Origin of the sequence: Paenibacillus sp. 32352 (genome assembly GCF_002042965.1) — a bacterium.
GTDB classification, from domain to species: Bacteria; Bacillota; Bacilli; order Paenibacillales; family NBRC-103111; genus Paenibacillus_S; species Paenibacillus_S vulneris.
Map to the genome: position 1 here is coordinate 980415 of NZ_MZNT01000001.1, position 57671 is coordinate 1038085.

Genomic DNA, 57671 nt, shown 5'->3' on the forward strand with positions numbered 1-57671 from the left:
CAAATCGGTGATGAGCTAGTACCGGTTTCCTTCGGCGGGGCGAGAATCGCGGATACGAACAAACAGCTGGTGACCCCTGTTGAAGCGACTCGTCCAGCCGGAATTCAAAAGGTCGCGGTCGGAAAAGGAACTCTGTTATGGTGTCCGCTGCCCGTAGAGCTGAACCATCGGACGGGTGCGATCAAAGCGGTCTATGCCCATGCCCTTCAGGAGGCACATATCCTAGAGGAGCTCGAGTGGCTGGAGGGCGGAGAGCTTGCCGGCGTCTACGGCAGGAAGCTGTCCTTCGCTCAAGGCGCGTTGTTCATCTTTGTATCGGAATACGGATATCCCTCACGAATCGCCGTTCGTGATCCGAAAACAGGAAAGGTTTATTCCTTTGATCTGGAAAGCGAGCGCACCGTAATGTTTGCGGCGGATACGGAAGGACATCTGAAGACGGTCTACCGGCCTGGCCAAGTGACCGTTAACGTACAAAATTAAATAAATCTCCGTGAAAATGACCTGACAGGCGGATCCTTTGATCCGAATGCCGTCATTGATCAGATCACGATTATTCAGTTCATGGGCGTAAGAAATGGACGGCTCTCCAGCAGGAGGGCCGTCCGTTTGCCGTTAATAGTATAAATTTCGGGGCTCCCCGCGAATTACCTGAATCAGCCTCAAAGCCGAAGCGTCACTTTGCGGGGTGTAAAATGTATGATGGCTGGATTATTTCTCGCCGGGACCGGAAACTATGAGCTCGAGCCTGCCACTGATCCGATAGGGACCAACGTTTCGCGGAAGCAGGAAATGGTCGCCTTTGCGCAACGAATACAACGTATCCTCGCATTCGAGGGCGCCTGTACCGTCGATGACGCTGACGATTAGAAAATGGTCAGAGGGCTCTTCGAATAGAGCAGTTCCGGTAATGTCCCATTTTTGAACGGTAAAAAATGTGTTGCTGATCATTGTCGTCCGCACGCAATCCCCCTGAACGGTGGAACGGATAAGAGGCTCTACCGGTTGGTGAGGTACGCTGGTCACATCCATGGCTTTATCCAGATGCAGCTCACGCGGCTTCCCATCCTGTCCGATACGGTTATAATCATAGACCCGGTACGTAGTATCGGAGCTTTGCTGCGTTTCCAACACAACGATCCCTCTGCCGAGGGCATGAAGGGTTCCACTCGGGATGTAATAGAAGTCCCCGGCTTTTACTTTGACTCTGGTTAGTAAGCTGGACCAATTCCCGCTGCGCACCTCTTCAACGAACTGCTCCTTGGATTGTGCCCGGTGTCCGTAAATAATTTCCGCATCAGGCTCGGCGTCGAGGATGTACCAGCACTCGGTCTTGCCAAGCTCTCCGTTCTCGTGAACGGCGGCGTAGGTATCGTCAGGATGGACTTGTACGGATAGATCGTCCGAAGCGTCGAGAATTTTGATCAATAACGGGAACGGCGCGTCGGGGCTGACCAGCGCCGGATCGCAGAATAAGAAGCGATGCCGCCCCCACAGCTCACCGAGAGGCAGTCCTTGATATTCGCCGTTACGGACGATGCTTTGACCGTTTGGATGGGCAGAGACCGCCCAACATTCGCCTGTATTGGCATAGGGAATGTCATAACCAAATTTATCCCTCAGCTTCGTTCCGCCCCAAATTCGTTCTTGGAAGACAGGCTCCAGAAATAGAGGATGGTTCCTCTTTTCAATCGACGGGCGCTCTTGCAGCCTCTCTTCCTTCGGGCTAACCCCCGGCTCCTTGCCTATGTGAATAAGTGCGGCCGCTCCGATGAGCCCGGCATCTTGACCGAGTGCCGCCGGAATGATAGGCGTATTGCGGCCTGACGGATTCAGTGCGTGCAGAGCGACATAGTTCTGAATTTCCTGGAACAAGAGCCCGCCGATTTTGGATACACCGCCGCCGATGATGATTTTCTCAGGGTCTAATACATTAATTAAGGAGACACAGCCAACGCCAATTTGGCGAAAAATGGTTTGAAACAGCTGTCTCATAGAGTCGTCTCCTTGCTCGGCCAATGAGAATGCCTCTTGTGCGGTAACCTGACGGCCAAGCATGGAGGATGCTTGACGTGCGATGGCCGTTCCGGAAGCTGCGAATTCCCAGCATCCGTCTTGACCGCATGAGCAGCGTCCTGCCGCAGGGTCGACGACCATATGCCCGGCATCCCCTGCATTGCCGGTGGAGCCGGTAATGAGCTTGCCGTGCAGGTAAATACCTGCGCCGATTCCCGTACTGATCGTCAAGTAAATAAAGTGATCGCTATCCTTCCCGGCCCCGATCCATTTTTCGGCTAATGTCGCGGCTGTAGCATCATTTTCCATAAGGACAGGGTTATCGAAATATTTGTGCAGCTCGCCTACGAGCTGAAATCCTTTCCAGTCCGGCAAGTTTGGCGGACATACAATCAAGCCGCTTGTTGGGTGCAGCGGACCTGGGGCGCCAATTCCAATCCCTTGTAAATGGGCGGGTTCGACCGAAGCTTCGCCGCACAGCTCGCGGATTGCGGCAGCTATGCGCTCCACCATTGTCCCCGGTGAACCCTCTGTGGATAGAATCCGCTTGGATTCGATATGTCCAGTGGAATCGACGAGTCCGATCGCGGTTTTGGTGCCTCCGATGTCAATGCCGATTGCATAATTCATGATATGACCTCCACAATTTACTTTACATCACTTGACAAAACATCGATAAATCAAGCAATATGTAAATGAATTGTACCATATTCTTGGGGTGGGGGAAATCATGATTCGCAGAAAAAAAGTGTCCATGCAGGATATAGCCGACTATTTGCAAATATCGAAAAATGCCGTATCGATTGCTCTCGGGAATAAGAAGGGCGTCAGTCAAGAAATGCGCGAACGGATTTGGTTAGCCGCCAAGGAGCTTGGTTATGGAAAGTACAACGAAGAGGACAAGAAGCCTTTAAATATATTGGTACTCGTTCCGGAGAGGATCATCAGCTATGAAGATAATGATCACTTTCTGTTCTATCACAATCTGATATGGACGCTGGAAAAAGAGATTCGAAATAATGGGTATAACGCTGTTATTGCACGCATTGACGGGCAAATGGAGGAGGAGTTGCAGCTCCCTAATCTTTTTCACGATATAGACTTCATCGGTGCCATATTATTCGGTATCGTGAGCAGCTCTTATACGGCGATGGTAGCTAAGCAGGGCAAGCCCTTCGTCATGCTTGATTCGTACCATCGCGGAATTAAAGCGCCATCTGTGACCTCGGCCAACATAGAAGGTGCTTACGAAGCCGTCACTTATTTGGCCGGCTGCGGTCATCGACGCATCGGCTTCATCGGGCCAACCAACCTGACGACCAGCCACGAAGAGCGCTGGATGGGGTATTGGACGGCAATGCGGGATGCGGGGCTGCCGATTGACCCCGCCATGTGCTTGACGGAGTCGAAGGGATTCAACGCCAATGAGGAGGAAATAGGCAGCTACCGGGAAAGGATGCAGACCAAGCCGACCGCAATATTTTGCGGAAATGACCGCGCGGCGATTCTGCTCATCCAGCTGCTTCGCAAGGCGAATCTTCGCGTCCCGGAGGACGTTTCCGTCATGGGCTACGACGATTTGCAGATGGCCGATACCTTGAACCTGGGCTTAACGACGATGCGCGTAGATGTCCCCGGCATGTGTCAAGCGGCTATCAAGCTGCTGAACAAGACCCTGGATTGCAAAGATGCCTTGATTAGGTGGAGTGTTCCGCCAGAGCTGGTCATTAGAGAATCGGTAAAGGCGTACGCTTCGGATTCGCCGACCGATTAGTTCCTGACGGGCTGTAATTAGAATGAATTCCAGAGGAGGAAAGATGAATGCCGCCAATTTCCGGGCAAGAAATCCCGTTTGAAATCAGGGCCAAGTTGGGTAACATCAACGGAATTACTTTTCCCCGGCAGGGCTATACATCGGATGTCGGCATCATTGACGCGAGGCATGGAAAGGCCGTACTCAAGAGAGCCAGAGGAAAGCAATACAGCGAATGGCTGGAAAGAGAAGCATCCGTTTTGTCTTGTTTAGCTTCCACAGGGCTTCGAGTCCCTAAAGTCTATCATTTTATGCAGGCGGGGGAACAAGAAGGGATTCAATGCTGGCTGTTAATGGAATACCTGCAGGGGGAGACCTTGCGCAGCGCTCTTACATATGAGAAAGATTCTGCCCGAAGGTACGATATTATTTATGCTTATGGAAGGATTCTGCAGAAAATCCATTCGACACCTTGTCCAGATGAGCTTAAGAAAAGCGAGATCTGGCTCGACGCTATGCTTACCCAAGCCGAGTACCATTTGAAGCATTATCAGGTAGATGGTACCCCTGCTTTACTCGAGAAAATCAGGTATCAGAGGCCCAAAGAAATGGAACAGACACTGATACATGGCGATTTTACAATCGATAATGTCCTTGTTCATGAAGGCAGCGTAGCTGGAATCATAGATTGGAGCGGAGGAGCCTATGGGGATCCGCGGTATGATGTGTCCTTAGCCGTAAGACCCAAGCCGAATATATTCCAATCCAGCCATGATCAACGTGCGTTCTTTGACGGTTATGGCGCGAAAATAATAACGGATGAGGATTACGATTATTTTGTGGAGGGGCTTAACTCGTTTTTCTAAATGAAATTCGCAATCGAGAAGAAATCACTGCATTCTCCATATGCTACTCTAGTTTCAGTAAAACAAGCGGAACAAGTCTGCCCGATAACCTTACACGTTATCATTGGAAGGGTTTAAGGGTACCTGAATTTTGGTAAACTTTAGACAAGGAGTGATAATGCATGATTAGTAAAATCGGTCAAATTATGCTGTATGTAAACAACCAGGACGGTGCTGTGGAATTTTGGACGGAAAAAGTAGGGTTTAAAGTCGTATCAGAAGAAAATAACGGGCAGGGCATGAGATGGATCGAAATCGCTCCGGCGGAGGGAGCCGAAACAAGTATCGTGCTTCATAATAAGGAGTTTGTTGCTAAAATGTCGCCCGAGTTAAATCTAGGGACACCTTCGTTAATGTTTTTCACGGAAAATCTGGAGCAATTGCATGCCGACTTGACCAATAAAGATGTTAAGGTCGGAGACATCGTTACCATTCCTTCCGGAAGAGTATTTAACTTTGCAGACCATGAAGACAATTACTTTGCTGTCATGGAGAGAAAGTAAATCTCGTCAATGAAGCCGAGGTAACTTATGCCGGTTGTTCGATAGGTAGTGTAAAAAGAGGCAGACGATACGGATTATCGTCTGCCTCTTTTTGCTGTCCTATTATTATTGTAATATGAAAATATTCTAAACAAATTTAGTTTCTTTATTGTGAGCGAATATTTAAAAAAATGATTTTCTACTAAATATATGTTGATTTTCAAAGTGAAACCGACTAAACAACAACTAAAAATAGGGTTGACCATGGAAAATATTGATGATATTTTATAGTTAAACATAAATAAATTACAGTTATTACCGGATTTATTTAGTAAAATGTTTAGTTTGTTTAGTGGACAATTTTATTCCTTATAATTTCATTGGGAGAGGGTGCAGGGATGAAGAAGCTTAAGCTGGGGTACGCGCCTACGCGCCGGTTTGTATTCAGTGCGGAGGATGCTTTTCGTTACAAGGTATTGATCAAGGAGAAAATAGAAAGCTTCGGTATGGACATTGATATTGTCGATCTCGAAGGTCTGAATGAGGAAGGGCTTCTGTACAACGACCACATCAATGCCGACCAGATTGCGGAGCGGTTCCGCCAGGAGAATGTGGACGCGGTATTTTTCCCGCATTGCAACTTTGGTACCGAGGATACGGTGGCGAGGGTCGGGAAGGCGCTTGGCAAGCCGGTGCTTTTGTGGGGGCCAAGGGACGAATCCCCGCTCGAAGATGGCATGCGTCTGCGTGACACACAGTGCGGTCTGTTTGCCACAGGCAAAGTGCTGCGGAGGTTCAATGTACCTTTTACCTATGTGACGAACTGCAGGGTGGATGACCCTGTCTTCGAGCGCGGCTTTACCAATTTTATCGCCGCCGCCAATGTCGTTCGCCAGTTCCGCAGTCTGCGCATTCTTCAGATCGGGCCCCGCCCGTCTTCTTTCTGGACGATGATGTGCAACGAAGGTGAACTGCTGGAGCGCTTCGGCATTGAGATTCATCCGATAACGCTGGTGGATATCCAACGTGCTTCGAAGCGCATTGAAAGCGGTAACAGCTCGGAGCTTGCCGAGGCAGTGGATCTTATTAAAGCTAAGCTGGATTGGTCGGAAGTGACAGAGGCGGATGTGAAACGGATCGCCGCCCTTAAGGTGGCCATGAAGCAGCTTGCGACGGAGACAGGCAGCTCGGCCATAGCTATCCAGTGCTGGTCCTCCTTGCAGGACGCTATGGGCATTATGCCTTGTCTCGCAAATGCGATACTGACCGATGAGCAGATTCCGGTCACCTGTGAGACCGATATTCACGGCGCAATTACCTCCGTCATGGTGCAGGCGGCGACGATGAACCAGCATCCTACCTTTTTCGCGGATCTGACGGTTCGGCATCCCGAGAATCCCAACGGGGAGCTGCTTTTCCATTGCGGCAATTTCCCGGTATCCCTGAGTGTGGAGGAGAAGCCGAAGCTTAGGAAGCATTTTCTGTTCGATGACCATTCCCCCGGAACCCATGAGGGCGAGATCAAGGGAGGCTCTATGACGCTGGCGCGATTCGACGGCGATCATGGCGAATACCAGCTGTTCCTTGGCAAGGCCCGCGGGATTTCGGGTCCCTACACAAGAGGCTCCTATGTGTGGGTTGAGGTCAACGATTGGCCGTTATGGGAGGAAAAATTGGTGAAAGGGCCTTACGTCCATCATTCCGTAGGCATTCATGCGAATGCAATCCCGGCCTTATATGAGGCCTGTCAGTATATTCCGGGTCTGACGCCGGATCCGGTTGATCCGACCGAGCAGGAAATCAAGGCTTGGCTCCGCGGCTCGGGGCTGTAAAGGAGGATGGCTATGGACATAAGGGAACTGCAGGAAAAAGCCATCCAAATTCGCATGGATTTGCTTCGTATGATCCACGGGGCGCAAACCGGGCATACGGGCGGATCCCTCAGCAATACGGATATTCTTACCGCACTTTATTATCGCGTTATGAAGGTGGACCCGGCGGATCCGAAGCATCCCGACCGTGACCGTTTTGTTGCGAGCAAGGGACATTCGGTGGAGTCTATATGGTGCATTTTGGCAGACCGCGGCTTCTTTCCGAAGGAGGATTTAAGTACCTTCAGCCGTTTCGGGACCCAGCTTATCGGTCATCCCAACAATAAGGTGCCCGGCATCGAAATGAACACAGGAGCGCTGGGTCATGGACTCGCAATCTCCGTAGGCATGGCGCTGGCTGCCAAGCGGGACGGAAGGGCATATCGCGTATTCTGCCTGATGGGCGACGGGGAGCAGGCCGAGGGCTCCGTATGGGAAGCGGCAATGGCCGGGGCGCACTACAGGCTCGATAATTTGGTAGGCATTGTAGACCGCAACCGGCTCCAGATCAGCGGCTCAACAGAGGAGGTTATGGGACTCGACCCGCTCGATGAGAAATGGGTGGCCTTCGGGTGGAACGTCGTCTCTCTTGACGGCAATCATATGGGGGAGCTGGTTGAGGCTTTGGAAGCAGCTCCGTCCGCAGCAGGCAAGCCGACGCTGATCCTGGCGAACACCGTAAAGGGAAAAGGCGTATCGTTCGCCGAGAATGTGCCGTATTGGCACCATCATGTGCCCAATGACGAGGAGCTGGAGAAGGCGCTGGCTGAGCTGACTGCTCAGTTGGACAGCTTGAAGCAGGAAGGGAAGGTGCAGAGCCATGGCCAATAAAATACCTAATCGGCAAGCTCTATGCGAGACCTTGCTTGAACTGGCCCGGCAGGACCGGGACATTATGGTGCTTGCCAGCGATTCCCGGGGCTCTGCCGCCATGGCGCCATTTGCGAGCGCCTATCCGGAGCAATTTGTCGAGGTTGGCATCGCCGAGCAAAACATCGTCGGCATTGCCGCCGGTCTCGCACACAGCGGCAAGAAGCCGTTCGTCACCTCACCGGCATGCTTTCTCAGTATGCGCAGCATCGAGCAGATCAAAGTGGATGTGGCTTACTCGGCAACGAATGTGAAGCTTATAGGGATTAGCGGCGGCATCAGCTACGGCGCTCTCGGAATGTCGCACCATTCGGTGCAGGATCTTGCGGTCACCCGCGCCATTCCGGGGCTTGCCGTGCTCATGCCGGCCGACAGGCATGAGATGAAACGAATGACGGAGGCGCTTGTCGGCTACAAGGGAGGCGCATATATCCGAATCGGGAGGAATCCGGTAGAGGATGTATACGAATCGGACGATTACGAGTTCACGATCGGCAAGGCCGTCACACTGCAAGAGGGCACGGATCTGACCCTCATCGCTTCAGGGGAGACGGTTCGCGTAGCCCTGGATACGGCGGCGGCTTTGAAGGAATCAGGGATTTCCTGCCGCGTTCTAAACATGCATACGATCAAGCCGCTTGATGAGGAAGCGGTTCTTCGGGCAGCCCGGGAGACAGGACGCATCTTATCGGTCGAGGAGCATAGCATTCATGGAGGTCTCGGCGCTGCCGTGGCTGAAGTGGTTATTCAGAACCATCCGGTGCCGATGCGGATCATCGGCATTCCCGACGAGCCCGCTATTGCCGGCAAAACCTCGGAGGTATTCGAGCATTACGGAATCAGCGTGCAGGGCCTCAAGAAGGCGGCGCTTGAGCTTATGGAACGGTAAGGTGACCCCCAATGGACAACTACATTCTGGCTATTGATCAAAGCACGTCCGGCACCAAAGCATTGATCGTGGACCGGGAGGGCTGTATCGCAGCTGTTAGCACCTCCCAGCACACACAATATTATCCTGCACCAGGATGGGTGGAGCATGACGTGCTGGAAATCTACGATCAGGTGCTGAAATGCTCGGCGGACGTACTGTGCAAAGTAGGCATCGGGCCCGAACGGATAGCGGCGGTCACGATAACGAATCAGCGTGAAACGGCTGTTGTATGGGATAAACGGACGGGGATGCCGATTTCCCGAGCCATCGTATGGCAATGCCAGCGAACGGCAGCGATTTGTGAACGTCTAACCTTGGAAGGGCATGAAAGCATCGTGATGGAACGGACCGGGCTTATGCTGGATCCCTATTTTTCCGCGACGAAATGGCACTGGATATTGAAGCATACGGAAGGCGCGCAGGAGAAGCTGGCCGCCGGGGATTTGCTTGCGGGAACCATCGACAGCTGGCTGCTGTGGAAGCTTACAGGCGGGGCGGCTCACGCAACGGATTATACGAATGCGAGCCGAACGTCGCTTTTTAACATTCATACTTTGCAGTGGGATGAAGATTTGTGCAGGCTGTTCGGTGTGCCTGCCAGCCTGTTACCGGCCGTGAGGCCATCAGACGTCATTTTCGGTTATACGAGCGGGGCAGGATCGCTTGCAGACGGCATTCCTATTGCCGGCTTAATCGGCGATTCACAAGCTGCGTTGTTCGGCAACCTGTGCTTTGAGAAGGGAATGGCCAAGGCCACCTACGGGACCGGAACGTCGGTGCTGATGAATGTAGGTCCGACGCCTGCACCGGCAAGCGACGGCCTGGTGCAAGCCATTGCCTGGGGACAGGGAGGCGGCGTGACGTATGCTCTGGAGGCCGTTATCCGGACATCGGGCGACAGCATCAAGTGGATCCGGGATAATCTGGGGTTGTTCCAAACCTTTGATGAAATGGAACAGCTACTGGCCGAAACCCCCGCTAACGATGGTGTGTATCTGGTTCCCGCTTTTGTTGGATTGGGGGCGCCTCATTGGAAGCCGCATGCAAGAGCCGCCATTACAGGAATGAATCGCGGAACGGGTAAGGGCCATATGATTCGCGCGGCGCTGGAGAGCATCGCCTATCAGGTGTGCGATGCCGTCGAGCTGCTCCAGACGAAATCAGGCATGGATCTTCGCGAGCTGCGTGCGGACGGGGGCGCCTCGAATAATGGTACGCTGATGCAGTTTCAAGCGGATATGCTGGGGAAACGAGTGCGGAAGTCCGGTATTGCCGAGCTCTCCGCGCTGGGCTCTGCCTACATGGGAGGGCTTGCTGTAGGCTACTGGACCTCACTGGAGGATATAGTAAGAAACCGAAGGGATTCCCGAACCTACGAACCGCAAATGGAGCAGAACGAGCGGACCCGTTACTACGATGGCTGGAAGCGTGCTGTCGCTTCCGTTATAAGCGGCACGGCTGCGATATAATTTTTTGAATATGAATCTATACGATGTATCCTTCTTTATCAACCAAAGAGGTAAAGAGGAGTGATCTCATCTTTGATCATTAAGCAAGCGGCTCAGATTCAGCATAACGGCTGCCCTTCGACACCAATCGGGGGCGGTCGTTTTGTTTTGCACTTTTTTGCACTCCAACAGAAGGCTAATTCCCCATATCGATTCACCAAAATGCAACCAACCAATCCGCCACGCAACCAACCGCTCCTCCATTGGAAAGCGGTATTTCCTTGTTTTATGCGCTTTTTGGCCCCATGACTCATCAATGATTCCGACATGCCGCACACGAATTGGACAATGGCTTGAGGATAGCGGATTTGTGCATGCGATAGAGGAATGAACGATTGTCCCCCCAGGCATGGGACGGTATGATGTCGGTAACGACTAACGAAGGAGGTTGTGGTGGTGGCAGAAGCATATACTCAAACGAATACCAGATCCACCAAAGCGCCAGCAAACAGGATATATCATTATTTGAATCTTTTCCTGACCAATGTAAAAAGACATTGGATGCTGTATTTGATGGTTCTTCCCGGCGTGCTCTTTTACATTGTATTTAAATACGTGCCGCTGACGGGAAGTGTGATAGCGTTCCAAAACTATCAGATATTAAAAGGAATAACAGGCAGCACTTGGGTAGGGTTGGACAACTTTAAGTTTATTTTTACGTATCAGGATTTCTACCTTGTATTAAGAAACACGGCAACCATCGCATTCTATCAATTGCTGTTCAGTTTTCCGGCACCGATCATCCTGGCGCTGCTCTTGAATGAACTAAGAATTATGATGGCCAAAAGGGTGATTCAAAGCTTGTTCTATCTCCCGCATTTTCTGTCGTGGGTTGTTGTGGGAGGGATTGTATTTGAACTGCTGTCCTCCCAGGGCGTAGTCAATATGATTCGTGGTTGGTTCGGCTTTGAACCGATTCTGTTCATGCAGCAGCAAGCTTACTTCCGCACTATCGTCGTCATATCCGGTATATGGAAGGAAATAGGGTGGGGGACGATCATTTATCTGGCCGCGATCGCAGGGATTAACCCGAACTTGTATGAAGCGGCGGTCATGGACGGAGCGAACCGCTGGAAGCAAACCATTCATATTACGCTTCCGGTCATGTTCCCGACCATCCTGGTCCTCTTCCTGCTGCATATCGGTAACTTCCTGGAGCTTGGCTTCGATCAGATGTACAACCTGTTAACGCCAATGACCTATTCGGTCGGTGATATCATTGAAACGTATGTGTACCGGGCCGGGGTTCTGCAGGGGCAATATAGCGTAACGACCGCCATTGGATTATTTCAATCCGTCATCGGGTTTGTGCTGCTGTGGATTTTTAACCGGATGGCGCGAAAAACAGAACAGGGGTTATGGTAATGAAACAAACCTTAGGAGAAAAAATATTTCAAGTATTCAACTATTTGCTGCTTACAGCCGCTGCGGCGACGATGCTGTTTCCTTTATTGAATCTGTTGGCTGTATCCTTCAGCTCGCCCATTGCCGCAGATTCCAAGCAGGTGTTTTTACTTCCTGTCGAGTTCACAACGGCATCCTGGAGCCATATTTTGCAAAATAAAGGGTTATGGACGGCCTTTGGCATCACCATATATATAACCGTCGTGGGTACGCTGCTCAGTATGCTGTTCTCCGTGCTCATGGCCTACCCGTTGTCCCATAAGGAGTTTCTTATCCGCAAGCCGATCATGCTGGGCATCATAATTACTATGATTTTCAACGCGCCGCTCATTCCGTTTTTCATTACGGTACGGGAGCTAGGCATGATGAATTCGCTCTGGTCTTTGATTCTTCCGGGTTTGATAGGAACCTTCAATATGATTATCATACGAACCTTCTTTATGGGGCTTCCCGCGGAGCTGTATGATTCGGCCCGGATTGACGGCTGTAATGACGGAGGGGTATTATTCCGGATTTATTTGCCTCTGTCCAAGCCCGTCCTGGCGACAGTAAGCTTATTCTATGCCGTCGGGTATTGGAATACGTTCCAGCGTGCCGTTCTGTTCATTCGAAACCCGGACAAGTGGCCGCTTCAGGTGAAGCTACGCGCTTATCTGACCTCTCCCGAGGAATTGGCTGCCGTCAACATGTTCCTGGGTGACTATGATTTCAATACAACTACCTTGAAGGCCGCCACTATATTATTCGCGACGATTCCTATCGTCCTGGTATATCCTTATTTGCAGAAGTACTTTGTCAAAGGCTCCATGCTGGGGTCGCTCAAAGAGTAACACAATGCGATATTAAGCTTCATGCTCAGCTTGATATATAGAACATAAAGAAAAGGGAGGACAACAGCATGGCCAAACATGTGCTGAAGAAAACGACGACATGGTCCGCGTTGATCGCGCTCGTCACGGCAGCCGCGCTCAGCGGATGCTCCAATGCAGGGGAGAAATCATCTGCTTCACAATCTAAGGACGGCAAGCCCGTACAAGTCAAAGTGTTCAAAAGTCATATGGGGGTCGGGACCATCCCGGACAGCAACAACGCTCATGTGAAATATGTCGCCGAGAAGACAGGCGTGGAGTATAAGCTGATCACTACGCCTCCAGGCTCGGAGCCTACGGAGTTTCTGAATCTGCTGATAGCATCGGATGACCTGCCGGATATTCTTCGTCCGATCGGCGGTGTCGAGCAGACGCTGATTCAGCAGGGCGGCGCTTTGCCTCTGGATGACTTGCTGCCGAAATACGCCCCGAATGTATGGAAGAACATTCCGAAGGAAGCTTGGGATATCGTACGCTCGGCTTCGCCGGATGGACATATTTATTACGTGCCGAAGGTATTCCTGGTGCCGGAGCGCGCTCCGATGATTCGCAAGGACTGGCTGGACAAGGTAGGCTTACCGATGCCGAAGACGGTGGAAGAATACAAAGAGGTTCTGAAAGCCTTCCGTGACAAGGACCCGAACGGGAACGGCCAGAAGGACGAGCTCCCGACCTCCGGACGTGAATTCGGCAAATGGATGGATCATCTCTTCGGAATGTATGGCGTTGCGATGTGGGAAGGAAGTCCGGAATGGGATATTTATGACGGTAAAATTCAATATGCCGGCGTGACACCGAACATGAAGGCTGCTATTGCCTTTATTCGCGACCTTTATAAGGAGAAGCTCCTCGACAACGAGACTTTCTTGAACAAAGGTGACGTTTGGCAGGCTAAAATCAATAACAACCTGGTCGGCAGCTGGTATCATCTTCCAGCCAACGTACGCGATCGTTACACCGCTATGCTGAAAGGGGCACCGGATGCGTATATCGTGGGAATGCCGGTGCCTAAAGCCGAAGGCTTCCAAGGCTTTGTTACCCAGAAGAGCATGGGGGAACCGGAGTGGATTATCCCGGCGGCGGCCAAAGGCAAAGCAGAGGCTTCCCTGAAGCTGCTTGACTTCTTCTATGATGAGAAGAATGACGATTTCGTCCGGTTCGGTATCGAGGGCTTACAGCATAAAGTGGAGAACGGCAAGAAGGTGCTTCTTCCTCCTGAGGACAGCCGGCCGCTCGCACTCGGCATGAAGAATTTGACGACAAAAGCAGATATGGATATCCGTATTAAGGAAACGGTTCCGGAGAATATGCAGAAGATGGTTCAGGATATCTTTGTTGTCAATACGGCTGACGCCCGCCGCATCGCGGGAGACGGACTTCCGAACACCGTCTATGAAGGCTATCCGGATATTCAATCCCACAAGCTGTTCCAGGAATATTTGACCAAAATCGTCATCGGCGACTGGCCTCTGGACAAGTTCGACGAATTCGTGGACCGCTGGAATAAATCAGGCGGCGAAGCCGTTACGAAGCGCGTTCAGGAATGGTATGCGAAGGTGAACAAAAAATAGGGAATCATCAGCAGGTGACCTGCCGGCTATCTTCAACCCGGCACCGGCACCTGCTGCTCATTCCCAAGCACATCTGGCTGATAGGAAGAAAGGACTGTACAAATAATGAAAAAACGATATGCAATCTGCGGAGTTAGCGGAAGGGCGCTCGGCATGTTCGCCAAGCCGATCTTAACCACGTTTGCAGGCACCTGTGAGCTTGTAGGTCTGCTCGATCGGGACCCGATGCGTTTTGACCTGTACCGGTCAAGGTTTCCCGAGCATGCGGACGTGAAAACGTACAACGAGCAGGAGTTCGACCGGATGGTTGATGAAACGCGCCCGGATGTCATCATCGTCGCCGGCCGGGACGATACGCACGCGCAGTATTTGATTCAAGCGCTGCAGCTCGATTTGGATGTCATCACGGAGAAGCCGATGGTGACGACAGGAGAAGATAGCCGGCGCGTGATGGAAGCGGAGCAGCAAAGCAAGGGGTCTGTCACGGTAACGTTTAATTACCGGTACGCTCCCATCCATACCCGGATCAAGGAGATGATACTGGAAGGAAAGCTGGGACGGATTACCTCGATCGATCTGAACTGGTATTTGGATACCTTCCACGGCTCCAGCTATTTCAAGCGCTGGAACCGGGTTCGCGAGCTGTCCGGAGGCTTGTCGATTCACAAATGCACACACCATTTTGATTTGGTAAACTGGTGGATCGGACAAAAGCCGGTGGAAGTGTTCGCTTATGGGGCGCTGAATTACTACGGCGCAGAAGGAGAGCTGAATCCTAAGAAGGAGGATGGCCGGTTCTGCAGCACCTGTGAATATACAAGCGATTGCGCCTACTATTCACGCTGGAACGCCCGCAGCAAAAACATCCGGGTACCCGATGATCATCTGGGCTCGCTGGATTCGGGAACGTCGTCGTCCTTCCCTTATTCCGATTATCGGCCGGACCAGTGCATCTTCGACTCGCAAATTGATATCGAGGACACCTATTCCGCTTCGATCAAGTATAACGAAGGGGCGCTGCTCAGCTATTCGGTGAATTTCTCGCTGCCGTACGAGGGCTATCGTCTTGCTATCAACGGAACCAAAGGCCGGCTGGAAACATTGGAATATCATATGCCGGGCAGAACGCCGTTTCCGACGCCGGTCCAAACCATCGATTATTTCCCGCTCTTCGGCTCCAAGGAAACGATTCATGTGGTTCACCGGGAAGGGGGACATGGCGGAGGCGATCCGCTGCTCCTGGAGGATTTGTTCATGGGAGAAGACCCAAGGCGGCCTTACCGGATTTTATCCGGCGCTGTAGACGGAGCTTATTCCGTGGCGACGGGAGAAGCCGTATGGCGTTCCGTCAAGGAGCACCGTCCGGTTACCATTGACGAGGTGCTCAAGGGTGTTCGCGGATAGACATGAATAGGCTGCATAGCCTATCCAATAGTAAAGGGAAATGAAGGAGGAACCATAGCAGTGAGCAGCTACTTTCACCCAATCGAAAGCATGGGTTCACAAACAGCCGGGTGCGATATTCCGCATGTTCTGGCTGTCATGGCCCAGCGGTACATTGGAGCCAATCCGCCTCACGAGCCCGTCTACCGGGTTACAAGAACTAGTGAAATCCGCAAGCAGGATCATCATCTGTATCAATTTCCTGTAAGCAGCATGTTCCCCGAAATGAATGAAACCGAGCGTGTTTATGCTTGGGGCAAGCTGTGGAGTGAACAGCCGGAGGACTTTATTTTCCATTTGCGCTGTTATGGGCCTGTGCGGCTTTATCATAATGGCGTCAAACGGTTCGGCTCCGCGCCGGAGGAGGAGAAGGGAGATTCCGGTACCCTGCCGATTAAGCTGAAAATATCTCTTACTCGCGGGTGGAATCACTTCGTGTTTGAGTTAGGGAAAAATGCCGGCGGAGGCTGCGGAGCGGAATTCGGCACGGGTAACAGGAAGAACAAGCCGTTTCATTTCCTGGCTCCTTCAGCCGAGCGTGACGGGGAAGAAGGATGGATTTATACGGCCCCATTGAGCTTCGCTATCCGGTCAATCCCCGGCGGAAGCCAATCCGAGGAGGAAACCGGAGCGAAATGGCTTCCTGAGCGGGAAACGCCGCATTTACAGGCTGGAAGGCTGGAGCAAATGTACGGGCTGCGTCCGGGTGCCACGGCCTATGCATGGACGGCAATTTCTAATGCCGCCTCCTCTGTCCAACGAATAACAGTTGAGGGCACAGCCTATGGCCCTGTATCCTTCACGCTTAATGGCGGAAAAGTGCTTGGCGTACCGCAGAGCGGTGATTTTGTCCTGCAATTCGATGCGGGTCCCGGCAAAGCGGATTTGGTGGCTCAATGTATCGCGGGTGAAGACGGCTGGGGATTCGTGCTCCGCAGCTTGTCCGCTGGAGCGTCGTTAACGGCCCCGCGCAGAATCCATGGTTATCGTGGCAGCTGGCTCTATTTGGGTCCGTTTGCTCCCGGTACACAAGTGGATGTATCTGATTATTTGGCATTGGATACGGTAGCTTATGGAGAAGAGGGCTCTCTTTTCTGGACCACCGAGCAGCCGGATGCCAATATTCGGCCTTTTCTCGAGAACGAGCTATTTGGCCGCTGGAATTACCCGCTTGGCGTCACACTGTTTGGCTTGCTGGAAACGAGCCATGTCCTGCAGCGGACGGACTTGTCCGATTATGTCCTGAAGCATGTCGAGTTTGCTACTTCGACGTACGCCTACTCGCTGTGGGACCGGGAGCGTTACGGAGCAGCAGGCTTGAACAACCAGCTCTCGCACATCGACAGCCTCGATGATTGCGGATCGTTCGGCGCACTTGCTATTCTTGCGAATCGGCTGCGTCCGCTGAAGGGAGCGCCAGCCGTATTTGACGACATCGCCCACTACATTATGGACGTACAGGATCGTATGCCGGACGGCGCACTGTACAGGCACATCGGGGTTTCACCAAGCATGCACAACACTATGTGGTGCGACGATATGTATATGAGCGTGCCGTTCCTATGCAGATACGCAGAGCACACCAGAGATATACGTTATATCGATGAAGCGGCACGGCAGCTATTACTTTATAAGAACTATTTGTTTATGCCGGAACAAAGCATTATGTCCCACGTGTATGATGTGAATCTGGGCAAACGCTCACAGACCGCCTGGGGCAGAGGGAATGGCTGGGTATTCTTTTCGCTGGCGGTTTTGCTTGCGGTACTGCCTCAAGATCATGCAGCCTATCCTGATATTCTCTCGTTTTACCGTGAGCTGGCAGAGGGATACCGGAAGCTCCAGGGTGTTTATGGCTTATGGCATCAGGTGCTGACCGATCCCGAATCCTACGAAGAGGCTTCCTGCACTTCCATGTTTATGTATGGCTTCGCGCTTGGCGTTCGGCACGGGTGGTTGGAGCAGCCTGAGCCATATATCCAGGCTGTACTGTCCGGATGGCAGGGCTTGTGCGAGCGAGCCATCGATAAGCAAGGTAACCTGTATGGTGTCTGCAAGGGCTCCAGCTGGTCCTATCACCATGCTTATTATAAGCATGATTTGGGCTGGAACCTCAACGATACGCACGGCATCGGCATTGTGCTTCTTGCTGGTATCGAAACGCAGCGAATGAAGGAGCAATTAGGCATCACAGGCTGAAACAAGAGGAAAGCCAGGTCAAAATGGGTATCTTGGGGGGAGAAATCGCGTTATAATGAAACATATTCGACATAAGGTGGGAAGGAACCCGTGATGCAATCCCTCAAGAAATGGCTGAAGTACAACTGGGCCCATACGCAGATCCGGCTTGTCTTGATTTTGACCGTATCGGTTTTCCTCATTATTCTGGCTGTCAGCTTAACCTCTTATTACACGTCCAAGGCGGTGCTGCAGGAGGAGCTGAGTGAGCCCCAACGGCAAATGCTTCAGCTCAATATGAATGTGATTGACGAATCCATCAAGGAAAGTGATCAGGCTGCGATTCAAGTCACGTTAAGCGCCAATGTATATCAATTCTTGACGAGCGAGAACCAGAATTCATTCAGTAATATCACGGAAATCTATCAGCTGTTGACCACTTTGGTTAACAATTCGAAATATGTGAAAAGCATTTATGTCTATGATCTTAAACGAGAAAGCTTCGTGGCCATTCCCCAGGGGTACAGCTCCAGCAAGCTGACATTCGGTGATTCGGATTGGGTCAGCGTGGCCGATGAATTCGGGGACAAGCCGACCGTGATCAAGAAGCGGGAGGTGCCGGAGGGTGCCAGCCGGGGCGGCTCCGATGTGACACTGTTTCGAAAGATCAAGATTCAAGGCGAGTTTAGAGGCATTGTGGCTGTGAACCTCAAGGATGAAGAGCTGTTCGCCCGGCTGGACTCCAGCTTTAACAACATTAACAGGATGCGGTACATCATCGATGAGCATGACGATGTCTTATATTCGGTATCGAATTATGAATTCGATCAGGATGCAATCCGGCAGGCGCTTGCCGTAGTGAAGGAAGATAATACAGGTGATATCACCTACCAGAACCGCAAGCTGCTGGTGAATCAGCTGACATCGCCAGTCACCGGTTGGAGGTATGTCTCTATTGTTGTACAGGACAGCCTGTTGGCCAAGTCCAAGAAGGTAAGGGATACCGTATTGCTGGTATCGATCGCCGCATTGGCGCTTGGCGGAGCGACCATCTTCTATATCAATGCGGCGGCCTTCCGTCCCGTGAGGCGGCTGAGGCAATTGTTCAGCGCTTATGAACGTAAGGAGAGCGGCGCCGGGGGAATTGATCTGGAGAAGCTGACCGATGAACTGCTGAGCAACCATGCCCATCTGTCCCAGCTCGTCAGGGAGACGATGTCGGAGGCATCCTCCAAGCTGCTAAGCGATATTTATTCCGGCCATTTAACCGGCAAAAGGGATATTCAGGACAAATGGAACCGTTATTTTGGCGATTGGCAAGAGCAGGCTCCGGTTACCGTAGCCATACTTTCCATCGACCGTTATAAGGAATGGTCGGCTTCTTATTCCGACTCGGACCGGTCGCTCTTGAAATTCGCCCTTGCCAATATTATGGCGGAGCTGTTCGAGCCGCAGTGGAGAATCGTATGCGCTGATTTCGGCAAGGACAAGACGGCTATCCTGATGCAGCCGAGGGAGCCTGGCGCCTCACCGGAAAAAAAGCTGAAGGAATCGACGAATGTGGTGCTAGAATTGCTCAAATTCAGCGTTACGGCAGGCATCAGCACGCCCCAGACGGACATCACCCGTTTGAAGCAGGCGATGCTGGAGGCGGAGAATGCGCTTGCTTATCGTGTATATCAGGGCTATGGCCAAGTGATTCCGTTCCATAAAGTATCCGAGCACGAAGTCAAAGAGCCGCTGCCCGGCGGACGTGCCGTAGAAGAGCTGCTGCATGCCATCCAAGCGGGGGATGAGCCCGCTATATCAAAGGCTGCGGACCAGATTTTCGAGCAATTGCGTATCCAGTACGAATATCCTTCGGCTGTGGTCAGTTTTCTGCAGGAGCTTGTCGAGCGGATTGGGCAGCTGCAGCCCGGGGAGCAGCAGGAGACAGAGGCTGCATATGAACGGTTCGAAACCCTGCATCTGGATGACATGAGGCACGAGCTGAACTCCAGAATTGCTCCTATTGTGGAGCAGTACCGCCGTCTGGCCGACAGTAAGGATTTCATGATGTGCCAACGGATGATCGACTATATGAAGCAGCATCTCGGCGAACCGATCGGCATTCCGGAGATTGCCGATTCCATAGGCATCAGCAGCAGTCTCGCCAGCCAGGTCTTCAAGCAAGAGACAGGCGAGACCATATATAACTACTTGACTCAACTGCGCATGGACCGGGCGGCCGAGCTGCTGCTCAAGACGGACTCCCGAATTTCGGACATCGCCGTCATGGTGGGATATCAGCATGAGAACAGCTTCATCCGTATCTTCCGCAAATATAAAGATATCACCCCGGGCAAGTACCGGGATATGATGAAAACCCGGATGGATTTTCAGATCGAATAGCCGACTGTGCCCTCCGGGTTCATTCCAAGGAGGAACCCATGAACAGACGACAAATTGTTGAGCGGCACCATCCAGAATTGAACAAATTAGACCCGCTGTCGCCCTTCTCGGTAGGCAATTCGGAATTTGCCTTCAGCAGCGACATTACCGGCTTGCAGACCTTCCCGGATCAATATGAGGTGCCGCTTGGCACCCAATCCAACTGGGGATGGCATTACACAGGAGGGCGTCACCGATTTACGGAGAAGGACGCCGAGCATCAAATGTTCGATACCTACGGGCGGCTTGTAGGCTATCCTATGAAGCCGGGAGAGAAGGCTGAAGCCTATCACTGGCTGCGGCAAAATCCTCATCGACTGCAGCTTGGCCGAATTTCCTTCCGGTTTCTGCTCGAATCCGGCGAGGAAGCTACGGCAAGCGATATAACGAATATATGCCAGCGGCTGAACTTGTGGACAGGCGTGCTAACGAGCGAATATGACGTACAAGGCGTGCCTGTAAGAGTAACAACCGCTTGCCACGGCGAAGCCGATACGATCGGCGTCCGTGTGGAGTCGCCACTGATTTCCCAAGGACGGCTTCAGGTGTTCATGCGGTTTCCTGCGCCCGATATGGTTCATACGGCATGGGCGAAAGCGGTGTTTCCCGATTGGGACCATGATGACAGACACCGAACAGAGCTGCTTCAACAGGAAGCTTGCAGGGCGTTGTTGGAAAGAACCATGGATGAGGACCGATACGAGGTAGGCTGGGAATGGACTCAGGGACGGCTGGAAAGAACCGGCCCGCATGAGATCACATTAGTGCCTGAAGTGCAAGGTGAATTGTTTGAATTTTCTGTCTCATTTGCTCCGGAAGCACCAAGAACGGCATCCGTCGATAGCATCATCCAATCCAGTGAACGCCGCTGGGAGGACTTTTGGATGAGCGGAGCGGCCATAGATTTTGCCGGCAGCTCCGACCCACGAGCCTTCGAGCTGGAGCGCCGTGTGGTCTTGTCCCAGTTCCTGTGCGCCATGCACAGCGGGGGTTCCATACCGCCTCAGGAAACTGGGCTGATGTACAACAGCTGGTTCGGCAAGGCGCATTTGGAGATGCATTGGTGGCATGCGGCACATTTTCCATTGTGGGGTAGAGAAGCCTACCTGCTTAAGAGCATGGGCTGGTACCGTGATATCCTTCCTGCCGCGCGTGACTTGGCAGCGTCACAAGGCTACGAGGGCGCCCGCTGGCCTAAAATGGTCGGGTTCGACGGCAAACCGTGCCCTTCCCCGGTTGCTCCCGGACTGATCTGGCAGCAGCCGCATCCGATGGTGCTTGCCGAGATGTGCTACCAGGCGAATCCGACACGCGAAACGCTGGAGCAATACCGCGACATCGTATTCGAGGCCGCCGATTTCATGGTATCCTACGCGCATCTGGATGAAGAAAAGCGCGTGTACGATCTAGGACCTCCGCTGATTCCGGCACAAGAATGCCACCATCTGCAGAGCAGCAAAAATCCTCCGTATGAGCTGGAGTATTGGAAGCAGGGACTGGAGATCGCGGTTCAATGGGCCGAGAGATTGCAGGCGCCCGTCAACCCGCGGTGGGTTGAAGTAGCAGCATCCATGGCACCGCCTCCGCAGGCGGATGGGGTCTATCTCGCTCACGAGCTGTGCCCGGATACCTTTACCGGTAAAAACCGGGACCATCCTTCCATGCTGGGCGCTCTCGGCATACTGCCCGGAACGCTCATCAATCGCGAAGTGATGCGGAATACCTTGATGAAGGTCAAGGAGGTATGGATGTGGGATTCCGCCTGGGGCTGGGATTTTCCGATGTGCGCCATGACCGCGGCAAGGCTCGGAGAGCCGGAGCTTGCCGTTGATTTCCTGCTGATGGATGCGACCAAGAACACCTATTTGACTAACGGGCATAATTATCAGCGCCCAGGCTTAACAGCCTATTTGCCGGGTAACGGAGGCTTGTTGACCGCCGTCGCCATGATGGCCTGCGGCTGGAAAGGCAATGAGCAGGCGAACAATCCGGGCTTTCCGAAGGATGGGAGCTGGAAGGTAGCATGGGAGGGGCTTAAGCCCTGGCTGTAATAAACCTTCATGAAAGGAGCACGCAAATGGCTAAAGGCACCATCTGGCCGTCAGAGCGGAAGACGTATGCCGACCGGCTGACAGGGCTTGAGGTTACGCAATTGACGGATTATAAGGCACACAGCCATCATCTATATTTTACCGAAAACGGCTGGTACGACGGGGGAGAGCGTCTGTTGATGATCTCCGACAGGGCAAACAGTACGAACCTGTACAGCCTGCACCTGACGAGCGGGCTCATCACCCAGCTTACGGACTATTCTGCAAACGATCATTTGGATGCATGCTTGCAGCCCGACGGAAGGGCGGCCTTTGTCAAAAAAGACCGCTGCCTATTCCGGCTGGACTTATCGACGCTGGAAGAAAAGCTCCTGTACGAAGCGCCCGAGGGCTATCATCTCGGAAACGCAAGCGCGACCGCAGATGGCAAATTCGTCTTGACCTGCGTGCAGGAGGACCTCTCTTCCCGCATCCGCCTGGACCTCGGGAACGGATACGTCGGTCACCGCGAGCTTATGGAAGCGGCTCCCCACAGTATGATCGTCCGGATTGACTCTTTGCGGGGTACGTCGGAGACGGTTTATGAGGCCCGGCGCTTCATCACCCACATCAATGCTTCACCTGTCGAGCCCTGGCTTTTGACCTTTTGCCATGAAGGGCCATGGCATCTTGTAGACCACCGGATTTGGGGGCTGGACCTGCGGACCGGGGAAGCGTGGCAAATCAGACGGCGGCTTGAACCAGGTGAAAAGGTAGGACACGAGTTCTTTTATCCGGACGGGCTGACGATCGGGTATCACGGCTTCCGCACAAACGGCACTAACTTCTTCGGCTCCATCCGTTATGATAATACGGAGATGGAGGAGACGGAATTCGCTTTCGATACGTGGCATGCCTATGCGGACGGGCGGGGTCAAGCGATCGTGGACGGCAAGGGTGCCGTGAAGTCGCTTACGATGTGGCGTAAAATCAACGGGGTCTATGATGGCCCCCGAACGCTCTGCGAGCTCCGCTGCAGCTTTCATTCCCAGAAGGTGCATGCTCACCCGCGCTTCAGCGCCGACGGAAAGCAAGTCTTATTTACAAGCGATAAGAACGGGTACGGCAATCTGTATCTGGTCCAGGTTCCGGACGATTTCAACAGCTTGCCATTATGTACGCCCTAATCCAGGAGGTATCCATTATGCAGGCAACTGCTCAAACACAGACGGAACAGCGCATGTCCGTCAAAATTGCTGAGACGATTCTATCCCGCTGCGTGGACGGATATCATCCCAACATCAGCAACAAATGGGGATATGTCGCCGGCATGGCGTTAACCGCGATAAGCCGTCTTGGCGACTGGACGAAAGATTCCCGTTATCACGAGTTCGTAAAGCGTCAAATGGATGTGTTCATCCAGGAGGACGGTACCATCCAAGGCGGCTTTAGGCTGGAGGATTACAATCTCGATCATATCAATAAAGGCAAGCATTTGATGCGGCTGTGGAAGGAAACAGGCGAGGACAAGTATGAGAAGGCGGCACGAGAGCTGGAAACGCAGCTGATCGGCCAGCCGCGCACGGAAGAAGGCGGATTCTGGCACAAGAAGATTTATCCTTTCCAGATGTGGCTGGACGGGTTGTATATGTCATCGCCCTTCATGGCGGAATTTGCCGCTGCGTTTGGGGAGCACGGCTGGTTCGATGAAGCGGCTCACCAGCTGCTGCTTGTCGAACGTCATACGCGTAACCCTGAGACCGGCCTGCTTCACCATGCCTGGGACGAGAGCAAGGAGCAGCGCTGGTGCGACGGCGCTACCGGACGTTCGCGCCATGTTTGGGGGAGAGCGATGGGCTGGTATGCAATGGCTATCGTCGACGCACTGGAGCACTTTCCTGCCCGTCATCCGAAGCGCGGACAGCTGCTAGGCATCTTTGAACGCATGGCGAATGCTGTCGTGCGCGTACAGGACCAGGAGAGCGGCCTCTGGTATCAGGTGATGGATTGCAACGGACGCGAGGGCAACTATCTGGAGGCATCGGGCTCGTGCATGCTCACCTATGCCTTGGCGAAGGGGATTCGGCTTCATTATTTATCCGAGATTGACCGCAAGGTCGTGGAGCGTGCTTACGTAGGAATCCTCACCCGATTCGTCTCTGAGGACGAACAGGGAGTGCACTTGCACAGCATTTGTCAAGGTGCAGGGCTTGGAGGGCGCAAATACCGCGATGGCTCGTATGAATATTATTTGAGCGAACCTGTTGTTAGCGATGTGCTTATGGGTGTCGCACCTTTGCTTCTCGCAAGTACCGAGATCGAGCGGTTAAGTGAGGAGCTCTAAACCCAAGAGGGATATTTCCCTCTATATGGATGTTTAGGAGTAAAATATAAGCAAGCAGCACCCGGACGGATTTTTGAAGTCCTGTGCTGCTTGTTTTTGCTTTTTCGACTATGGACAGATGGATGATACCTGCCGGTTCCCATCCTTTTCATGAGGTCCGGATTCACGAAGGAGAATCAGGTACTGTCCCATGTAATGGCTCTTTAACCCGCTTGATACAGCTCTCTTTTTCCTTGGCTAAACGGGTGAAGCTTCAGAATCATATATCCGGCTGCCGCTACTACGCAGAGTACGGCGTCTATGCCAATCAAGATCTGATAGCTATTGAACATATCATAAGCAATGCCGCCGACCAAAGCGCCAAGGATGCCGCCGGCTTGATGAAAGAGTATTAAATTGCCGATCAACGTCCCTTTGCTGCTCGTAAGCTCGTTCGCAATGACCATTCCTCCCGGAACAGCGCTTAAGTAGGTCAAGCCGAAGGTCACGGCAAATGCGACGGGGGACCAGGAGGGGTGCCACAGCAGAATCAAAAAGCTGATTACCCTAATCCCGTACAACAAGGCCATGGCCAACCGCTTGTTGATGGCATCCATGGTGAATCCGAACACCAGCGACCCGGCTATCTCCATAACTCCAAGAACCCCCATCGACAGGGCAATCATTCCCGTCGATACCTCAGCCTGCTGATGGATGGCAACCAGATTCATCTCCACTGTCCCCATGTTGATTCCACACGTAAAGAGTGCGAAGGCGACGATCAGGAAAGGCAAGTGAACAAGCTTGACGGCAGTCTCCTTTACCGCAGGAGCGGACTCCTCAACAGGACGGGATTGCTCGGCAGCATCCTCGATGTCGACGTCCATTTCTGCGGGCCGTATTACAAACAAAATGAGGGGTAAGGTTATCGCCAATCCCAGTAATGCTGAAATCAAAAATGCATATTCCCATGTCAGCTGACTGTTGGTTACGAACAAGGGGGTGCAGACGGCAAGACCGACGGAGGATGCGCTGCTCAATAGGCCCGCCGCTTTAGCTTTATGACGGCCAAACCATTTGAATACCAGCACATAAGCTGTCGAGGCTCCAAGACCGGTCAATCCGGATAAAATACCGTAGCCGGCAAAGAAGAAGGCCGGATGATGTCCCAGAAAAACAAGAGCAGTGCCAGCAATGCCGAACAGGCTGCTGATGAACATGATCCTCTTGGGTCCATACCGATCGACGAGCCGGCCGCCTATTGGAGCGCATAAAGCGGCAATAAATAAATTTGTCGACCAAGCTGCGGATATAAATCCTCTGCCCACTTGCAAGTCCTCTGCCATTTGGACCTGGTAGGAGGTCATAATGAAGCGGGAAATCGTCCCAATAAATCCGATAACCCATAGGGCTATTAGTCCAATCCATGCATAGTGCCGCGAATACCATCGAGCTTGCGTCAACTCTATCCCGCCTTTATAATAAATTCATAAAAGATACCGATCGGTATCTTTTATTGTAGCACATATCAGGCGGTTGGCAAGAGGCAATGCCGTAAATATTTGGTATAATGAGGGCAGACTACACGCGTACGGAGGGCTCATGAAAAAAGGGGATAAAACACGGGAGCATATTATCATGAAATCGGCAGAGCTGTTTAATCAGCAGGGCTATGCGGGTTCGTCGTTAAACGATATCATTGCCGCAACTGGGATCAAGAAGGGTGGCATTTATCGTCATTTTAACAGCAAAGATGAAATCGCCCTGGAAGCGTATCAATATGCGGCAAGCAGGGTCGGCAGCAAGTTTTCGGAGGCTATAGAACAGGAGGAATCTGCAGCAGGCAGGCTGCTCGCCTACTTCCGCGTTTATGAGGACGTCGTGAACAACCCACCGTTTATCGGCGGGTGCCCTCTGCAGAATACAGCCGTAGAGAGTGATGACACTCATCCTGTCCTGCGTGACAGAGCCAGGCGAGGACTCCATTCGACCTTGGACGCAATGAAAATCATTATCCAGGAGGGGATTCGGATGGGGGAATTGAAGGAAGATTTGAATGCCGACGCCTTGGCTACTTTTGCCTTTTCCTTATTGGAGGGAGGCATCATGCTTAGCAAGCTGGAGGGCAGCAACAGGCACATGCAGATGAATATGACGAGCTTCGCAGCCTATTTGCAGCAGTGCTGCTTGCATCCTCAGCGGACGATGCCGGAGAGATCCCTTGGCGAAACAGACGCGGCTGGGTAAGCATACGTACAAAAGCGCTGAAACGGTTGTTGTTAAAATAAAGAGCCAAGGGTCTGGACATCCATGGGATATTCCAGTTCTTGGCTCTTTCGGTTGATCTGTTATTCCACCTATATCCCAGCAGACAGAACATGAATGGCACTAATGCTTACCTAACGATCTATACGTCTACTGATGCGGGCTGTTTTACCGTAGCAGCGCTTTTTTTTCGCCCCAGAAGATTCGTCCCTAGAACCCCCGCAATAATCAAGAGAGAGCCGATAAGGTGATACACCGTAACGTTTTCCCCAAGAAATAGCGCCCCTGCCGCGATAGAGACTATGGTCGCTAAATTGTTGAACACACTCATCCTGGATGCTTCGATTTTGGACAAAGCGTAGTTGGATGTTAAAGCCGTGACTAGTGAGGACATAATCCCCAGATAAAGCACTGAGAGAATAAAGAAACCGTCGGAAAGCGGTTTTAGAAGAACGTCAACTGTCCCGGACGACGTATGATCCACTAAGGAAATGACCAGAAACGAGACGAACCCGACACCCAGCATGAAGTAGCTGATTTCCGCAGGGGTATAAGCCTTCATAAGCGAGCGGGCCAGTACGCTGTAACCGGCAGAAGCCAGGCTCGAGAGAATCAACAGCAGAATCCCCAGCGTACTGGACAGCTCGAAGCCGCCCCCTTTCATCACAAAAATGAACGCTACACCGAATACCGACAGGAAGATTGACAGCTTTTGCAGGCTGGTTGTTGTTTCCTTTAAAAAGATAGAGGCGAGCGCTGCCGTCATGACGGGAGTGAATGCAAACAGGATGCCCCCCTCGGCGGAGGTGGCGTGCTGCAGCCCGAAGGCTTGAAATGCAAAGAAGCCTAACGGATACATCGCTGCAAGCAGCAGCGCTTTATATAGCGGTTTCCCGCGGTAGTTCAGCTTAACCCATCCGAACGCAACCGGGATCGACATGACCCCGAACGAAGCGGCGAATCGAAACGCCAGGGTGTCTATAGGGCTCGCTTGCGCCAGCGCCATTTTGGTAAACAAGAAGGAGAAGCCAATAATTACTGCGTTTAAAATCATGCATACATAAGCTAGTCTTAAGCTTTTGTCAGTATTCATCATCATTACCACCTCATCCGATCAAAGCTCGGTTTATTGTCCGCGAACATGTTCCATTACTTGCATGGTATAGCAAAGGACCGACCCAAACAACCTTCATTTACTGAACTGTATCGGTACAGTGGGGGCAATAAGGAGCAGTGTGCTGATTGATTCCTTGAGGTCGGCATCTTGTGTAATGAAATGTTAATTTTAAACAAGTAGTGGTTAATTTGTTCCATAGTCATCCTACAGGTTTGTTTCTATAATGAGAACACATCGAAACGACAGGGAACCTTTGGCGGCTTCCCGGCGCTTCGGGCACTCTCGACTTTTGCCGGACCATTGCAGCAAATAAAAGAGAATGGGGGGATTTTTTGAATAGCGGTTAGTTCAGTTCGGTCATTGACCATCCACTTACCAAACCCATCCGTAAGAAAGTGAGTTGATTTTCATAATGAAACACCGTTCAACGATGGCAAGCTTGATTTTATTATTTCAAATGTTTGCAGTCACGGATGCAGGCGGCGCTTCAGCCGCAGCGGTGAACCCTGCTGATGCCAGCCCGACCGTCTCGGCTGCTTCGGCGCCGGCTCATCCCTATTACCCGCCAAGTGCCTCCGAGCTGCAGGCGTCGATCGCAACTGCTGATAGATTGCTTAGCCAGTACACGGAAGAGCAATGGCTGAATCTCGTGCCCAAGCAGTCCCCGCGTTCGGTATTGAACGAGCCGTTCGATGGAAGCGATGGCTGGGTATGGAGCCCCGCAACCCCCGATAAGATTCAAACGATGAAAGGCCTTGCCTTCCCAAACTCCCAGTATCCTTATCAGTATACATCCGTAAAAGTCATGAGCGGGAAGACGGTGGAGGTCCCCTATGTGCAATACAACGGGAAGAAATACCTCATCCAGGCGCGCATTGATTATGAAAAAACCAGCTTCATGTCGAGCAACCTTCCGATTTTGGCAAACGCTTACTTGGCGACCGGAGATGAGAAATACGCCCGCAGAGCCGCTATCGCTTTGGATGCGTGGGCTACCGCTGTGCCGGATTTCTACATGACCAGCAAAAATGTGGCTAATCTCATCAGCGCCGATGAGGTTGCCAAATATTACAATACGGATATCCAACGGGTCAGCGACCATAACGGGATCGCGCATGAAATGCATTCCGGCGAGATCTTCGCTTTCGACCGGATCTATGATAGTGCGGCGCTCCAAGAGCTGTCCCAAAGCAAGGGATACGATGTGCGGGAGCATAACCCGCGCTGACTTTTTTCTCAATGTCGTAAACTGGCTGACCACCTATCAGTCGATGAAGGTCCATACATCCACTAACCTCTCCGGAGCTGTTGAGGCCATTGCCCGCGTGGCTACGGTTCTTCACCAGCCGCAGCTGTTGGATTGGCTGAGCCAATACATGGATATCACCGTCGGAGAAAATTTCAAGCGGGATGGCATGTTTCCTGAATCGTTCTCCTACCACGCCGGCTATGCCAACTCCAACTACACGATTTCGCAATTGATCCAAACCTATTTCCAGGCGCATCAGCCGGAATCGCCTGCTCAGCAAGCGTTGAAAGAGAAGATCGTCAGACAATCCGATTTCCTGGCGAATGCCAAGGAGGCCCAGAAGATCGTTGCGTTTCCGGATGGGGATTTGCCTCCGTTCGGCGATACGACCAAGGGAGGAGCCTCCAAACGCAATGCGACGCAGTCCCGGCTGCTTCCCGCATACGGTCATCTCATGCTGGGTGACGGGACAGGGAGATTGCAAACGCAGTACAACCTCAACTTCAACGACATGGCGAATCATGTTCATCCGAATGTGCTCTCTGCGACCTTATTCGGCTTCGGGAAGGAATTGATCGGGGGGATACGTTATTCCCACACCGCGGCACGCGATTTTACAAGCGATACGCTGGCTATGAACACGGTTGTCGTGAATCAATCGAATCAATTTCGCGGGAATAAGCAGGGTGCCGGTAACGTCGGCCATGCGTTTACAGGCGGCAATCTTGCCCTGTATGAGCCCGGCATCGACGGCATCGAGGCGTCCGAGGTGTACAGCAACTGGGCTTACCCCGGCACAGCATCAAGATATCAGCGCGTGAACGTGATGAATACTATCGATCCGGAGCATCCCTATCTGATCGACTTGTTCAAGGTTACGGGCGGAAGCACGCATGAATATTTCCTTCATGGCTCCACCCAGTTTGACGAAACGGCGGAAGCCAGCTTTCCGCTGCAAAACATAAATAAGCCTTATCCGCTCCTCCCGGATAACGAAACATGGACCGATCCGGTAAAGGAAGGAGACGTGCGGAACTGGTACGGCATGTTCAGGGACGTCAGCACAGGCCAATCTCCGGGTCAATGGGACGTTACCTTCCGCGATGCGGAGGATGGGGGAATCGGAACACGGATTATGATGGTAGATGATGGAAAGAATCAGGTCTACCTTGGCAAGAGCCCTCATTCCTACCGGGATAAGCAGTATGATGACATCTATCAATTCTGGCGTCCGTCGCTGATGGTTAAGCGGGAGGTCCCGGGCCAAGACAATCTGGACAGCTTGTTTATCAGTGTCATGGAGCCGTTGAACGGTGAATCGGCCATAGCAAGCATTAGCCGGGTACCGCTTAAGGATAACGACCCGGAGCATGTGGCGCTCTCCGTCAAATTCAACAACGGCCGTGAGGACGTCGTGCTGGTGAACTTGAACCATCCGGATATCACTGGAAGCAACCCAGTGGACCAATCCGTTACAACCGCCGACGGGCAATATTCCTTGAACGGCAAGATCGGAATTATGTATGAACGAAGCGGCTTCACAAAGCCTTATCTGATTTCCGGAAGCAAATTCCAATACGGAGATAAGGCGCTGACTATCGGGCCTGCCTCTTATCAAGGGACCGTGACAGGAGCAGTTCGAATCGCGGACGGCTCGGATGTCAACGCGCTAATTACGGACGCGAACCTTCCGGAAGGCGATGCATGGAAAGGAAAATGGGTGTCCCTGCAATTCGGCACCTACAAGGTCATTCCCGACGCAAACGGCTCGTACCCGAACGGGATTAGCGAGCAGAAGGGCTTTAGTGAAATGTTCCTGGTGGATCATGTTGAGAAGAGGAACGGACTTACCTATATCGTCACAGCGGATGACCATGCCCTGGCCATCGATAGCAATACGGCGGAGCAATTAAGGCCGCAGCGCACATTCGAAGGGCATCCGTCCTTCCGAATGGAATTCAGCGCAACGGCCAATGGCACGCCGCCCGTCTTTCCATCCCCCAAGCTGGATGGCATTCAGGTGAATGGGCAGCCAATTGCGGGATTCGATCCGGCGGTATTCAGCTATAAATTCGCCATGCCGGCAGGAACCGCTGTCATTCCTGTCGTCAGCGCGACCGGATCGAATGGGATTGAGGTGGCTCAGGCCCAGGAACCGTTCGGCACCGCGATTATTACAGTCAAGGACCGTCAGGATCCGAGATCGCAAACCCAGTATTCCGTTCGATTCACTCCGATACCGATTTACGGGGATGAGCCGTCAGGGTTGGTTCCTTACCACATTCATGGTGTTACGGCGAGCCCTGGTTATAACTCCGGCTTTCCTCCGTCCAATGCGATTGATGGTAATTTGGCTACGCGCTATGCTGCCAAAGGTGAGCATTGGATTACCTTCGACCTGGGGGAGAGCAAGGGGATCGATACCTTCATCGCATCATTTTTAAATGGCGACAAGGATACTTATTTCTTTGATCTGGACATCTCCGTGGACGGGACCGATTGGAAACGGGTGTACAGCGGTCAAAGCAATGGAAAGACTGCAGGACTACAGCTATTCTCATTTGAGCCGTCTCAAGCCCGTTATGTGAAGTACAGCGGCCACGGCAACACCAAGGATGCCTGGAACAATCTCAATGAAGTGTTTGCAGCAGGTCATACGTCCGCGACCAAGCTGAGCCTATCGGTTAGCGACGCCGTCTACAGCTACAGTGATACGGCATCCCTTCATGCGTACCTAACAGACAAGGACGGGAAGCCGCTGCAGGGGCAAGCAGTGTCATTTTTCCTGAATGAGGCACATATTGGGGAGGCCGTAACGGACGCTTCGGGAGAAGCACCGCTGAATTACCGTGTCCAGGCAGGTGTGCCGTCAGGCTCTTCTGCACCATATGACTTGAAGGCGGTATTCGCGGGATCTGCCGATCAGGCACTTCAGCCTAGCTCAGCCTCCGGGAAGCTGACCGTGCAGAAGGAGGAGGCGACCCTCGCTCTGTCCACCCCTTTGAACTGGGATCGGACGAATGTGACGCTTTTTGCCATTATTCAGCAGCAGGATGATGGAGAGCCGGGGGCGGTAAACGATCTTCCAGTTGTTTTTGATCTGAGAGCATTGCGGGCTGACGGCACTTCCGTGCCCGTTCTGTCCTCGACGGTGCAGACGAACGTATACGGTCAAGCGAATCTTACAGAGACATTGCCAGCCGGATTGTACGAGGTGAAAGCGGCGATCGGAGCCAATCCTTATTATACGGAGCATTCCGCATCGGCTGTAATGACGGTGAATGCGGCCACCTACGGCTCCGTTCAGGTGAACGGACATACGAATACTCCTGTTCCTTCCGGGCTATTCGGCGCCAAGGCGAACAAGGTTCATTTGGAAAGCAAGTGGGAACGTAATGCGGGCAAAGTGAGCGGATCCGCAACCATTCACGCAGAACCGCAAGGACTTCGTCTGACGATGAACGACGCAGATTGGATCGCGGCATCGGATTCAAGCGCTTTTATCCAAGGCGGTGCTGTAGATGAGCAGGGAGCTAGCTATACCGTACGAATCATGGTAGAAAACGAGCGCCGCAGCTCTTCCTCCTTGATCAGCATCCTGATTTGGAAAGGGAATGCCGCGGAAGGAACGCCTGCTGCCGAGATCCGGGGGCAAAGTTTCAGCGGCAGTATTCAAATCCGCTAAGCGCTGCAAGGAACATGCAGGACCGTGATTTAAAAATAACCATTCCATTGCAGCCAGGCTGCCGGGCGGGACCGGCGGTCTGGTTGTTTTTTATGTTGTATCAGGTTCGGCATTTCTTCAATATAAAGCGCTTCAAGAAGGAGCCTGACCTGTTATAATGAGACTAGTACATATATTTAGTAAGGGGAGTTAACAAAACATTAGAAAGGAGGTTGAGGGATGAGCGATTTGAGCTCCTACGCTCTCCGTATACGGATTGCGATGCACAAGACACAGAGGGAAATTGCAAACGCGATGCAAAGCCAGTTCCAGCTGGAGCTGACAAGGGCGCAATTTTACATTCTAAAATTGATATCGGAGGACGGACCCTGCACGATTACAGAGCTGGCCAGAAAATTCGGGATCCATACGAGCTCGGTTTCGACGATGCTGAATAAACTGGTTCAGGACAACCTGATCTCCCGGGAATACAGTCACGATGACCGTAGAAAAGTGTTCGTCTCCATCACGGAATATGGAAGCGACGTGCTCAAGCAGGAGCTGCAGCATTACAGCCGAATTCTGGAGAGATACCTGTCCCCTTTAAACGAGGAGGAGCTGGAGACCTTCGTACATATTTTTGAAAAAATCTCATCGGTACATAAATAATGCGTGCCTGGAGGTTTCAGGCGGGGAGGCAGTCCTTATGGGTTATTTGGATCGAAAAATAAAGGAATTATATCAATATACTCCGGAGCTGACGGCTCCCGCAGATCTGCATCTTTATTGGAGCAAGACCTTGGAAGAATGGGCTACTCAGGGGAAGGTCGAAGCCGAACGAGTGCAGGTTTCCACCACGATGCGCGGTGTACAAGCCTACCAAGTACACTATAAAGGCTATGACGATACGAGAGTATCCGGGTGGTACCTTGTCCCGAGCATGTGGCAGGAGGCAGCCTATCCTTGTGTCGTAATGTTTCACGGTTATTCCGGGAGCAGCGGACTGCCTGAGAGCTACGCTTCATGGCTATTGGCCGGCATGGCGGTGTTTGCAATCGATCTTAGGGGCCAAACGGGAGGAACAGGCGATTTGCTGCCTCAAGAAGGAGGCATGGCGAAGGGCTGGATTACCAAAGGCATTGACGATAAGGATACCTGCTACTATAAGGCTTTGGTTATAGATTGCCTGCGTGCGGTAGATTGGGTTAGCGAGCAGCCGGAGGTCGACCCGAACCGCATAGGAGTAGCTGGAGCGAGCCAGGGAGGCGGACTGGCTATGATCTTGAGCGCGCTAAGCCGGAAGCCTTCCTTTGCCATTGCAGATATTCCGAACATGTGCCATATGGACTGGGGAATTTTTCATTCGACAGGCTCATTAACCGAAGCGGCCGAATATATATCCCGCTATCCTGAACGTTGGCAGAAGGTTATGCGGACGCTGAGTTATTTTGACAACATGAACCTGGCTGACCGGATTGAGATACCCATTATGGTATCCGTCAGCATGAAGGACCCTGTCTGCATGCCGGAGACGGTGTTTGCTGCCTACAACCGCATCCAGTCGGAGAAGGAGCTGCACATCTACCCGTTCCGAGGGCATTCTACAGGGGAACAACATCTGCGAAAAGTATTGGAGTTCGCTCAGCGGCAGATTGCACGTACAAGCTAGGTATAGCTTATCCACTAGATACAACGGGATATGAAGAACAAGGCGTACCACGGTCATACGACTGCGGTACGCCTTGTTGTTTTCTTTAGGCGACATACCATTGCGACTGTGCTCTATACATCTCCGCGTATATTCCGTTCAACGCCATAAGCTGCTCGTGCGTGCCTTGCTCGGCTATGCGGCCGTTATCGAACACCAATATTTTATCGGCAAGTCTGGTTGCGCCAAGCCGGTGGGAAATTAATATCGTTGTTTTATCGCCGGTTATGCTGTTGAAATCCTCGTACAGCTTCGCTTCAGCTATCGGATCCAATGCGGCGGTCGGTTCATCCAGAATTAGCACCCGTGCATCCTTTTTCAATATGGCTCTGGCGATTGCGATCTTCTGCCACTCGCCTCCGGATAAGTCGGTGTTGCCCGCCTTATAATTGCTAAGATGCGTCTCAAAGCCGTCTTTCAATCTAGCGGCGAATTCATAGGCTCCCGTCAGCTTCGCTGCTGCGATAATTTCGTCATCCGAGTATTCCCGGTACAGATCGCCTATTCGAATGTTATCCGCGATCGACAACGCGTAGCGGCCGAACATTTGAAAGGTGCAGGATACCGCCTGTTTCACGAGTGCTTGATGCCGATGCGCTTCCACACCGCCCATCAGAACACAGCCGCTGTCCGGTTCATACATACCGCACAGCAGAGAAATGAACGTGCTTTTACCAGAACCGTTCTCACCGACGATGGCGATTTTCTCTCCCTGTCTGATCGTTACGGACACATCCTTCAATATCTGCCGCTCCGTCTCCGGGTATGTAAAGTGAACATTTCGGAACTCGATATCCATTTGAGCCGGTACAGGTATGGCAGGGGATTGCTGTGACAGCTTGCCTCCTTTGACGAGTGTCTCGACGGTGCCCTCCCCGGTTCCATACTCCTTGTAGCTCATAATCTCCCGATAGTCGTCGATAAATCTTCCGTCGCTGCCGATTAATACCAGATTGTCAAACAGCCCTTGGAATGCGGTCTGCATCACCTTCGCCGTACTGTATACAAGCATAAATGAGCCGATCCCCGAGCCGCCTTGGTAAATATCGTAAGAAATCATAACGAGTGCAATTCCGATCGTGATCAGATTGATGAGCCGGGCGCCGCCGTTATATATCGTAAACCGTTTAATCAAGCCGATTCGCTGCTTGTACAACTCTGTGACAGACTCATCATAGCGCTGGTTCACGTAGTCGTATAAATTGCCGTACCGCATTTCCTTCATGCTGGGACGCTTAAACAGGCCCATGAAATGTATGTCTGGTAACGGAGCTCATGCGAGTTGTTCTGTTCTTGATAATAGTTGGCTTCTGTCTGTGCCTGCTTGAGCAGAATGGAAGGGATGCAGCCGGCCAGAATAATAACAGCGATCAGCCAACTATCTGTCGCGATAATAAGTACTGCAGTCACCAGTTGAATCGCACAAAGAAAAATACCAAACGTCGCATTCAGAATAAGCGGGAGCTTGCGGGTCAATTCATTCTTCACCCATTCGAACTTCTGGTAGGTATCCGTGCTGGCAAAATAATCGACACGGATGCGCGAAATTTTGATCATCAGCTTTTCCTGAATATAATACTGCATCTTGCTCCATAAGATGTTATTCGTCCGGCCGGAGACAATCACCATGATATTCGTCAGGAGAACGATTCCCATCCATAAGGCGAGCCATTCGACGGCCCGCATGAACGATCCTCCGCCTATTCCTTCGGTTACGACGTGAGCGGCTTCGTTAAAGAAGTGTTTTTCAAAAATCGCGGCGATGGTCCCGATGACCCCGGTGGCAAGCCCCAAATTTGTAAAGAACAAATCCTTAAAGCTGGCAGCCTCCAACACCAGCCGAAGACTCGACAGGACGGTTTTGTCGATCCGCGCCCGTTTTCGTTTTTGCTGTAAGGGTTCAGCCATCTTACATCGCCTCCTCTTTCCGGTACCATTCCGCCTGGGTCATAAAAAGCTTGTGATACATTCCTTGCTTCGCCATCAATTCGTCATGCGTGCCAAATTCGACCAGCCTGCCTCCATCCATGACAGCAACTTTATCGGCTAGTCTTGCAAATCCGATACGGTGTGAAATCAACACGCCTGTCCGGTTCTGGATGCTGTTTCGGATGTGGTAGAACTGCTCCATCTCAGCGATTGGATCCAGCATGGCTGCAGGCTCGTCCATAATCAGGATGTCCCGGCTGCTTATATGCGCACGTGATACGGCGATTCGCTGCCACTCTCCTCCCGATAGCTGGATCGCATTTTTGTGATACCATCTCCCCAAGTGCGTATCCAGTCCGCTGCTTTGCCGCTTCAAAATCTTTGTTGCCCCGCCTTTCTCTGCGGCATCATGGAGTGCAGCATCATCGTGAAGCTTGGACAAGTCTCCGAAAGCGATATTTTCTCTTAACGTAAACTCGAACTTGGCAAAGTCCTGGAATGTAACGCCCATTCGTGCGGCCAGCTTGGACAGGTCGATCTCATCGTAATGTTTTCCCTCGAAAAAGACGTTCCCCTCCATCGGTTTATAAAATCCGAGAAGCACTTTGACGAGGGTCGATTTTCCCGCCCCGTTGCCGCCGACAAGGGCGATCATTTCGCCTTGGTGGATTTTCAGCGAAACGTCCTTGAGTGCATAATCATTGCTTGCCGAGCTGTATTTAAAGCTGACGCCCTGCAATTCGAATACAACCGGCTTATCTTGCCGTTCATTCGGCGTCGGCTCTGTTTGGATCGCGCTGCTTGGCCGATCATCGAAGTCCATTTCGAAAAACTGCTTTTGCAGTTCAAAATCCTTCACATACCGGTACGAGCTCATGAACAATCGGCCGTAGCCCATCGACGTTCCCGCAATGTGATCGAATGTCGCGACGAACATGACCAGCGTGCCAACCGTAATTCGCCCTATCGCCGTCAAATAGAGCCCGGCCGCAATTAGTGCACACTTGAAAAGGGTCGATAAAATCAGCGAGGAGTTCGTTCGCAAGTTGGCTTTATTCATAAACGCAAGCGTTCGTTCCTGCATCGGCTTAATGATGTCATACCATTTTTTGCGGATAAAAGAATCCAACTCCAGCATCCGGTATTCCATCGCAATGTCATTGCGGAATACTTGGGAGTAGTAGTACTCTGCCAGCCGTTCGTTATCCCCTTCATCCAGCCAGCGCTTGTTGCCTTCGACTGCGTTTTTAAAACCCATTGTCAGCGATGTCATCACAAGAATGACTGCAAACAGAAGGAGTATCCATGAGGTGGAGGCAGCCAGGACAAGCATGCTGATGAGGGCGACGGTTTCGGCAAGCAGCTTCAACACACTGGTAAGAAAATAGGATAGCCGTTTAATCGTTGGCGTTGTCATGTCAATTTTCAGAGCCAATTCCGGATCGTCAAACATTCGAAGCGGCACTCGCCGCATCATGTCGCCTAACTGCTTCTGCATGCCCACCGCATAGCGGGTGAAGAGCGTGAAATCAAATATGCTCGGCAGCATGTTAAATACCGCGTTCAGGAACAGAAAGCCGACCAGCGCACCAATCCACGCTACGATCGTGCCGAACCCGCCTAGCTGTGCTGCTTCCGAGGTAATCATATCGACGATCCGCTTGGTTACTATCAAGAACAGCACAGGGAGCACCGCCCCGACCGTACAAATAACCGCCCAGAACAGAAGGTTGCGCCGATCGATCTCCCACGCTTTTTGGAATGCCCATTTTAGAACGGAAAGATCGGACTTGATTTTACTTGATATCATGCTACCTTACACACCTCGATTCAGAAGGATAATAGAACACGCGCGACATTGGATAGAAAAAGCCTGACTCCGTGAATTTCAACTTCATTCGCTCAGGTCATGAATTATACCATATTTTACCTGAACAAAGTTTTCATAATTATGTAATTTTGTACCATATTTTTGCTTAAAACAGTTCATTTTAAGTAAGTATATGACGTCAGTCACCCTGTATAATAAGAGGTGGTTGGATGTGTACCGTTTAGAATCCGTATGAAAAAAGGGGACGGGCAATGAGTTCATTTTTTCACAAAACCTATGACCTGTGGATGCAGCCTTTAGAGCATTACGCCTTTGGCGCGATCCGTAAGCGGCTGATCGGACAAGCCAGGGGAAAGGTACTGGAGATTGGATCGGGTACGGGAGCCAACTTCAAGTACTATAAATTCGTGAACCAGGTTATGGTCGTTTGATTCGAAAAGGAGAAGTTTGTCTTCCCTGCTAGCGATGAGGAGGACGATGGTATTCTAGGCTGTGTCTGGAAGAACACGGAGGACACCACTCGGGTTATGCACGATAATCGGCATCTCCATGTTCACCACGTGCTTGACGACCAGGGTGATTTCCGAAGCAATCGCCATTTGCTTGAGGGGTATTCGCGTAAAGCGCCTCCCGAGCTGACGCTGGCGGAACGGCTCGGGGCCCTTGCGCAATCGCGCACAGACGAGGGCTATATGGCGGAAACGATAGAGCATGAAGACGGCAGCTTGACTTTATAGAGAAACACTATCCGGAGCGAGCCGTTGCGTATATCGCATTTCGCCTCGATGAGAATCGGCGTTTATTGTCTGCAGGCATAAGGGAACCTGTATTCCTGCGGGCCATAGGCCGAGCTTGAAAATGATTGGTTCAAGCCCGGCTTTGTTTTGCTCTGTTACAGGGCTAGAGCTATAATTGCACATTAAGGGGCGGAGGTGCGCGATTTTGAAAGTCGTATGGATCGAGGATGAGAGGCAGCTGCTGCAGGAATGGACACAATATTTGAAGAAGGAATCGATTGAGGTTTTTGGAGCGGAGACAGTAGCCGAGGCCAAAGCGCTGGTCGAAGAGAAGAAGCCTGATATGCTGCTTGTGGACTGGATGCTTCCCGGCGGAGAAAGCGGACTTGAGCTGTGCAAATGGAACGAGAGGCATTGGGGGCTTCCTTTTATTATGGTCACGGCCAAAGGAGACGAGCTGGACAAGGTGCTTGCCCTCGAGCTTGGAGCCGATGATTATTTGACGAAGCCCTTTGGACTTCGCGAGCTTAGCGCACGTATCAAAGCCGTTCTGCGCCGTACTGGGAAAGGCAAGACGCAAGATAAGGAACAGCAGGACGAGCAGGTTGTTCAGCGGGGGCAGTTAAGGCTCGACTTCGTGCGGTTTACGGCGCAATTGGAGCAGACGAGGCTGGAATTGACGCGGACCGAATTTCTGCTGCTGTGGAGGCTGGCTTCTAATCCGGGAAGGGTGTTTACCCGCACTCATCTGATGGATGAGGCGCTTGGCGATGTGTTTATCGGCTACGAGCGGACGCTGGACTCGCATATACGCAATTTACGACGCAAGCTGGAGGAAGGCGGGGCGCACTGCGAGTATATTCAGACAGTATACGGCGTCGGGTACCGATTTGCCGAACTGGCGGCTGAAGGCTAACGGCCCTTCAACGACAAACGAAAGGGGGCGGGTGGTGTGCAGGCTTTCACCCTGCGGCTTCATCTGGCGCTTGCATTTATAAGTATTGGAGCAGCCTGTGTGCTTGGAGGCCTGGTCCTGTGGCTGCAGGAACGAGCCGAGCAGGCAGAGCTGCAAAGCGTAGAGCTGCTGTGGAACAGCTACGCAAAAACGGTTTACGAGCAGACCGGCAGCTGGGAGTCTATGGACAGAAGTCTGTTGACGGGGGCTTTTGGAGCTAAGGCGGATCGGCTGAGCTGGGAGCCGGCGGCAGAAGATTCCGCTTCTTCGGGACTGCAGCCGCAAGCAGGACAGGAGAGCCGAACGGCCGATACAGGCCGCAGCATCCCAGTGCTGTCAGGAGGTCAGCTTGTAGGTTATACGCAGGCTAGTGCCGAGAAGGATCGCTCAGCGCGCCGTGCGATTGTATCTGGCGCAGCCGTATTCGGACTGCTGCTGTACGGGACTGCCTTCCTGTACAACAGGCGCATGCTAAAGCAGAAGCATCGGGACATGTACGGACTCGCCGCTCAACTGCGCAAACGGATGCAGCCTGATGCGGGAGACCTTGTCCCTCTGTGGCGGCAAGCGACAGCGGCGGACGCCGCAGCTGCCGTGCAGGAGGCGCTTGCCGCTGCCGACCAGCTGCATGAGACGATTAGCCGTCTGGAGAAGGTGAGGCGCTCTATGGTCGCTGATATTGCGCATGAGCTGCGTACACCCATTGCCATAATGCGAACGCAGCTTGAACACGCCCTGCAGGGCGAAACGAGCTTGACCGTCGATAAAATTGTAGGTCTTCATGACGAGACGCTGCGGCTTTCCAAGCTGGTTCATGACTTGCAGGATTTATCGCTGGCGGAGACAGGAAACCTGCATCTGCACAAGGCGTGGTTTGCCTATTCGGCGCTTGTCGAGGAGGTGCTCGAGTTTTTGTCTGTCGAGGGCGAGGAGAGGGCTATTACCGCGAGCTTCAGCAAAGCGCAAGAGGTGCGCATTTTTGCGGATAAGGAGCGAGTCAGAAGCATACTGCTCAATTTGTTGGGCAACGCTTTCCGCCATGCGCGCAGCCGTGTGCACGTGGAGCTCTCCCTAACGGACAGTGAGACTGCGATTACGGTCAACGACGACGGGTGGGGGATCGAGCAGGAGGAGCTGCCTTATGTGTTCGACCGCTTTTACCGCGGCCGAAAAGGGATGAATCGGCAGGCAAGGGGGACAGGGCTGGGACTTGGACTGGCGATTGTCAGAGAATACGCACAGGTGCACGGAGGCTCAGTGAGCGTGAACAGCACATTCGGGATAGGCACGACTTTCACCGTATGCTTGCCCGTGATGTACGAATCGTAAAATCTGCACAAGTTCTGCACATTCGCTTCATCGTGTATGCACATCCTTTTGATACTGTAGAGACATTCTAGAGAAAGAGAGGTACTGTAAACGATGTTCATACGAGTGTCAGGGTTAAGTAAAACGTTCGGCAAAGGGGAGGCTGCGGCTCACGCGCTCCGTGAAGTGAACCTGGAAATCGGCAAGGGCGAGCTCGTGTCGGTCACAGGTCCTTCAGGCTGCGGCAAAACGACGCTGCTGCATATTATGGCCGGCATCGAATCGATCGATACCGGGGAGGTTTGGATTGGCGATATGCCCTTGCATGAAGCCAAAGAGAAGCAAATTTCCCAATTTCGGCTTGAGCATATGGGCTTTATTTTTCAATCCTATCACTTGATTCCGGTGCTGAATGCCTGGGAGAATGCGGCAATGCCGCTCCTGGCCAGAGGCGTAAGTACGAGAGAAGCGAAGCGGCGGGCGATTGAAGCGCTGAAGGAGGTTGGCCTGAAGGACAAGCTTGGAGCGTATCCTTCCCAGTTATCGGGCGGACAAAATCAGCGTGTGGCGATAGCCAGGGCCATTGCCGGCAAGCCTGAGCTGATCTGGGCGGACGAGCCGACGGGCGCGCTGGATTCCGAGACGGCTAAGCAAATTGTCGGGTTGCTGGAAATGCTGAATCGCCATCACGGAACGACGATCGTCATGGTAACTCATGATCAAGGCGTCGCAGAACGCGCGGAACGCATCATTCGCTTGCAAAACGGCCGGGTCGTGCATGATGGAGGGCGGGCTGTATGATTTTTTCCCGTTTAGTATGGAAAATGGCCGCAAGCCATCTAACACGGCATTGGCGGCAAACTCTGCTTACCCTTGTGGCCGGGGTAATCGGGGCTCTGCTTATTACCATTAGTGTCGTCAACTATGAGTCGGTGAAGCGAAGCGGGCAGGATTGGCTGGAGCAAAGACTAGGCGCGATAAGCTGGAAAGTAACGCCGGACCAGCAGCAAGCCTTTAACCCCGATCAGCTGAAATTGATGGATCAGTATGCGGAAAAGTTGAACCATGATTATCGTTTTCTTCCTTATGTGACCACAGAGGTATCTGTGGTGCGCAGTCAAGATCAGCAGCGGGATGCGTCAGCGCTCTCGCAGGTGCTGCTTATGGGCTTTTCCTTGCAAGCCGCGGCCAAGCTGGAAGGGGATGCTTCGGTACAGTGGCCTGCGGAGCTGGCCGATAATGAAGTCATTGTGAACAGCGGACTGGCCGGGCAGCTGAAGCTGATGGAAGGCGATGTTGTCGAGGTGACATCAAGCCGGGGGAGCCGAAAGCTGCAGGTTCGAATGATCGTTGAGGAACGGGGGCTCGCCGGCTATCGGGAATCGGGTACCCAGACAGCAACCGTCTTTGGTGCGGAGTCTGTCGTGCGTGAGCTGGCGGGACTGGAGGCTGACGGCCATTATCCGGCAGTGCTGATCGCGAGCATTGATCCGCAAACAAGCCCGCAGGCGATGCCGATGATATCCGAGCTGAGCTGGCAGCCGCAATATTTGAAGGTGGAGGCGCAGCAAAAAATAGGGAAAATGAATTTTACCTATTTGATTGGCCTGATCAGTCTGGCGGCGATTGCGACTAGCTTGTTGTTTATGAGACAGGTGCTGCTGATGATCGCGGATTCCCGGACAGAAATATACGGCACTTTGCGGGCGATCGGGCTTTCCCGCAGGCATATTTTCTCCATGTTTCTGGTGGAAGCTTCGATGCTCTCCCTATTGAGCGCCTTGGCGGGAGTTCTGCTTGGCGCCGCGGCATCCTATGGTCTGATTCATTGGCTGTATGGCAGTTTTGCAGAAGTGCTCCAAAGACTGACGAGCGACCATATCCCGGTCAGGCCGCATTTTACGGTGGATACAGCTGTTTGGCTGCTGGCGTTTATATGGTTTGTGCTGTTTCTCACAGCTGTCGCAGCTGCCCGAAAAGCGAGCAAGCTGCAAATTGTCGCGGCCCTTCGCGGGGACTCCAGCGTAAAGTCAGATGCGATCTTTGGACGAAAGCTGCTGGTCACCGGGCTTGTGTTGCTTGGATTGCTAGTGATGGGCAAGCATGTGCGCGACGTATTTATCACAACGCCTGATCCGGACAACTCCGGCATTTTGCTGACGGCAGTTGCCTGGCTTGGTGCTTGCTTCACGCTGTTGTTCCTGCTGATCTACTTTTTGCATGCCCTGGAGAAGCCGCTGCATCGTTTGCTGCGCTTGTTGGGAGTACCCAAGCTGTCGCTGCTGCTTGCAGTTAAGTATCCGCGGAGGCAACTGGGCCGGACCTATACAACCGGGCTGCTGTTTGCCCTTGTCATGCTGACGATTACTTTTACGGCAAGTCTCAATCAGCTGCTGGACGAGATGCGGGATGTGGAGCGCAATGAGCAGACGATTATCGGCTTTGGCGGCTATGCGACCTACCAGACAGACGAAGAGAGGCGCAGCATTGAACAGGCAGCGGTGCTTATTCAAGAACAGCTTGAGGATCAGGTCGTGATCGAACCCTTTATGATACAATCTCGCGAATACGATCTTGGTCAAGCTATTGTGCCTGTGACGAAGCCAATTCTTCAATCAGGAATCGAGCTGCTCGGCAGGGATTCAGAGTTCAGCTCGGATCAAGCAGCATGGGAGCGGGTGGCCAATGATCAGCAGTACATTATTTTGCCGCACTTTTACATGGGCCGAAAAATAGAGGGGCAGGCAGAAGGGTTGAAGGCGGGCGATACGATTACACTGCATGTACTTGAGAGTGGCTTGATAGCGGAAGGAAAGCAGCGGCAGGTCATGCTGGAAAAAGCGTTTGTGATCGCTGGCTTTACTCCGGATCAGGCCAAAAATACGCTTATTGATTTATATGGGGCAACCTATGTACACCCGGAAATCGCGCAGGAGCTCAAGGCATATGGCTTTAAATGGCCTAACCAAAGCAATAAAGGCATCGTATTATTCAGATTTGATTACAAAAATATAAAGCTTTCGCAGCAGTTGGAAGAGCAATTTCTGCTCCATCAAGTGCATACCTTTAAGGTTCCTTATTTGAGCAATAGCGCAGAGCAGCTTATGTACCGTCAGATGGGCAACGGGTTTATCGGATTTACGATTTTGTCGGCTTTTATCGGCCTGCTGGGTCTTGCGGTCATACAGTTCAGAGCAATCAGGGAACGAAGCAAGGAAGTGGCGATGATGCGCTGTATTGGCGTTAGCGACCGTATCATTTATTATATGTTTTTGACCGAGGGCGTCATGATTAGTGCTGTTGGCTTAGCTGTAGGCTGGCTGATTGGTTCGACAGGGGCGCATTTGATTAAGCAATTGTTTCAGGTAAGCCGGGAGTCCTTTCAGGAAAGTTTGACATCGGGGTATCCATTCGCCTTGCTTTCCGTCGTTTTTGCCGCTTTACTATTGGCCGCTATCGGGCTAAATACGGCTCCGGCGCGAGCTGCACTGGCATTTAAGGCTGCGGATGCACTTCGAAAGGAAGCCCATTAAGGATCCTTCCTGGATGCTGTGCAACAAGCAGCGTATTAAGGTGGCGATGCCGATTCGATAGCGGCCATTGCAGGCGGATTAGCAGGGGTGCATGAGGGATGCAACAATTCTGGAGAGTCATTCCGGTGTGATATTGGTCTAGGATCAGCTGAGTGGCTTGGCACAGCGCGTTTATGAGCTTAGAACGCGTGCCGATGTCTCATCCATCCAAGCTTCCCTGACTGCCTTCATTGCTCAGGTGAGCTTGAATTCATTTAAATTCCCTTAGGGTAAATGGAACTTGACAAAAGAAAGCAACCATAATAAACTGTGACCAAATGAAAGGAAGGTTTCAAATGGAACGCTTGAAAACGGTTAAACGCATTGCCAAAGGCCGCTCCGTACAAACGGATAAAAACGATGAAACGTTGTCCGGAGCTTAATCAAAAAAGCGAATTGCTTTTTATTTCATCGACCGATAGCCCGAAAAAAAGAGTGTGTTCATCACGCTTATTTTGTCGTGCCGTCGGTTGGTGATAGAGATTAAGAGGCTGCAGACAAGGTTTTGTCTGCGGCCTTTTGTGTATAACCGTTCAGCTTCCATCGCTGAAGTTATATTCCCGGTACACGGCTTGCTGTGTACAGAGAAGCAGAAGGCTTGCACCTGAGGGTGCAGTTGCCTTCTGCTTTTTTTGTTTTTCACATATTTAAGGAAAAGAGGAATGCAAAATGAGTTTGCTTGAAGTGTACGATATGTCCCATGCTTACGGGGATAAAGTTTTATACAGAAACGTTCAGCTGGAGCTTTATAAGGGAGAGCATTTGGGAGTCGTCGGCCAAAACGGGACGGGGAAAAGCACCCTGATCCGTATTTTGACGGGCGAGATCATCCCGGATAGCGGAACTATTAAATGGCAGCCCCATTGTAAAATCGGCCATCTTGATCAATACGCCGAAATCAGCGGAAGCAAGTCGATTCTGCAGTACCTCCAAGCCGCTTTTGCGGAGGCTTACGAGCTGGAAGCGGAGCTGAACCGATTATATGAACAGAGCGCAGCCACGGGCGACGAAGCGCTGCTGCTGAAAGCCGCGGAGGTACAAGAGCGCCTTGACGCTCTCGATTATTTTTCTATCGATAGCCTTATCAGCAAAGTAGTGCACGGTTTAGGAATCGATGCGATAGGGATTGACCGGTCCATTGAGAGCTTAAGCGGCGGCCAGAGAGCTAAAGTCATCCTGGCAAAGCTACTGCTCGAGAAGCCGGACGTGCTGCTGCTGGACGAACCGACGAATTTTCTTGATAAGGAGCACGTTGACTGGCTGGCCGAGTATTTATCCCTTAGCAAGCAGGCCTTCATTGTGGTAACCCACCATTATGAGTTCCTGGAAGCCGTGGCTACGAGCATCTGCGATATTGAAGGCCAAACCGTAAGGAAATATTACGGCACCTTCAAGCAATTTTTGAAGCAGAAGGCTCACTTGCGGGAGGACCATATACGTCAATACCATGCCCAGCAGAAGAAGATCGAGCAGACCGAAGCCTATATCCGTAAAAATAAAGCGGGTGTCAATTCCCGAATCGCAAGAGGCCGGCAAAAGCAGCTTGACCGGTTGGAACGAATCGCCCCTCCGACTTTCGTCTCTAAGCCGTCCATTACATTCAGGGAGCTGCCGCTTACCTCGCAGGCGGTGCTTGAGGTCAGTCAATTGGAGGTAGGCTACGGTAAGCCGCTGCTGCCTAAATTGAATTTTTCCATGGCCGGCGGGGAGAAGCTGGTTATTACCGGCTTTAACGGCATAGGCAAGTCCACTCTGCTGAAGACCTTGGTAGGAAAGCTTCCCCGTCTTTCCGGCACCTTCAAATTTGCGGAGCAAGCAAAGCTCGGCTATTTTGAGCAGGATTTGCGCTGGGAGGACGACGGAATGACACCGGTCCAGATTATAGCCGAGGCCTTCCCGCAAATGAATGGGAAGGATATACGCCGGCATCTGTCCCGATGCGGTATCAAGGAAGCTCATGTCATGCAATCCATCCGAACGCTGAGCGGCGGAGAGCAATCCAAGGTGAAGCTGTGCCGAATGCTGCTTAAGGGTTCCAACGTCCTGATTCTGGATGAGCCGACCAATCATCTGGATGCCGAGACCAAAGATGCGCTGCAGAGTGCTTTAATCAAATTTACGGGTAGTATCCTGCTCGTATCTCATGAACAGTCGTTTTATCAGGAGTGGGCGGACCGTGTTCTCGACATGGAGGACCTTGGTTTGTTCGAATAATCCTTACTTTTGTGCAAATTTGAATTAGCATTCTGTATGTGAAGCCTCCAGCCCGATGACTATAATTTGATTCAAGAACACAATATGAACCAAATTTAAGGAGGCAATGTCATGGGCCGCGAAGTACCTGTATTATTAAATGATGAGCAAATGAGAAGGTTTATCACGGAAGGGTTTTTGATCCTTAAGACAGATTTTCCGGAGGAATTTCATCAAAGGCTCACAGAGCAGCTGAATCAGGTATACGAGGAAGAGGGCAATCCGGGCAATAACCTGCTGCCGCGTCTCCGCGATTTGCAGAAGGTGTTTGACCACCCTATCGTGACCGGGGCTTTAACGAGTGTGCTTGGACCGAACTACCTAATGCATACTCACCGTCACGGTCATTTCAATGCCTCTCCTAAAGCGGGAGGGTGGCACAAGGACAGCTACTGGGGCTACAAAAAAATGCGCAATCACCATCCTTGGTGGGCAATGGTCATGTATTTCCCACAGGATACTCCGGTGGAGCTGGGACCTACCGGTGTCTTGCCGGGAACTCAAAATTACGAGACCCGTACATTTGAATCGGATGATGTGGAGGGAGAAGCCGTTGCAAGCGGCAAGGCAGGGACCTTTGCTTTGATCCATTACGATATTTGGCATCGCTCGACACCGAACATTCTTGGCAAGCCAAGATATATGCTCAAGTTCGAATTCATGAGAACAGAAGCCCCGACGTCTCCGAGCTGGGATTGCACGGACCGGGAATGGAGGAAGCCGGTGTCATTCAGCACCAGCATCGTAGAGCATGAAGAGATGTGGAGAGACACCTGGAACTGGCTCTCCGGTCAAGTAGGGAGTCTGGCCGACACCGTTCAGGCGGATGACGCTCAAGTTCAGGAGCTTGCAGCTCAGCTTGAGGATGCTTTCGAGCCTAATGCGATTAACGCCGCATACGGTCTGGCCGCTAGGGGAGCCAAGGGAATCGAAGCGCTGCTTCAAGGGCTCCATCACAGTAGCGTTAAGGTGTCGCGGACAGCCGCCTACGGATTATCGGCAGCAGGTGCCGGAGCCGTGGCCGGGCTGGAGGCAGCTCTCTCTGCAGAGCGCACGGAGACCGTTGTTCATGCCGCCTTCGCTCTCGGTGAGCTGCGCGGGCTGGCTTCCTCTTCCGTTCCGAAGCTTCTGGCCTTGCTGGAGCCGTCCACCCCTACTGTGATTCGCCAAACCGTTACCGAGGCGATTGCCTTGATCGGTGAACCAACCGAACAGGTTGTGGACGGATTGATCCAATGTCTTCAAGATGAGGACGTCCAGGTCCGTTTCACAGCAGGTCTGTCGCTTTGCCGGATGGGAGCAGCGGCAGATAAAGCGGTTCCTGCGCTGGAGCAGGCATTGGAGGACGATAACCGGTACGTTCGTGGTCATGCGGCGGAAGCGCTGCATTACATCGGTACGGATACAGCCAAAAACGTGCTGATCGACTTTCTGCTGAAATCCCGCTGGTGTCCGACAACGACCCCGCAAAACACCTTTTATCCGTAAGCTTTAGCTTGAAGCATCCTTATCCTTTGCCCATGGCGAGGGATGAGGATGCTTTTTTGATCCTATATAAGTTCCGGGAGTTCCCCGCAAAGTATCTGATCCGGCTTTTGAACCCATGACTTCGCATTGCAGACTCTTCTCATGTCTTTAGACCCAGACCGCGGATAGTTCTATTGTCATGTATTTTCATCCCCTCTCCTAACATACCTATGGGATAACGAGCATTAGCTTGATTTTGTGACTTTGGTCTTTCTTGAAACATATGCCATAGTATGACAAAATCTTCCTAGGGCTTAATAGAGAGACAAATACGGAAGGGGGAACCGTATAGATTTGTACTAGCAGGGTATGACGGTCCATCTGGTTTTGAAAATAGAGGATAACCAATGCGGAGAGTGGTGGAGAAATGATATGAGGCTTATTTTACTTCTGGTTTTATTATTTTCCTTTCAATGGAGCGCGGCCGCGGCGGATTCAACCGGGACAGCTGCCGATGCATCGGATAAGGTGTATCAATTGGTTCCCAAGGATTGGGGAATCTACGACGACGGCACGCATCCGGTAGAAACGACCAAGGGCTTTAATGATGCGTTAAAATGGGCGCATGAGAATGGAAAGACTACATTCAAGGTTCCGGCAGGAACGTATCTTATTAAAAAGCAGGATCCCAAATTATTTTTGGATACCTCGGCTCGGATCAATATGGTCCCCGATATGACCTTCGAGCTTGACGAGAAGGCGGTCATCCAGAAGGAAACGAACGGCTTCACAGGATATCAGACTTTGCACATCGGCTACGGGGCCAATAACGTGACCATCAAAGGAGGAACCTTTCGGGGAGATAAGGATAGCCATGATTACTCCGCAAGAGGAACCCACGAAGGCGGCTACGGGATCGTTACCGAAGGCGCTATTAACGTGACGATTGATGGGGTCAAATCGGTTAATTTTACCGGCGACGGTTTATTTATAGGCGGCAAAGGGACGATGATTCAGGATCTCTACGAAACGAGCTTTGTATCGGGTTCTATCGATGAGAAGGGCAACCCGATTGCAGATCCCGGCAAAATCCGTCTAAAGAGCCTGCTAAACTTTAATAATCCTATTTTTCAAACGGAGCGGGAATTCGAGCTGTCCAACCGGCAGAAGCTCCCGAATACATTCGATGTCTTTTTCTACAAGCAGGACGGCAGCTTTTTGACAAGCTTAAAGGATCAGCAGGTACGTCAAATTATGAAAATCCCTGATGGAGCAGCCAGCTTCAATATCGTATTCAAGCAAGCGGGAAGCGTCGGGTCCTATGTGGAATTTTGGCAGCGTGCCGTATCCAAGGAGGTCGTGGTCAAAAATTCGGAGTTTGCGTTTAACCGCAGACAAGGGATAACGATTGCCGGGGGCGATCAAGTCACGATCACTAATAATGAGCTGCATGACATCAAGGGAACGGCTCCGCAGGCAGGGATTGATGTGGAAGCGGGATACGGCGAGAACGGCCATATGAACAGCAATATTTTTATTAAAGAGAACCGGTTCTATAACAATGCATCCTATGATGTGGTTCTGTATGATGGCCATAATGCAACGGTCGAGGGGAATCATCTGGCCTCGAAAGGCGTCATTGGCTTGGCGGTGTCGCCTCCTTTTACGAACGCCTTGATCAAGGACAATCATTTTGACGGTACCAGCATTTATGCGTACCACGATGTGAAGTTCGAAGGGAATGAGATGAATAATTCCTATACATTCCTCGAGGGGCCGAATATTAGCATAGACGGTATGACATTCACGGATTCCAAGTTTGCGATCAGCAGCAAACAGCCCTTCGGCGTTGAAGCTTCCAATGTAACGATGAACAACAATAAGAGCGGCGAGCTGTCCATCTGGGGAAGCCCGATACATTTAAGCAACATTGTCTTGAACGGGGGAGCAATGACCGGAGGCGTAGCTAAAGGGAGTATTTTTGATCGGATCAAAATTGTCAATGCTACCTCGATGAATTTACCCCTTGGTACGTACAATGATTGCGATCTGGAGTCATTAGGCGGTTCGATTAACGGGGGCATCATGCTGGATGATGCAGGACCGTATGCGTTTAACGGGTGTACGATAAGAGTGAATCAAGGCATTCTGGTTAACAATGAGAAGGCTGAAGTGACTGTAACCGATTCTTCCTTTGAGTTGATTGATAAGCTGTATGCCTTTAAAGCGGTCAAAGCTGCTAAGGTCGTGTTCGAAAATAACGTGCTCGAAGCGAATCAATTTGCCAGACCGACGGATTACATGGTCATGATCGGAGATTATTGGACCCGGACTAATCCTTCTACCGTTAAAGAGGCTATCATCAGAGGCAATACGCTGACCTCTAACATTGAGTCCGAAGGGATATCGACCCGATATGCAGGTACGGGCAGCTCCAATTATACGGTGGAGAACAATGTTCTGACGAATGCCAAGGTCAAGCTGCTGGAAACGGACAGGAAGGCTAATAATCTAGAGCAATGATTCAGGGAACGGACTGCGCAGGCAGTTCGTTTTTTCTTGCCTTCCCCATGGTATAGCCATCCATATTAAGGCAAATACTACGCCAGTTGCTAAAAATACTTGGATATTGGAGGGATAGACTATGGCAGGAACCGTTAGTACGGACAAGGACTTTATGACGGCCGTACGCGAAAGACGTACGATTTATGGCCTCGGCAAGGAGTCGCCGATCCCCGATGACCGGATTGTTCAAATTATCGAAGAGTCGGTGAAGCATACGCCATCCGCCTTTAATTCGCAAAGCGCAAGAGTGGTGGTTTTGTTCGGAGAGCAGCATAACAAGCTGTGGGATTTGACCAAAGAAACGCTGCGCGCCATCGTGAAGGGAGACTTCCAGTCAACGGAGCAAAAAATGAACGGGTTTCGGAGCGGCTACGGAACCATTTTGTATTTTGAAGACATGGCTGTCGTCGAAGGCTTGCAGGCCCAATTCGCCTCGTATAAGGAGCATTTCCCGAACTGGTCGATGCAATCGAACGGTATGCTTCAGATGGTCATTTGGACTGCTCTGGAAAGCGAAGGGCTTGGCGCCAATCTACAGCATTACAATCCGTTGATCGACGAGAAGGTGAGAGAAGCCTGGAAGCTGCCTGATACCTGGAAGCTGATTGCCCAAATGCCGTTCGGAAAGCCGACGGCTCCTCCCGGAGAGAAGCAGTTCAAAACGATAGAGGAACGGATGAAGGTATTTAAATAATCTGTAATAGTCGAGGCTGGGCGGACAGAGAGCTGCTCAGCCTCTTTATCTCCGCGCACTCTTTCCACCTAGTCTATCATTATAAATAGGTCTATCGTAGATTTGAAGATAACGAGGGTTATTGTTATGATAGGGTAAGGGCTCCAAGTCCTGGATTACATAACGATATTGTTGCGTAACAACGGAAGGGATCGTATGACTAGACGTGAATTTGTAAAAATGCTGCTTAGCATGAGTGTTGTAGTAGACGGATCGGTCAACGCTTTATTTAAAATGCTGTACCAATCTTTTACTTCGAGGACGGAGCAAGAAACCAAGACAGATACGGTCATAGAAGAAGTAAAGCCCGTGGCTTCGACAGAGCCGCTGTTGTCATTTTTTGTATTAAGCGACCTGCATGTTTCGATCTATGATAAAAATACGCCGCGTAAATTGAGAAACGCGCTGTACCAGATTCAGTATTTCAGCCATCCGGTAGATGCGCTGCTGTTAGGCGGGGATTTAACGGATTACGGCACGGAACTCGAGTACAAGTCGCTGCAATCGATATTGAGCAGCTACAAGCTGCCGCAGCTGTACGCCAATATGGGCAATCATGATTATTATAATATATGGATCGACAAGAGCGGCGCATTCAATACGGCCTCGATGCCGAACGGCAAGACCGATGCCGAGTCGAGGGAACGATTCCAGAAGATGTTCTGGTATACGAAGCCGTATAACGATTTTGATATCAAGGGCTACCATTTCATCCTCATGTCACAGGAATCCTATCTTCAGGAAATGCCGGAGGTAGGGGAAGGCGCCTGGTATTCCGACGCGCAGATGGCATGGTTGGAAGCCAAGCTGAAGGAGACTACGGACGGGAAGCCGATCTTCGTGCTCATTCATCAGCCTCTGCCTGCGATCGGGCAGGACGGAGGGTCGCATCGATTAATTCGGGCCAATCAATTCAGGGAAATCTTGAAGCCGTATCCGAATGTCTTCGTCATTTCCGGCCATACGCATCAGGATTTCGACAACGGCTCCAACCACTACACCAAAGAGACGTTCCATTGGTTCGTCAATGCTTCTGTAGGGCTTACGCGCAATCCGGAGCCTCTGACCAAATCGCAAGGCATGTACGTGCAGGTCTACGAGGATAAGGTAACCGTAAGGGGCTGGGAGTTCGCGAACAGCACCTGGATTCCGGAAGCAGACTGGACCATTCCACTGGAAAAAGTGAAATAATCTGATATTAAGGGCGGATGCGATACATCCGCCTGTTCTGTTTCCGGAACACAAGAAGTGGACGGCGGGACATAACCTTATTAGAAGTAATAGACCGCAGGACAAATAAAAACGGAAAATAATGGTTGACAGTATGATTGATAGCGTTTACAATAAGTTCACAAGTTAATACATTGTGTAGGAGATCCGGAGAATATACACATAGGTTGCTTCGATTGATGAAGGCGATTTATGTGTTTTTGTTTGCCCATAGATCTCGAACATTGCGGAGAATACTAAGTTTCTTCTAATGGTGAAGCCGCAGGGAAGGGGTTATTTAGGCGACAGGAGTAAGCGCTTTACCTTTTTGTCCAATTTTGAAAAGGAAAGGAGGCTCATCAATGTCTGCGTCAACGAATGCTTCTGCAAAAAAATCCCAAAAGAAAGAAGAGCTGCTGGGGTTCTTGTTCTTGGCTCCATCGCTGCTTGTGTTTATCTGCTTCCTGTTTTATCCGATGCTCCGCTCCGTCTATCTTAGCATGACTTTAACGGATCCGCGCGGGCGTGTAGCCGCCTTCGTCTGGCTGGATAACTATGTGGACCTGTTTTCCTCCGGTCAATTTTATTCCAATCTGAAGGTAACCCTGATGTTTATTGTGCTGACGGTGCCAACGACGATTGTATGGTCTCTCTTGCTGGCGGCGCTGACACATAACAAGCTGAGAGGAATGAAGGTATTTCAGTTCGTATTTTCGCTGCCGATTGTCATTTCCGTCGGTACAGGCTCGATCATTTGGCTGCTGCTGTTCCACCCTACGGCCGGGATGCTGAATTATTTTATCGGATTCCTGGGGATATCTCCTATCTCCTGGCTGGCCGATCCCTCTTGGGCGTTGCTATCGGTTTCGTTAATGACAGTCTGGATGAATATGGGCTTCGTCTATATTATCCTATTGAGCGGCTTGCAGGGTGTGCCGGAAGAGCTGTATGAGAGCGCCAAAATCGACGGCTCCGGACCTGTCCGAACCTTCATCCAGATCGTGCTTCCTTTGTTGTCCCCGACTTTATTCTTTGTCCTCATCGTCTCGGTCATTTCCGCCTTTCAGGCCTTCGGCCAAATCAATATTTTGACCAAGGGCGGTCCGATTAACAGCACCAACGTCGTTGTTTTCTCCATCTATCAGGATGCATTCATCAATTTCCGCTTCGGCATCGGCAGTGCGCAGGCCTTGATATTGTTCCTTATTATTTTGCTCCTGACAATCGTCCAGTTTAAAGTTCTGGAAAAGAAGGTGCATTACCAGTGATCCTACGAGGACTATTCCGAACGCTTCTGTATCTTCTGCTGGCCGCACTCGCGTTGGCTGTGCTGTATCCGCTTTTGTTCACGATCCTTTCCTCGTTCATGACGGAAAAAGAGGTCGCAGTCTTCCCGCCGCCGTTATTCCCGCATCAGCTGTATCTCGGCAATTTTACTAAGGCTCTCCAGACTGTGCCTATTATCCGCTTTATCGTGAACAGCTTTGTCGTATCCTCAGCCATTACCGTCTGTCAAGTTGTTACTTCCAGCATGGCGGCCTTTGCATTTGCGTTCTTGACCTTCAGGTTTAAGAATGCGCTCTTCCTGTTATATTTGTCCACCATGATGATTCCTTGGGAGGTCACTGTCATTCCCAACTACTTGACTATCAAGTCGTTAGGGTGGATGGACAGCTATCAAGGGCTGATCGTTCCTTTCATGGCCGGCGCTTTCGGCGTATTCCTGCTGCGGCAATTTTTCCTGCAGCTTCCGAACGAGCTGTTCGATGCGGCCAAAATCGACGGCTGCGGACAGCTTCGCACCTTTTTCTCAATCGTTCTTCCATTGTCGCGTCCTGCAGTAGCTACCTTGTTCGTGTACGTGTTCATCAACCACTGGAACGCCTATTTATGGCCTCTGCTCATTACGAACAAACCGACGATGAGAACGGTTCAGATCGGGGTGTCCATGCTTCAGCATGAAGAGGTCATGTCCTGGAATTTAATATTGGCTGGTGTTTCCCTTGTATTGCTGCCATCCTTTATTATGCTGGCCTTCGGCGTCAAACAGCTGATTCGCGGCATTACAGCCGGTGCTATCAAGGGATAGGCGAGAGAATCAATCGGTTAGAGATACTTCGATATCGAAGTTTTCTATACATCAAACAGATTAGGGGCGTGAAACGATGAAGCTTAGGAGCAAAAAGGGGTTATGGAGTCTCGCGGTTGCAGCTATCGTGTTAGCTACGACCGCCTGTGGAGGCAACCAGGAAACAGGAGCTGGCGACAAGGGGGGAAGCTCGTCTTCAGGACAGAAAAAAGTGGTATTCTGGCATGCCATGGGCGGATCCAATACCAAAGTGGTCGATCAGCTTGTAGCGGATTTTAACGCATCCCAGGATAAGATCAAGGTAGAGGCGATTTTTCAAGGCACCTATGACGATTTGCTCAGCAAGCTGAAAGCGAGCATGGGCTCCAAGGACGGCCCGAGTCTTGTCCAGATGTACGAGATTGGAAGCCGCTTTATGATTGACTCCAAGACGATTACCCCTATGCAAAAATTCATCGACGAGGACAAATTCGATTTAACTCAGCTGGAGCCCAATATTACCGGCTACTATACTCTGAACGGGAAGCTGAATTCCATGCCGTTCAACACGTCCAACCCTATCCTTTATTACAATAAAGATCTGTTCAAAGCAGCGGGACTGGATCCGGAGAAGCCGCCCAAAACGTTCGAGGAGGTGCAAAAAGCGGCGGATGCGATTACGAAAACCGGGAAAGCGACAGGAGCGAACTTTGCCATATACGGTTGGTTCATGGAGCAGTTTTTTGCCAACCAGGGAGCCGAGTACGTGAATAACGGCAACGGAAGGACGTCGTTGGCAACGGAATCTATCGTGAACAGTGAAGCGGGTATCAAGACGCTGACCTGGTGGAAGGAAATGATCGATACGAAGGCGGCTAACAACCTCGGCCGCAAAACCGATGATTCCAAGAAGGCGTTCTCGGCCGGGCAGGTCGGGATGATTCTGGAATCGACGGCTTCCCTGAAAGGGCTGGTCGATAATGCGGAAGGGAAATTCCAGGTAGGAACAGGCTTCCTGCCGAAGCCGGCGAATGCCAAGGAAGGCGGTGTTGTCGTCGGCGGAGCCAGCTTATGGATAATGAATGACAAGCCGAACGACGAACAGAAGGCGGCCTGGGAATTCATCAAATTCCTGACTTCACCTAAGGAGCAGGCCTACTGGCATATTAATACCGGTTACTTCCCGATTACTAAGAAAGCTTATGACGAACAAAGCGTGAAAGACAATCTGAAGAAATTCCCGCAATTCCAGACAGCCATCAATCAGCTGCATCAAACGAAGCTGAATACTGCGACCCAAGGAGCTGTGATGGGCGTGTTCCCTGAAGCCAGACAGATCGTTGAGGGAGCCATTGAGGAGGTATTAAATAACAAAAAATCGCCGAAGGACGCGCTCGACGCTGCCGCTAAGGAGATTACGTCCAAGATTCAGCAGTATAATAAAACGGTGAAGCAGTAACAAGCTTCGCATGTGTAGAGAACGAAGCCTTGGCATCAGCCAAGGTTTTTTTGTTCTATGAATTTCGGGGCTCCCCGCAAAGTGACAGAATCCGCTTCGAAGCCAAGGCTTCACTTTACAGGGTTAAAGTTAAGACTTGCTCCTCCCTCGATGTGATAAATAGGAAAAGAATGGACTATAATGAGGAGATAGCCTGTTTGATCCGAGACATCCGAAGGGGAGGAGAATTATGAAACGAGGACTCATCGGCTTGGTCATTCTAATCGTTTACTGCGCTGCGGTAAGCTACTACTTCCTTCATCAGCCCGAGGCTTATGTACCGGAGGCGCTTCGCGGAGGTCCTGCCGATCCGGGAACCTTTATGACGGACGAGCAAATTCGAAGCATACACCGGCTGTCAACAATCGGCTATCTCTCTTACTTTATATCGACCCCGGTCATGTGGGGGATTCTATTTCTGCTGCTGACTTTGGGGATTTCAGCCTGGCTGCGACGGCGATCTGAGGGGCTCTTTCGATGGTCGCTATTGCAAATGGCCGTCTATCTGCTGATGCTGCAGCTTCTGCTGGAGCTGATCCAATTTCCGTTAAGCTATTATTTGCATCAATTAGACCGATCCTACGGATTGACCAATCAAAGCTTCGGAGCGTGGATGCTGGATCTTGGCAAAAGCTTCGGCGTGAATCTGATCGTCTCCATTCCGATGTACTGGCTTTTGTACTGGGTCATTAACAAAAGCCCGAGACGGTGGTGGCTAATAGGCTGGGCGGCCTCAATCCCGCTGACGTTGTTCTTTACCTTTATCCAGCCGGTGGTCATGGAGCCGATCTTTAATGATTTCAAGCCTTTACAGAATCAGGAGCTGAAGCAGCAAATATTGGACGAAGCCAGGCAGGCGAACATCCCTGCGGATCAGGTGTACCAGGTTGATAAATCCCGGCAGACGAATACCTTGAATGCCTATGTCAGCGGGATCGGAGCTACGACCCGAATCGTGC

At 51.6% G+C, this 57671-nt stretch carries 43 protein-coding genes (2 of these 43 cut by a window edge); 37 read left to right on the plus strand and 6 right to left on the minus strand.

Annotated features, from left to right (window positions below):
- Positions 1-483, plus strand: partial view of a beta-galactosidase gene (locus B1728_RS04220; protein WP_079908893.1) — the final stretch only. The gene continues 2673 nt to the left of window position 1, outside the view; the window shows 483 of its 3156 coding nt (coding positions 2674-3156); its start codon lies off the left edge, out of view; it ends in the stop codon at positions 481-483.
- A gap of 228 nt (positions 484-711) precedes the next feature.
- Here the strand turns inward: B1728_RS04220 and manA are convergent, their stop codons facing one another.
- Positions 712-2646: a mannose-6-phosphate isomerase, class I gene (gene manA / locus B1728_RS37180; RefSeq protein WP_306293503.1), complete on the minus strand. Its 1935-nt coding sequence runs from the start codon at positions 2644-2646 to the stop codon at positions 712-714.
- Positions 2647-2746: 100 nt separating this feature from the next.
- Between manA and B1728_RS04235 the strand changes: the two genes are divergently transcribed.
- The 16 genes from B1728_RS04235 (at position 2747) to B1728_RS04310 (ending at position 24605) form a co-directional block, all read left to right on the plus strand.
- Positions 2747-3790, plus strand: a complete 1044-nt coding sequence (locus B1728_RS04235; RefSeq protein WP_079908894.1) for a LacI family DNA-binding transcriptional regulator — start codon at positions 2747-2749, stop codon at positions 3788-3790.
- A gap of 47 nt (positions 3791-3837) precedes the next feature.
- Positions 3838-4635 carry a phosphotransferase family protein gene (locus tag B1728_RS04240; protein ID WP_079908895.1) on the plus strand — a complete coding sequence of 266 codons (798 nt, stop codon included), beginning with the start codon at positions 3838-3840 and terminating at the stop codon, positions 4633-4635.
- Positions 4636-4796: 161 nt separating this feature from the next.
- Positions 4797-5177, plus strand: coding sequence for a VOC family protein (locus B1728_RS04245; RefSeq protein ID WP_079908896.1), 381 nt, complete (start codon positions 4797-4799; stop codon positions 5175-5177).
- Positions 5178-5554: 377 nt separating this feature from the next.
- A complete protein-coding gene (locus B1728_RS04250; RefSeq protein WP_079908897.1) occupies positions 5555-6988 on the plus strand; it encodes an L-fucose/L-arabinose isomerase family protein in 1434 nt (477 codons plus the stop codon).
- Positions 6989-7000: 12 nt separating this feature from the next.
- Complete coding sequence (locus tag B1728_RS04255; RefSeq protein WP_079908898.1) at positions 7001-7858, plus strand: transketolase; 858 nt, start codon at positions 7001-7003, stop codon at positions 7856-7858.
- Entirely contained in the window at positions 7848-8786 is a 939-nt protein-coding gene (locus B1728_RS04260) for a transketolase family protein (protein WP_079908899.1), read from the plus strand. The genes B1728_RS04255 and B1728_RS04260 overlap by 11 nt, the downstream gene beginning before the upstream one ends.
- An 11-nt stretch (positions 8787-8797) precedes the next feature.
- Positions 8798-10297, plus strand: coding sequence for a glycerol kinase GlpK (glpK, locus tag B1728_RS04265; protein ID WP_079908900.1), 1500 nt, complete (start codon positions 8798-8800; stop codon positions 10295-10297).
- A gap of 540 nt (positions 10298-10837) precedes the next feature.
- Positions 10838-11701 (plus strand): ABC transporter permease, encoded by an 864-nt coding sequence (locus B1728_RS04270; RefSeq protein WP_079908989.1) that lies wholly within the window; start codon positions 10838-10840, stop codon positions 11699-11701.
- Complete coding sequence (locus B1728_RS04275; RefSeq protein ID WP_079908901.1) at positions 11701-12570, plus strand: carbohydrate ABC transporter permease; 870 nt, start codon at positions 11701-11703, stop codon at positions 12568-12570. Before B1728_RS04270 ends, B1728_RS04275 begins: the two co-directional genes overlap by 1 nt.
- A 68-nt stretch (positions 12571-12638) precedes the next feature.
- The gene (locus B1728_RS04280) at positions 12639-14180 is read left to right on the plus strand and encodes an extracellular solute-binding protein (protein WP_079908902.1); all 1542 of its coding nucleotides are present in this window, start codon (positions 12639-12641) and stop codon (positions 14178-14180) included.
- Between the two features lie 105 nt (positions 14181-14285).
- Entirely contained in the window at positions 14286-15584 is a 1299-nt protein-coding gene (locus tag B1728_RS04285; protein ID WP_179135874.1) for a Gfo/Idh/MocA family protein, read from the plus strand.
- Positions 15585-15644: 60 nt separating this feature from the next.
- On the plus strand, positions 15645-17822 hold the full coding sequence (locus B1728_RS04290; protein WP_256865218.1) for a glycoside hydrolase family 88/105 protein: 2178 nt from the start codon (positions 15645-15647) through the stop codon (positions 17820-17822).
- 93 nt (positions 17823-17915) lie between these two features.
- The gene (locus tag B1728_RS04295; RefSeq protein WP_079908904.1) at positions 17916-20192 is read left to right on the plus strand and encodes a helix-turn-helix domain-containing protein; all 2277 of its coding nucleotides are present in this window, start codon (positions 17916-17918) and stop codon (positions 20190-20192) included.
- 38 nt (positions 20193-20230) lie between these two features.
- Positions 20231-22282 (plus strand): glycoside hydrolase family 65, encoded by a 2052-nt coding sequence (locus tag B1728_RS04300; protein ID WP_079908905.1) that lies wholly within the window; start codon positions 20231-20233, stop codon positions 22280-22282.
- 26 nt (positions 22283-22308) lie between these two features.
- Positions 22309-23448, plus strand: a complete 1140-nt coding sequence (locus tag B1728_RS04305) for an oligogalacturonate lyase family protein (RefSeq protein WP_079908906.1) — start codon at positions 22309-22311, stop codon at positions 23446-23448.
- Positions 23449-23465: 17 nt separating this feature from the next.
- A complete protein-coding gene (locus tag B1728_RS04310) occupies positions 23466-24605 on the plus strand; it encodes a glycoside hydrolase family 88/105 protein (protein ID WP_079908907.1) in 1140 nt (379 codons plus the stop codon).
- Between the two features lie 203 nt (positions 24606-24808).
- On the opposite strand, the gene B1728_RS04315 is transcribed toward B1728_RS04310, so the two are convergent.
- Complete coding sequence (locus B1728_RS04315) at positions 24809-26047, minus strand: MFS transporter (protein ID WP_144027748.1); 1239 nt, start codon at positions 26045-26047, stop codon at positions 24809-24811.
- A 139-nt stretch (positions 26048-26186) separates the two neighbouring features.
- Between B1728_RS04315 and B1728_RS04320 the strand changes: the two genes are divergently transcribed.
- Complete coding sequence (locus B1728_RS04320) at positions 26187-26831, plus strand: TetR/AcrR family transcriptional regulator (protein ID WP_079908908.1); 645 nt, start codon at positions 26187-26189, stop codon at positions 26829-26831.
- Between the two features lie 160 nt (positions 26832-26991).
- Here the strand turns inward: B1728_RS04320 and B1728_RS04325 are convergent, their stop codons facing one another.
- Entirely contained in the window at positions 26992-27942 is a 951-nt protein-coding gene (locus tag B1728_RS04325; protein WP_079908909.1) for a DMT family transporter, read from the minus strand.
- 436 nt (positions 27943-28378) lie between these two features.
- On the opposite strand from B1728_RS04325, the gene B1728_RS35675 reads away from it, so the two are divergent.
- From B1728_RS35675 to B1728_RS04340, 4 genes are all read left to right on the plus strand, one after another.
- Positions 28379-29194: an alginate lyase family protein gene (locus tag B1728_RS35675; protein WP_144027749.1), complete on the plus strand. Its 816-nt coding sequence runs from the start codon at positions 28379-28381 to the stop codon at positions 29192-29194.
- Positions 29169-32900 carry a discoidin domain-containing protein gene (locus tag B1728_RS04330; protein ID WP_179135875.1) on the plus strand — a complete coding sequence of 1244 codons (3732 nt, stop codon included), beginning with the start codon at positions 29169-29171 and terminating at the stop codon, positions 32898-32900. Before B1728_RS35675 ends, B1728_RS04330 begins: the two co-directional genes overlap by 26 nt.
- A 219-nt stretch (positions 32901-33119) precedes the next feature.
- Positions 33120-33548, plus strand: coding sequence for a MarR family winged helix-turn-helix transcriptional regulator (locus B1728_RS04335; RefSeq protein ID WP_079908911.1), 429 nt, complete (start codon positions 33120-33122; stop codon positions 33546-33548).
- Positions 33549-33585: 37 nt separating this feature from the next.
- Positions 33586-34548 (plus strand): acetylxylan esterase, encoded by a 963-nt coding sequence (locus B1728_RS04340; RefSeq protein ID WP_079908912.1) that lies wholly within the window; start codon positions 33586-33588, stop codon positions 34546-34548.
- 85 nt (positions 34549-34633) lie between these two features.
- Here B1728_RS04340 and B1728_RS04345 read toward each other — a convergent pair whose 3' ends face one another.
- The 3 genes from B1728_RS04345 to B1728_RS04355 are packed head-to-tail and all read right to left on the minus strand — an operon-like array spanning position 34634 to position 38326.
- Positions 34634-35812, minus strand: a complete 1179-nt coding sequence (locus B1728_RS04345; RefSeq protein WP_179135876.1) for an ABC transporter ATP-binding protein — start codon at positions 35810-35812, stop codon at positions 34634-34636.
- A complete protein-coding gene (locus B1728_RS04350) occupies positions 35809-36495 on the minus strand; it encodes an ABC transporter ATP-binding protein (RefSeq protein ID WP_079908914.1) in 687 nt (228 codons plus the stop codon). Before B1728_RS04350 ends, B1728_RS04345 begins: the two co-directional genes overlap by 4 nt.
- Position 36496: 1 nt before the next feature.
- The gene (locus B1728_RS04355; RefSeq protein ID WP_079908915.1) at positions 36497-38326 is read right to left on the minus strand and encodes an ABC transporter ATP-binding protein; all 1830 of its coding nucleotides are present in this window, start codon (positions 38324-38326) and stop codon (positions 36497-36499) included.
- 272 nt (positions 38327-38598) lie between these two features.
- Here B1728_RS04355 and B1728_RS04360 point away from each other — a divergent pair, with 272 nt between their 5' ends.
- The 15 genes from B1728_RS04360 to B1728_RS04430 all read left to right on the plus strand — a co-directional run.
- Positions 38599-38778, plus strand: a complete 180-nt coding sequence (locus B1728_RS04360) for a hypothetical protein (protein ID WP_079908916.1) — start codon at positions 38599-38601, stop codon at positions 38776-38778.
- A gap of 96 nt (positions 38779-38874) precedes the next feature.
- Positions 38875-39084: a hypothetical protein gene (locus B1728_RS04365; RefSeq protein WP_079908917.1), complete on the plus strand. Its 210-nt coding sequence runs from the start codon at positions 38875-38877 to the stop codon at positions 39082-39084.
- A gap of 205 nt (positions 39085-39289) precedes the next feature.
- Positions 39290-40000: a response regulator transcription factor gene (locus B1728_RS04370; protein WP_179135877.1), complete on the plus strand. Its 711-nt coding sequence runs from the start codon at positions 39290-39292 to the stop codon at positions 39998-40000.
- A 36-nt stretch (positions 40001-40036) separates the two neighbouring features.
- Positions 40037-41368, plus strand: a complete 1332-nt coding sequence (locus tag B1728_RS04375; RefSeq protein WP_079908919.1) for a sensor histidine kinase — start codon at positions 40037-40039, stop codon at positions 41366-41368.
- 93 nt (positions 41369-41461) lie between these two features.
- A complete protein-coding gene (locus B1728_RS04380; RefSeq protein ID WP_079908920.1) occupies positions 41462-42148 on the plus strand; it encodes an ABC transporter ATP-binding protein in 687 nt (228 codons plus the stop codon).
- Positions 42145-44880 (plus strand): ABC transporter permease, encoded by a 2736-nt coding sequence (locus B1728_RS04385; protein ID WP_079908921.1) that lies wholly within the window; start codon positions 42145-42147, stop codon positions 44878-44880. The genes B1728_RS04380 and B1728_RS04385 overlap by 4 nt, the downstream gene beginning before the upstream one ends.
- 708 nt (positions 44881-45588) lie before the next feature.
- Positions 45589-47133 (plus strand): ABC-F family ATP-binding cassette domain-containing protein, encoded by a 1545-nt coding sequence (locus B1728_RS04390; RefSeq protein WP_079908922.1) that lies wholly within the window; start codon positions 45589-45591, stop codon positions 47131-47133.
- A gap of 111 nt (positions 47134-47244) precedes the next feature.
- Positions 47245-48660, plus strand: a complete 1416-nt coding sequence (locus tag B1728_RS04395; RefSeq protein ID WP_079908923.1) for a HEAT repeat domain-containing protein — start codon at positions 47245-47247, stop codon at positions 48658-48660.
- A 411-nt stretch (positions 48661-49071) separates the two neighbouring features.
- On the plus strand, positions 49072-51162 hold the full coding sequence (locus B1728_RS04400) for a right-handed parallel beta-helix repeat-containing protein (protein ID WP_179135878.1): 2091 nt from the start codon (positions 49072-49074) through the stop codon (positions 51160-51162).
- A 121-nt stretch (positions 51163-51283) separates the two neighbouring features.
- Positions 51284-51898 (plus strand): nitroreductase family protein, encoded by a 615-nt coding sequence (locus B1728_RS04405; protein ID WP_079908925.1) that lies wholly within the window; start codon positions 51284-51286, stop codon positions 51896-51898.
- A 195-nt stretch (positions 51899-52093) separates the two neighbouring features.
- Positions 52094-53128 carry a metallophosphoesterase family protein gene (locus B1728_RS04410; protein ID WP_079908926.1) on the plus strand — a complete coding sequence of 345 codons (1035 nt, stop codon included), beginning with the start codon at positions 52094-52096 and terminating at the stop codon, positions 53126-53128.
- 380 nt (positions 53129-53508) lie between these two features.
- Positions 53509-54414, plus strand: a complete 906-nt coding sequence (locus B1728_RS04415) for a carbohydrate ABC transporter permease (RefSeq protein ID WP_079908927.1) — start codon at positions 53509-53511, stop codon at positions 54412-54414.
- Positions 54411-55235, plus strand: a complete 825-nt coding sequence (locus B1728_RS04420; protein WP_079908928.1) for a carbohydrate ABC transporter permease — start codon at positions 54411-54413, stop codon at positions 55233-55235. Before B1728_RS04415 ends, B1728_RS04420 begins: the two co-directional genes overlap by 4 nt.
- A 76-nt stretch (positions 55236-55311) precedes the next feature.
- A complete protein-coding gene (locus B1728_RS04425) occupies positions 55312-56673 on the plus strand; it encodes an ABC transporter substrate-binding protein (RefSeq protein WP_079908929.1) in 1362 nt (453 codons plus the stop codon).
- Positions 56674-56902: 229 nt separating this feature from the next.
- Positions 56903-57671, plus strand: partial view of a M48 family metallopeptidase gene (locus B1728_RS04430; RefSeq protein WP_079908930.1) — the 5' portion only. It continues 497 nt past the right edge of the window; 769 of the gene's 1266 nt are visible here — the first part of the coding sequence; its start codon is at positions 56903-56905; the stop codon falls past the right edge of the window.

Coding starts and splice junctions, on each gene's coding strand:
- B1728_RS04275 (WP_079908901.1), top strand. CDS start 11,701: ATGAAACAAACCTTAGGAGAAAAAATATTTCAAGTATTCAACTATTTG.
- B1728_RS04235 (WP_079908894.1), top strand. CDS start 2,747: ATGATTCGCAGAAAAAAAGTGTCCATGCAGGATATAGCCGACTATTTG.
- B1728_RS04280 (WP_079908902.1), top strand. CDS start 12,639: ATGGCCAAACATGTGCTGAAGAAAACGACGACATGGTCCGCGTTGATC.
- B1728_RS04270 (WP_079908989.1), top strand. CDS start 10,838: ATGCTGTATTTGATGGTTCTTCCCGGCGTGCTCTTTTACATTGTATTT.
- B1728_RS04365 (WP_079908917.1), top strand. CDS start 38,875: ATGCACGATAATCGGCATCTCCATGTTCACCACGTGCTTGACGACCAG.
- B1728_RS04390 (WP_079908922.1), top strand. CDS start 45,589: ATGAGTTTGCTTGAAGTGTACGATATGTCCCATGCTTACGGGGATAAA.
- B1728_RS04345 (WP_179135876.1), bottom strand. CDS start 35,812: ATGAAGGAAATGCGGTACGGCAATTTATACGACTACGTGAACCAGCGC.
- B1728_RS04260 (WP_079908899.1), top strand. CDS start 7,848: ATGGCCAATAAAATACCTAATCGGCAAGCTCTATGCGAGACCTTGCTT.
- B1728_RS04330 (WP_179135875.1), top strand. CDS start 29,169: ATGTGCGGGAGCATAACCCGCGCTGACTTTTTTCTCAATGTCGTAAAC.
- B1728_RS04340 (WP_079908912.1), top strand. CDS start 33,586: ATGGGTTATTTGGATCGAAAAATAAAGGAATTATATCAATATACTCCG.
- B1728_RS04410 (WP_079908926.1), top strand. CDS start 52,094: ATGACTAGACGTGAATTTGTAAAAATGCTGCTTAGCATGAGTGTTGTA.
- B1728_RS04320 (WP_079908908.1), top strand. CDS start 26,187: ATGAAAAAAGGGGATAAAACACGGGAGCATATTATCATGAAATCGGCA.
- B1728_RS04240 (WP_079908895.1), top strand. CDS start 3,838: ATGCCGCCAATTTCCGGGCAAGAAATCCCGTTTGAAATCAGGGCCAAG.
- B1728_RS04255 (WP_079908898.1), top strand. CDS start 7,001: ATGGACATAAGGGAACTGCAGGAAAAAGCCATCCAAATTCGCATGGAT.
- B1728_RS04350 (WP_079908914.1), bottom strand. CDS start 36,495: ATGGCTGAACCCTTACAGCAAAAACGAAAACGGGCGCGGATCGACAAA.
- B1728_RS04310 (WP_079908907.1), top strand. CDS start 23,466: ATGCAGGCAACTGCTCAAACACAGACGGAACAGCGCATGTCCGTCAAA.
- B1728_RS04245 (WP_079908896.1), top strand. CDS start 4,797: ATGATTAGTAAAATCGGTCAAATTATGCTGTATGTAAACAACCAGGAC.
- B1728_RS04385 (WP_079908921.1), top strand. CDS start 42,145: ATGATTTTTTCCCGTTTAGTATGGAAAATGGCCGCAAGCCATCTAACA.
- B1728_RS04425 (WP_079908929.1), top strand. CDS start 55,312: ATGAAGCTTAGGAGCAAAAAGGGGTTATGGAGTCTCGCGGTTGCAGCT.
- B1728_RS04335 (WP_079908911.1), top strand. CDS start 33,120: ATGAGCGATTTGAGCTCCTACGCTCTCCGTATACGGATTGCGATGCAC.
- B1728_RS04250 (WP_079908897.1), top strand. CDS start 5,555: ATGAAGAAGCTTAAGCTGGGGTACGCGCCTACGCGCCGGTTTGTATTC.
- manA (WP_306293503.1), bottom strand. CDS start 2,646: ATGAATTATGCAATCGGCATTGACATCGGAGGCACCAAAACCGCGATC.
- B1728_RS04325 (WP_079908909.1), bottom strand. CDS start 27,942: ATGAATACTGACAAAAGCTTAAGACTAGCTTATGTATGCATGATTTTA.
- B1728_RS04415 (WP_079908927.1), top strand. CDS start 53,509: ATGTCTGCGTCAACGAATGCTTCTGCAAAAAAATCCCAAAAGAAAGAA.
- B1728_RS04360 (WP_079908916.1), top strand. CDS start 38,599: ATGAGTTCATTTTTTCACAAAACCTATGACCTGTGGATGCAGCCTTTA.
- B1728_RS04380 (WP_079908920.1), top strand. CDS start 41,462: ATGTTCATACGAGTGTCAGGGTTAAGTAAAACGTTCGGCAAAGGGGAG.
- glpK (WP_079908900.1), top strand. CDS start 8,798: ATGGACAACTACATTCTGGCTATTGATCAAAGCACGTCCGGCACCAAA.
- B1728_RS35675 (WP_144027749.1), top strand. CDS start 28,379: ATGAAACACCGTTCAACGATGGCAAGCTTGATTTTATTATTTCAAATG.
- B1728_RS04400 (WP_179135878.1), top strand. CDS start 49,072: ATGAGGCTTATTTTACTTCTGGTTTTATTATTTTCCTTTCAATGGAGC.
- B1728_RS04395 (WP_079908923.1), top strand. CDS start 47,245: ATGGGCCGCGAAGTACCTGTATTATTAAATGATGAGCAAATGAGAAGG.
- B1728_RS04355 (WP_079908915.1), bottom strand. CDS start 38,326: ATGATATCAAGTAAAATCAAGTCCGATCTTTCCGTTCTAAAATGGGCA.
- B1728_RS04405 (WP_079908925.1), top strand. CDS start 51,284: ATGGCAGGAACCGTTAGTACGGACAAGGACTTTATGACGGCCGTACGC.
- B1728_RS04300 (WP_079908905.1), top strand. CDS start 20,231: ATGAACAGACGACAAATTGTTGAGCGGCACCATCCAGAATTGAACAAA.
- B1728_RS04305 (WP_079908906.1), top strand. CDS start 22,309: ATGGCTAAAGGCACCATCTGGCCGTCAGAGCGGAAGACGTATGCCGAC.
- B1728_RS04285 (WP_179135874.1), top strand. CDS start 14,286: ATGAAAAAACGATATGCAATCTGCGGAGTTAGCGGAAGGGCGCTCGGC.
- B1728_RS04295 (WP_079908904.1), top strand. CDS start 17,916: ATGCAATCCCTCAAGAAATGGCTGAAGTACAACTGGGCCCATACGCAG.